We start from the raw sequence: 51,732 nt of genomic DNA on the forward strand, positions 1-51,732 counted from the left end.
GGCTCGCGGTCATCTGGCGCGTCTCCATCGGGTAAGGCCGCTGATATATGGGATTCGGCCGCGAAAATAAACATCCCGCAGGCGGGCGGGCCGCCCGCGGGGCGCGCCGGTCCCGGACGCTATCCCGCGCTCAGTTGCCGCCGCAGCGCTGCTCGGCCTCGTCCATCGCGGCGGTGAAGCCCATCAGCGAGAAGGTGTCCTTGGTCGTCGTCCCGCGTGACGAGACACCGGTCACGACCGCTTCGGCGCCGCGCTTCATCGCGGCGAGAAGCCGGGCGTCGTCTTCCTTGGAGGCCGGCCAGGCATAGCCCGTCATCTCGCCGCTCTCCTCGACGTTCTGCGTGAAGAGCTCGAACGCGCTGTCGCCGATCTCCACCTTCACGGTGGACCCGTCGGCGAAGGGATAGCCGCCCCGGAAGGACACTTCACCCGCGACACCCGATCCCGGGCGGAAGCTCACGAAAAGCAGGATCTCGCCGCGGCGAACCTCCACCACGCGGCCGTCGCGGCTGTTGACGGTTTCCTTGGGCGGCGACACGCCCCAGCATTCGGTCGGGTCGCTCTCGACGAAGACGTTCCAGTCGGTCTTGACCGCGACGTTGTTGGTCGATTCCTCCTGCGCCTGGGCCCCCCAGCCCGCAAGCGCCATCACCCCGCCCAGAAGGGCCGTTCGTATCGGGGATGTCATCGTGATACAGCCTCCAGCCGTGCTTGCCTCTGTGCCCGCCCGATCGGCCCTGGTCCGACGGTTTTTCGTGTGGCGGGGCGGTTTGCAACTCGATATGCCCAGCCTAGCCTAGGGTCGCGCGGAAGTGAAATCCCTCTTGGCACAAAATCGCGTGGGCTTGAAGGGGAGGTGTGCATGGCCGGTGCGGTCGAGATGGTGGAGGTCTGGCGCGGCGACATGGCCGAGTCGCGCCATCGCGGGCATGCGGTGGTCTGTGACACCGACGGCGAGATCGTCGCGGCCTGGGGCGACCCGCAGGCGGTGATCTACCCGCGTTCCTCGGTCAAGATGATCCAGGCCCTGCCGCTGATCGAGAGCGGCGCGGCCGATGCCGCCGGGCTGGACGACGGGGAACTCGCGCTGGCCTGCGCCTCGCACGAGGGCGCGCCGCTGCACGTGGGCCGCGTGGCGGCCTGGCTCGGCCGCCTGGGTTTTGCCGAGGCCGATCTGCGCTGCGGCGCGCAGCCCAGCCGCGACCGCGCCGAGCGCAAGCGCATGTTGATCGCCGGTGAGGCGCCCAGCCAGTTGCACAACAACTGTTCGGGCAAGCATGCGGGCTTTCTCACGCTCTCGCGGCATCTGGGCGGAGGGTCGGACTACAACGACCCCGACCACCCGGTGCAGCGCGCCGTTCGGGCGGCCTTCGAGGAGGTGACCGGTCTGGAGAGCCCGTGCCACGCCGTCGATGGCTGTTCCGCCCCGAATTATGCCACGACGATGCACGGGCTGGCCCGCGCGATGGGCTTTTTCGCCGGCGCGCGCGCCGACGCGGCCGACAGCCGCGCGCGGGCCGCCGGGCGGCTGGTCGATGCGATGCGGGCCCATCCCGACCTTGTCGCGGGCGAGGGCCGCGCCTGCACGGAGATGATGCGCGCCATGGCGGGTCGCGCCGCCGTCAAGACCGGGGCGGAGGGGGTTTTCGTGGCGATCCTGCCGGACCGGTGTCTGGGCGTGGCGCTCAAGATCGAAGATGGCGCGACGCGGGCCTCGGAGGCCGCCATTGCCGGGCTTCTGGCCCATCTCGGCGCGCTCGACCGCGATCATCCCGCGGTGCGCAAGCGGCTTGGCGCGCCTATCGTCAACTGGCGCGGGGTCGCGACGGGGGAGGTCCGGCTCGCGTTCGGCTTCGCCTGAGGTAGCGCTTGCCATCCGCCGTTGCGCGACGTCAGATTGGGGCGAAATCCGGGTGAGGACCACATGAGCGAAACCCTACTCGAACGCCGCGCCCGGCTGATGGGCCCGAACGTGCCGACCTTCTATGCCGAGCCGCTGCACCTGGTGCGCGGCGAGGGCGTGTGGCTCTGGGATGCGGACGGGCGCCGGTATCTGGATTGCTACAACAACGTGCCCCATGTCGGCCACTGCCACCCCAGGGTGGTCGAGGCGATCGCCCGGCAGGCGGCGACGCTGAACACGCACACCCGCTACCTGCACGAGGGCATCCTCGACTATATCGCGCGGCTGACGGCCACGATGGGCCAGGAGCTGACCCAGGCGATCATGGTCTGCACCGGGTCCGAGGCGAACGACGTGGCGATCCGCATGGCGCAGGCCGCGACCGGGGCCACGGGGCTGATCGCGACCGACAACACATATCATGGAAACACGGCTGCGGTGAGCCACCTGTCGACGCGCCGCCCGCCGATCGGCGGCTATCCCGCGCATGTCCGGCTGGTGCCCGCGCCCGAAAGCCTGGCGCCGCTGGGCGGAAGCCGGGAGGGTCAGGCGCGGGCCTTCGCCGAAAACGTCGCGCGGGCCATAGCGGACCTCGAGGAGGCCGGTCACGGCTTTGCCGGGTTCATGCTGTGCCCGTTCTTCGCCAACGAGGGCTTTCCGATGCTCGACAAGGGGTTCCTCGATCCCACCGTGGCGGTGATCCGGCGTGCCGGCGGGCTTGTGGTTGCCGACGAGGTGCAGCCCGGCTTCGGGCGGTTGGGCGATGCGTTCTGGGGGCACGCGGCGCTGGGCTTCGCGCCGGATGTGGTGACGCTGGGCAAGCCCATGGCGAATGGCCATCCCGTGGGCGCGGTCGTGACCCGGCCCGACATCATGGAGGCGTTCCGGAGCGCGTTCGGCTATTTCAATACCTTCGGCGGCAATCCTGTCTCGGCGGCGGCGGCGATGGCCACGCTCGAGGTGATCGAGCAAGAGAGGCTTATGGACAACGCGCGTGCCGTGGGGGACCACGCGCTGGAGCGTCTGCGCGACTTGCGCCACCCGATGCTGGCCGAGGTTCGGGGAAAGGGACTTTTCCTCGGGGCGGAGTTCGTCCACGAGGACGGAACCCCCGCCTCCGGTTTCGTCGAGTCGCTGGTCGAGCGGATGCGGGCGCGCGGCATCCTGCTGAACCGGATCGGGCGTGCGATGAACACGCTCAAGATCCGCCCGCCCCTGCCGTTCTCGCGCGAGAACGCAGACCTCATGGTCGACACGCTGGCCGAGGTGCTGGCCGAAACGGAGGTGCCCGCGTGACCGAAGAGGAAGCGTTGGAACTGGCCCAGGAGGCCGTCACGCATTGGGCGGGGTGCGAAGGCCCGCGCCTGATCTCCCACCGGGAGAACGCGGTCTTCGCGATGGTCCTTCCCCGGGCAGAGCGCGGCGTTCTGCGTCTTCACCGCCGGGGCTATCAGTCCGAAGAGGCGATCCGGTCCGAACTGTGGTGGATGGAGGCGCTGGCCGCGGCGGGCCTGTCCGTTCCGCGACCCCAGCGCACCGACGACGGGGCGTTGCTGGCCCAGCTTGCCGACGGGCGTATCTCGTCCGTCCTGGGCTGGGTGGCGGGCGATCCGCTGGGCGAGGGCGGCGAACCCCTGGCCGGCAGTCCCGACGACCAGATGCGCCGCTATGCCAGCGCCGGGCGTGCCATCGCCCAGCTGCATGTGGCGACCGACAGGCTGCACCTTCCCCCGAGCTTCACCCGCCCGCATTGGGATATCGAGGGTCTGCTCGGTCCCGCGCCCTTCTGGGGCCGGTTCTGGGACCATCCCTCTGCCAGCGAGCAAGAGGCGATCCTTTTGCAGGAGGCGCGCCGTTTCGCGCGGGAACGGCTGTCCGACTACGCCGCGCAGGGCGCGGACCAGGGGCTGATTCATGCCGACCTCTTGCGCGAGAACATCCTGTTCGACGGCCACCAGGCGCATCTGATCGATTTCGACGATTGCGGCTTCGGTTTCCGGCTCTACGATCTTGGCACCGCGCTGTCCCAGAACCTGGAGGAACCCGCGCTCGACCGGATCGCGACGGGGCTGGTCGAGGGTTATGGAACACTGCGCCCGCTCACCGACGATGATGTGGCCATGCTGCCGGTTTTCGTCATGCTTCGGACTCTGGCCTCGGTCGGATGGACGATGCCGCGGCTTGCGCCGGGCGACCCGCGCATCCGCGGCTATCTCAACCGCGCAGTCCGAACCGCCCACGCGGTTCTGGAGGGGCAGCGGCTGTTTCGGGTGCATTGACGTGCGAGGCGCCGCGCCGCTGGTCAATTCGCGGATTGGTAATAGTTTCGTCTCAGACTGTCGCGCCGAACCACCTGACGGAAACCGCAATGCCCAGAACGCTTTTCACTCTCAGCATTCCCGAGCGGCTCAACACGCTTCCGGTGTTCCTGGCTCTTCGCCTGTCCGACGACTGGACGGAGCCGCGCCCCTGGACCATCGGCAACCAGGCCATGCCCTATGTCGGGTGGCACGTCACGCGGCGCGAGAACGGCCGTCTTCTGACGGTGATGCTGGGTCCGCTTGCGGTTCTGGCGGCGGTGCCCCCGGCGCCGGAGCATACCAACGGCCCCGGCTCGGTCGACCGCACGGGGTGAGCCGGGACCGCGCGCGGCCTCAGACGACGACCTCCATCGCCTTCTGCGCGCCCACGTGGAAAACACGTTTGTAGCGTTCGATTTCGTCGGCGGGCCCCATCGCCTTGTTGGGGTTGTCTGACAGCTTGACCGTGGGTCGCCCATTGGCGCTCACGGCCTTGCAGACCAGCGAGAACGGCGCCAACCCGTCATCGGGCACGAGCCCGCGGAAATCGTTGGTCAGCAGCGTTCCCCAACCGAAACTGATCTTGGCCCTGCCGACGAAGCGTTCGTAGAGATCGATGATGACATCCGCATCCAGCCCGTCGGAGAATATGATGAGCTTTTGCGTCGGGTCCTCGCCGCGCGATTTCCACCAGGCAATGGCGGTCTCGGCGCCCTCGACCGGGTCGCCCGAATCGATTCGGATCCCGGTCCAGCCCGCCAGCCAGTCGGGCGCGTTTTCCAGAAACCCCTTTGTGCCGTAGGTGTCGGGCAGGATGACCCGCAGGTTGCCGTCGTGTTCCTCATGCCAGTCGGCGAGCACGCGATAGGGCGCTTGCCGCAACTCCTCGTCCGTCTCGGCCAGCGCGGCATAGACCATCGGCAGCTCGTGCGCGTTGGTCCCGATCGCCTCGATGTCGCGGCGCATCGCGATCAGGCAGTTCGAGGTGCCGACGAACTTGTCGCCCAACCCCTCCATCATCGCCTGCACGCACCAGTCCTGCCACAGGAAGGAATGCCGGCGCCGCGTGCCGAAATCGGCCACCTTCAGCTTCTCCAGCGGGCGCAGGCGCTGGATCTTCTCCCACAGCTTGGTCATGGCGCGGGCATAGAGCACCTGCAGCTCGAACTTGCCCATATGCGCCAGAACCGCGCGGCCGCGCAGCTCCATCAGCACGGCGAGCGCGGGGATTTCCCACATCATCACCTCGGGCCAGCGCCCCTCGAAGGTCAGCTCGTACTGGCCGTCGCGCTTTTCCAGGGTGTAGGGCGGCAGTTGCAGGTTCTCGTACCACTCCATGAAATCGGGGCGGAACATCTGCCGCTTGCCGTAGAAGGTGTTGCCCCGGAGCCATGTGCTTTCTCCGCGGGTCAGGCGCAGGGTGCGTATATGGTCGAGCTGTTCGCGAAGTTCGCCCTCGTCGATCAACTCGGCCAGCCGGATTTCGGTCGTGCGGTTGATCAGGGAAAAGCTGACATGCGTGTCGCGCCGGTTGCGGAACACCGACTGGCACATCAACAGCTTGTAGAAATCGGTATCGAGAAGGGATCGGACGATCGGGTCGATCTTCCACTTGTGGTTATAGACCCGGGTGGCGATATCCACGTTCGTCACGGTTCCAGCACCACGTTCGCGTCCAGCATGGATTGGCGGGCATCCTCCAGCGAGCCGTTGAGGTCGATGCCGCGCGTCGCGCCTTCCAGCACGGTGACCGCATAGCCCAGCCGGACCGCGTCGAGGGCCGAGTAGAGCACGCAGAAATCCGTCGCGAGCCCGACCAGCGTCAGGTGATCGACGCCCTTGTCGGACAGGTAGTCGTCGAGGCCGGTCGGGGTTTCGTGGTCGTTCTCGAAGAAGGCGGAATAGCTGTCGATTTCGGGGCGGAACCCCTTGCGCACGATGTGATCGGCCTTGGACACGTCGAGATCGGGGTGGAATTCGGCGCCCTCCGAGTCCTGTACGCAGTGTACGGGCCAGAGGATTTGCGAGCCATAGGGCATGTCGACCACGTCATAGGGCTTCTTGCCCGCGTGGTTCTCGGCGAACGAACTGTGGTCGGCGGGGTGCCAATCCTGGGTCAGCACGCGAGTCTGGAACTCGTCCATCAGGGCATTGACGCGCGGAACGATCTTCTCGCCGCCGGGCACTTCGAGGGCGCCGCCCGTGCAGAAATCGTTCTGCACGTCGATCACGATCAGGGCTTCGTTGGCGGGTCGCATGGGCCATCCTCCGGTCGCTACAGCCTTTGGGGTTAAGGGGGGGACCCCCTCAGGTCAATGCCCCGCTCTTGCCGCACCCGGGCCGCCTGGCGTATCCCTTTGCCCCATGTTTACCGTGGCCGCGCTCTATCGCTTCACCCGGTTCGAGAACCCCGAAATCTTGCGCGCCCCTTTGCTGGAGGCCTGCACGGCCGCCGGGGTATGCGGCACACTCCTGCTTGCCCGGGAAGGGATCAACGGCACGATAGCAGGCCCGCGTGCGGGCGTCGACGCGGTGCTTGGGCATATCCGGTGCCTGCCGGGCTGCGCCGATCTCCGCTGGACAGAGAGCGTTGCGCGGGAACGGCCCTTCGGCCGGATGAAGGTGCGCCTGAAGCGCGAGATCGTGACGATGGGGCAACCGCATGTCGGCCCGGGGGCGTCCGTTGGCCGCTATGTCGAACCGCGCGACTGGAATGCCCTGGTCCGGGCGCCCGACATCGCGCTGATCGATACGCGCAATGCCTACGAGGTCGCGATCGGCACGTTCGAGGGCGCCATCGACCCCGGCACGCAGAGCTTCCGGGATTTTCCGGCCTGGTGGGCGGCGAACCGCGAGCGCTTCCACAACCGGCGGATCGCGATGTTCTGCACCGGCGGCATACGCTGCGAGAAATCGACCAGCTTTCTGCGCGGGCAGGGCGTGGAAGAGGTCTTTCACCTCAAGGGCGGTATCCTCGGCTACCTCGACCAGGTGCCCGAGGCCGAGAGCCTGTGGCGCGGCGCCTGCTTCGTGTTCGACGGCCGGGTCTCTGTCGAACATGGGCTGCGCGAGGGGCCGCATGTCCTCTGCCATGCCTGCCGGCGTCCGCTGGCGCCTGGGGACCTGGCGCGGCCGGACTATGAGGAAGGCGTTCGGTGCCACAAATGCGCCGGGGAGTATTCGCCGCCCCGTCGCGCACGATTCCGCGAGCGGCACCGCCAGGTCCGCCTGGCCAAGGCGCGGGGCGCACGCCACCTCGGCCGGTCTGGACGGCCCGGGAAGACAGGCTAGAGTTACTCCACCTACAGGTTGCAGAGGCTCTGCCCATGCTCCACGTCGTGACACCGTCGACCGTGTCCAACCGGTCGGCCCTCAAGATCCGCAAGGTGCCGCGCAAGCTCAGCGCTTACGGCTTCGGGGTCCTGCCGCCGGGATCGTTCGGCAGCAGTATTTACTGGCGGATGGTGATGGAGGTGTCGTTCCTGCGCTACCTGCTTGCGTTGAGCCCCTTCCCGGTATTGATCCTGATGTTCCCCGATCTCGCGCTGCCGATCGGCCAGGCGCCGGCGCTGATGTTCCTCATGGTCTATCTGGTGGAGTCGCGGGTGCTGTCGGTGGACAACCCCGAGCGGCGGAGGCGGCTGATGCCCGAGGAAGAGGCCGAACAGGGCGCCGACATCGCCAAGGTGCGGGGGCGTGACATCCTCACGCGGATCGCTGCGAAGCGGGGGCTGAAGGCGGGCGAACTGCACATGGTTATCGAGCAGTCCGCGCTGGCGCGGATCGCGCCTCTGACCATCGTCTCGGTGCAGTCCGACATGCCGGAACCGCATGTCCTCGACCTCGACGCGGAAGAGCAGCAGCTGATCCGCGACACGCTCTTCGATGCGGAGTTCACCGAACAGCGGATGCATATTTCCAGCCTCGCTCTGGGCCGGTTCATGCACGACGTCACGTTGGAGGCCAGGAGCGTGTCGGCCCATGCCCGCCTGGAGGCGCTGGCCACGGCCTGAGCCCGCGGGGTGCAACGTGCCGCCCGGTGCCGGCGTTGACTCCCCGAGCCGGTGGCGGGCGTCCAGGCGTGCCCGCATGGCCCGAGACGGAAGGGAGCAGCCGCAGCGCATGGCCTATCGCATCAAGGACAGCGACGACAGCCTGCAGGACGCCGTGCGCAGGATCGCTGACGAACAGATCGCGCGGGCGCTGGGCGAGATCGACGACCCCGACCTGGCGTTCAATGCGCGGGTGCATCAGGTGCGCAAAAGGTGCAAGAAGCTGCGCGGGCTGGTGCGGCTGGTCCGCCCTGCCTTCGACGGTTACGCCGATGAGAACACCGCCTTCCGCGACGCGTCGCGGCGCATCTCGGCCGTCCGCGACGCGGATACCCTGATCGAGACCTATGACGCCGTGACCGCGCATTTCGAGGACCAGATCGATCGCCGGTCCTTCGCTTCGATCCGCGCCCGGCTGACCTGCGACGCGACCGCGCTGCGCGCGGATCCCGAAACCGCCCGGCGCCTCAAGACCGTGCGCGACGGGATGGAGGACGCGCGCGGGCGCGTCGCGGACTGGTCGCTCGACGCCGACGGATTCGACGCCATCGCGGGCGGCTTGGGCAAGACCTACAGGCAGGCCCGCAAGCGGATGGAAGAGGCGTGGCAGAGCCCGACCGGCGAGGCGCTGCACGAATGGCGCAAGCGGGTCAAATACCACTGGTACCACGCGCGGCTGCTGGGCGGGGTGGCGCCGCAGATGATGGCGCCGCACGCGGATGCGGCCGACGAGATGTCGGACCTTCTCGGCGACCACCACGACCTTGTGGTTCTGGACGCACCGCTTCGCGGCGCGCCGGGCGATTTCGGCGAAAAGACCGATCTCGACGCTTTCCGAGGCCTGATGACGCGCCGCCGCGAGGCGTTGGCGCGCAGGGCGTTCCACCTCGGCCGTCTCCTGCTGGCCGAGCGGCAAAAGGCGCTGGTCAAGCGCTGGGGCGGCTACTGGACGGCATGGTGCAACGACGAGATGGCGCCGGAGCGGCTTCGCGTGAAGGCATGAGCGCCGCGCCCGGTTGCGGCACCCGGGCGCGGCGTCACCGCTCTCAGTCCGTCGGCATGATGTGGATCTCGCGCAGTTCGGCGCGGTGGTTCTGGCTGAGCGCGTACACCACCGCGTCGGCCACGTCCTCTGGCTTGAGCTTGTCGGGTTTGGGTTCGTCGAAGAAGGGCGTGTCGACCATGCCGGGTGAAATCAGCGTGCAGCGCCCGCCCCATTCGCGCATCTCTTCCGACATGTTGCCGGCATAGCCGTGCACGAACCACTTGGTCGCGCCGTAGATCGAGCCCTTGATGTGCCGCCGCCCGGCGGCCGAGCCGGTCAGCACCAGGTGCCCGCGCGTCTTGCGCAGTTCCGGCAGCGCGGCCCGGGCGGTGTAAAGCACGCCCATGACGTTGAGGTCGACCAAGGCGCGCCATTCGTCGGGGTCGCCGGTCTCGGTGCCCGGCGTGTCGAGGCCGCGCCCGGCATTGGCGAAGGCGGCGTCCAGCGCCCCGAACCTGTCGACCGTGCGGGCCACCGCCGCTTCCTGGGCCGAAAGGTCGGTGGCATCGCCCTGGATCGTGAGCGCGGCGGCGCCCAGCTCCTTTTCCAGCGCTTCCAGCTTGTCGGCGGATCGTGCCATCAGCGCGACGTTCCAGCCGCTCGCGACCGCCGCGCGCGCCGTGGCCGCCCCGATGCCGCTGGATGCGCCCGTGATCAAAAGCGTTTTCGCCATTCCTGCCTCCTGTTGCTTCGTTCCGGTTATCTGCCTGTGTCTCCGAACGTTCGGGGCTCGGGTGCGTTGCGTCCCTGCCTACCTACCGCGCGAGGCTAAGCACCCGCCCGAAGGGCGCGCCATGGGCGGGCGGGTCGCCGGGCACGGCCCAGATCACGGGCAGGCCCGGCGGTGGCGGCGGGCCGAACGGGCCTTCGAGATCGGTCAGGAGCACGACCGCAGAGGGGTCGAGTGCCAGCGCCGCCCCCATCACCTCGATGAAGGAGGTGCCCCCCTCGCGGCTGAACAGGATGTCGCTGATTCGCTTCTCCCAGGACGCGCCGCCCATCACGGCATGACTGCGCACCGCCTGGTCGAAGACCAGCACATGGGTTTCGGCGCCGGTGCGCTTGGCAATGGCGGCCAGTTCGGCTGCGAACTTTGCCAGAAGCGGCCCGTCGACGGAGGCCGAGCTGTCAACGCACACCGCGATCCGGGGGATCTCGCGGTCGCGCAGCATGCCGGGCTCGAAGGCGGGGGCCGGCGCGTTGCGCTGGCGCGCATCGGCATCGCGGGCGAGCCAGCGCCGCGCGGGCCGCGTGCCCAGCGGCCGAGGGTCCAGCATCACCGCGCGGGTCACCAACCCGCGCAGCACCAGTTCCCAGGGCGTATGTACCTCCGGCAGGTCGGCCAGCCGGTGCCCGAGCGTCCCGATGCCGTAGCCCGCAAGCCGGCCGGCCTCCATCGCGCGGGCGACGCGCTGGCGCCACTCGGCATCCTCTTCGCGTCCGGCACCGTCGTCGGTCTCGTCGCGGCCGGTTTCCAGGTCGGGCGCGAAACCCTGCTGCTCGGCATAGGCGCGGGCGGCCTCGGCCAGCGCCCCGCCGGGCCGGGGCCTGTCGCCACCCTCGCTGCCCTTTCCCTCACCCTCGCCCTTGCCGCCGCCGCCGGCCGCCCCCTTGTCGCCGGGACGGCCCTTGCGCGGGGGGGCGTCCTGCAACAGCTGGATATAGAGCCGCTCGGCATCGTAGGTTGTTACCGCCTCTTCGCCGCCCATCTGCTCGCGCGTGGTCGCCTTGAGCAGGCCGGTCAGCCGCACCGCAGGCCGGGGCAGGATGAAGCCGGTGAGCATCAGCGTCTCGTTCACGATGGCGTCGGTGGCGAGGTTGAACAGATCCTCGTCGTAGCGGTCGCCGAAGCGGACATACATCGCGTGCGAGCGCGGCGCGTGGCGGAAGGCGATATGCAGGATATGATGCGCTGCCAGCCCGATCTGCTCGGGCAGGCTCAGCCCCTCGAAGCCGGGCCCGTAATAGATCGCCTGCCCGTCGGTCCAGGCGGCGTCGTCGCGCCGGTCGCTGTCGGCATGGCTGCACCACAGCGCCAGCGCGGCGAAGGCGGGGTCCTGTTCGGCCAGCTTTTGCAATGCCCGTGTCGCGCGGGCCGAATGGCGCTGCGGGATCACGCGAGCCCCGCTTCCTTCCGCTCTTCGCGATAGGCGCGGTAGGCGTCATGACCGAGGAAGCGTTCGCCGAGCCCGAGGTCCAGACCCTTCCGGATCAGCCCCTCGAACCCGTAGGTCGTGAGTTCGCCCAGCGGCATGCGCTTGAACTCGTCCTCCTCGCGCAGCCGCGCAAGCTGGCGGATATCGGCCATGGTGTCGATCACGGCGGTCACGTTGCGCGACTCCAGCACCCCGATGAGGCCGTAGATCAAGGCGTTCAACCCGTGCATCGAGGCGGGATAGAGAGCGATCCGCTGTTTCCGGTCGGCCTCCAGCATGTCCTGAACCTGCACCGTCGCGGCGATGTCGTCGGCGATCATCGCGAACTCGGCGGCGACCGCCTCGCCCACGGTGCCCGCGACCAGCACGTTGCGCGTGCGCCGCTCGGGCACGGCCTTAAGGATATCGCTGACGCGTTCCCAACTGCGCGGCGTGGTGGCGATCAACTGGCCCTCGGCCACGGTGCGTTCGGTCGTGTCGAGCAGGTCGGGGCGGGTCTTGATGAAGGCGACAACGGTAGCATGCAGCCCCTTCGGCACCGCGTAATTGTCCAGCCAGTCGGCGGCCGCGGCCTGCACGTGCAGGTGGATCAGCCGGTCGGACAGCGCGGTGTTCATCTGATAGGCGATGGCGCCGTCCTCCACCGTGTTGCCCGCGGCGATCACGAAGACATTGTCGGGCAGCCGGTGCCGGCCCACGCGGCGTTCCTGCAACAGGCCATAGACCGTGGGCTGCAGCATCGGCGAGGCGGCGGTCAGCTCGTCGAGGAACAGGATCGAAGGGTGGGCGGGGTCGTCCGGCAGGTCCTCGGGCCGGTACCACTTGGTCTTCTGGGTCTCGTGATCGTAGTAGGGCAGGCCGCGCAGGTCCTGCGGCTCGATCGTGGTCAGGCGAAGGTCGAACAGCCGCGCGCCGATCTCGTCGGCCAGTTGCTCGACCACCTGGGTCTTACCCACGCCCGGCCGCCCGTGCATCATGTAGGAGGCGAGCATGTGCCCGCCCCTCTGCGCCTCCCAGCCGGCGCGCAGCACGTCCAGCGCCTCGCCCGCCGACACGATCATCGCGTTCACGCTCATCCCGCCTCCATCGTTTCGCGACCTTTCCCCGCCACTTAGTGCGCGTTGCGGCCGGATCACATGGGCAATTCAAGGCATGGTCGTTGCGGCGACCGCTTCTGTGCCTATGTCACAGCGCAAGCCCGCTTGGCGCGCTAGGGTCGCGCCGAAGACTCCCCCGAAGGATATAAGATGCCCGAGCAGAAACCCGATTCCCGTGCCCTTGCCGTTCCCAGCGGCCGGTTCAGCCGCATGGCCCGCTTCGGCGCGCTGACCTCCAACATCGCGGGCAACATGGCGCTGCACGGCGCCCGACAGGTGGCGCAGGGCAAGCGGCCGCAGGCCCGCGACCTGCTGCTGACGCCCGCCAATGCGCGTAAGGTGGCCGATCAGCTTGCGCATATGCGCGGCGCGGCGATGAAGGTCGGCCAACTCGTCTCGATGGACGCGGGCGATATGCTGCCGCCGGAACTGGCCGATATCATGGCGCGGCTCCGGGCGGATGCGCATTACATGCCGGGCGGCCAGTTGAAACAGGTGCTGAATGCTAACTGGGGCGAGGGCTGGCAGAAGCGCTTCGCGCGGTTCATCGTCCGTCCCATCGCCGCCGCTTCGATCGGGCAGGTCCACCGCGCGCAGGCCAAGGACGGCCGCGACCTGGCGATCAAAGTGCAGTATCCCGGCGTGCGCCGTTCCATCGACAGCGACGTGGACAACGTGGCCTCGCTGATGCGCTTTTCCGGCTTGATGCCAAAGGAACTGGACATCGCGCCGATGCTCGACGAAGCCAAGCGCCAGCTTCACGAGGAGGCCGATTACGAGCGCGAAGGCCGATACATGCGTCGCTTCGCAGACCTGCTTGCGGAAGCGCCGGATTTCGTGGTGCCCGAGTTGCAGGTCGACCTGACCACGCGCGACGTTCTGGCCATGACCTATCTCGATGGCCAGCCCATCGAGAGCCTCGGGGATGCGCCGCAGGAAGAGCGCGACCGGGTGATGGAACTTCTGATCGGCCTGTTGTTCCGCGAGCTTTTCGAGTTCCGGCTGATGCAGACCGATCCGAACTTTGCCAACTACCGCTACCAGCCCGAGACCGGTCGCGTGATCCTGCTCGATTTTGGCGCCTCCCGCGAGTTCGATCCGGAGATGGCCGACCAGTTTCGTGCGCTGATGCGGGCCGGGCTGTCGGGCGACCGCGACGCGGTGCGCCGGGCGATTCTCGATATCGGCTTCTTCGCCGAGGACACGGCCGCGCATCATCAGCAGACGATGCTCGACATGTTCGAGATGTCGATGGAGCCGCTGCGTCGGCCGGGTGCCTTCGACTTCGCCGAGAACGACCTTGCGATTCGGATGCGCGATGCCGGCATGGAGCTCGGGGCCGACCGCGATTTCTGGCACATCCCGCCGATGGACACGCTGTTCATGCAGCGCAAGTTCGGCGGCGTTTACCTTCTGGCAAGCCGGCTCAAGGCACGGGTGGACCTGCGCGCGATCATCGAGCGCTACCTTTGAGGCCGGTCCGCCGGGGCATGCCGGATTGACCCTTGCCAAAGCGCGCCGCGCGGGGTAATCCGCGCGGCACGGTCGGAGTGTAGCTCAGCCTGGTAGAGCACTGTCTTCGGGAGGCAGGGGCCGGAGGTTCGAATCCTCTCACTCCGACCAATAGAATAAAGGCTTCCAACCTTCGTTCGCGGTTTTCGATGCCCTGCGTTTCTGGGGCAGTCCCCGGATATGACATTTACTCAATCGAAACTGGGACGATTGGTCGGTCCTTATGGGATGCGCAGAATCGGCGGCTAAGGATATCGAGTCGCCGCGCCCGTCGGGGCGACGTCTGCGGGCCGGGGCATTGCCCCCCATGTTCGCAGTTCCTGATCATCCCGCCATGCCCAGTCCCTCGAGCCGTCTGGCGGGATCGAGCACGCGCATCGGGGTGTCATCGGAATACCCCAGATCGTCCTGTGCGGAATGTCGGCATGTTTGTTCGCCCTGACGTAGGCGATGCATCGGTCCTCGAGCCAACCATTCATCTCGGCAAACGATTTGAGCTTCGGGCGGGGCACGAAGAACCGGCGCCGGAGAACCCCCACCTGGTTCTCGACCTGCCCCTTTTCCCAGCCCGACGCCGGTGTGCAGGCGACTGGTCCACCAGATAGTGCCCGCACATCTGTTCGAGCCGGCGATTGTAGGCGCGATCCTTGCCGACAAAGATCGTGTCCACCCGCAGGGGCGCACTCCAGAAGAGACTTAACTTCTGAACGAGGACAATCCGGGGAGCAGGCCAATCAGGGGAAGTGGGTCTGTGACGAGTTAAAGATAAGGAGGCGTGCAGGCGGAGACCACTATGGCAACTCGATCCGAAATATTGCGAAAGCGGTGCGGCTCGTGAGAATGAAACAAATAAGCATCCCCAGCCTTCAAGACCTTTGTGTGGTTCCCGACTGTTACCTCTAGTTCTCCAGACACAACGACACCGCCTTCGCTGGCCGGATGGGAAAGCATATCAGCGCCGGTATCCGCCCCCGGCTCGTAGGTCTCGTGCAATATCTGCAAACCAAAGTCCCTCGCATTGCCTACCTGTCTGAGAGTCAATCGTCCGATCGTGTCGACCCTGTCCGAGTAGATCCGTGACGTCAGGTCCTTAAGCTGGTCCGGCGTAAAGAACACATCGTCAGCCAGATTCGCCTCTGGCTCAAAAAACTCTGACATCCCGATGCCTAATCCGCCCAAGATTCTGCGCAGAGTGGCCACTGACGGGCTACTCTTATTCGTCTCGACCATCGATATCTGACCGTGAGGAACCCCGGCAGCCTCCGCAAGCTGTCTTTGGGATAATCCCTGTTTTGCTCGAAGTTCTCGCAGCCTTGCGCCCACGTCAAAATCGTTCATCGCTCTGCCTTCCACTACATCGGGCTATCGAATTTAGACCGAGCCGTCCTGGAAAAAAAGATTTGCGTAGCTCAAGATACAGAGCTAAAGTGCTTGAAATATTGCGCACCAGAGGACACCATGTCTCACACAGAGGAACTTAAGAACCGCCGCGACACTGCCGTCGCAAATGGGGTGTCCACGCGCGGCATCTATGCCGCCAAGGCAATGAACGCAGAGCTTTGGGATGTTGATGGCAAGCGGTTCATCGATTTCGCCGCCGGTATCGCCGTGAACAACACCGGCCACCGTCATCCTAAACTGATGGCCGCCGTGGCCGCCCAAGCCGAGCTTTTTGCCCACACGTGCTTTCACGTTGCGCCGTACGAGGGCTATGTGAAGCTGGCCGAGCGGTTGAACTCCTCGACGCCCGGCGCGTTCGAGAAGAAAACGATGCTGGTGACAACCGGGGCCGAAGCCGTAGAGAACGCGGCCAAGATGGCGCGTGCTTATACCGGCCGGTCCGGTGTCATCGCGTTTTCCGGCGCGTTTCATGGCCGAACGCTGATGGGCATGGCGCTTTGCGGCAAGGTTACGCCCTACAAAAAAGCCTTTGGTACCATGCCTTCGGAGGTCTACCACGCAGCCTTCCCGAATACTTATCACGGTGTCACATCCGATATAAGCCTTGCCTGCCTTGATGAGTTGTTCCGCTCAACAATCGACCCTCAGCGAGTGGCCGCGATTATCATCGAGCCGGTACAGGGCGAAGGCGGGTTCAATACCGCACCTGCAGAGTTTCTGCGCGGTCTGCGCGCGATCTGCGATACGTATGGCATCGTTCTGATCGCGGACGAGGTTCAGGCAGGTATGGCGCGTACCGGCAAGTTGTTTGCGATGGAGCACGCGGGCGTTGCCGCAGATTTGGTAACGATGGCCAAGGGTTTGGCCGGAGGCTTCCCCCTGTCCGCCGTGACAGGCCGGGCCGAGATCGTCGACGCCGCTCCGGCCGGTGGGATCGGGGGCACATATGCAGGCAACCCGCTGGCCGTTGCCGCCGCGAATGCCGTGCTAGATGTCATCGAGGAAGAGAAGCTGTGCGCCCGGGCCGAAGAGATCGGTGCCCGCATCTCCCAGCGCCTGAAAACCCTGTCAGAGCGGCAAGGCATGGAGTCCATCGGCGATGTCCGGGGCCTGGGGGCGATGATCGCGTTCGAGCTTGTAAGCGACCGCTCGTCGCGGACCCCGGACGCGACTCTGACGCAGGCGATCGTGACAGAAGCCGAAGGGCGCGGGCTTATCATCCTGCCATGCGGCACCTACGGCAACGTTGTGCGCCTGCTGCCCCCACTGACAACACCCATGGAACAGGTGGATGAGGCGCTCGACATTATCGAAGCGTCCATCGAGGCAGCCATCAACAAGATGGCTCAGGCCGCCTGAGGAAGAGGACAGGACATGCCCACACACCTCTCACCGCAAAGCCGGCCGGAACTCGGTCATTTCGCCTGGGATGATGCGTTCCGTCTGGACGAGCAATTGACCGCAGACGAACGCATGATCCGCGACGCAGCCCGTGCCTATGCGCAGGAAAAGCTTCAGTCGCGCGCGCTTGCGGCCTTTGAAGCGGAAGAGACCGATCCCGAGATTTTCCGCGAGATGGGCGAGATGGGGCTGATCGGCGTCACCACCCCGGAAAAGTATGGCGGCGTCGGTGCCGGTTATGTCAGCTACGGACTTGTCTCCCGCGAGATCGAGCGCGTCGACAGCGGGTACCGTTCGATGATGTCGGTGCAATCTTCCTTGGTGATGTACCCGATCTATGCTTACGGCTCTAACGCGCAACGTCAGAAGTACCTGCCGAAGCTGGCGAGTGGTCAATGGATAGGCTGCTTCGGATTGACCGAGCCGGATGCGGGCAGCGATCCGGGTGGGATGACGACCGTCGCGAAGAAAACCGCTGACGGATACGTCCTGTCCGGCACGAAAATGTGGATATCCAATGCGCCGATCGCCGACGTCTTCGTGGTTTGGGCCAAATCCGAGGCGCATGGGGGCAAGATTCGGGGGTTTGTCCTTGAAAAGGGCATGAAGGGTCTTTCGGCACCCAAGATCGGCGCCAAACTTTCGCTGCGCGCTTCGATCACTGGCGAGATTGTCATGGACCGCGTTGAAGTGGGCGAAGATGCGCTTTTGCCGAATGTCGAGGGGCTGAAAGGGCCATTCGGCTGCCTGAACCGCGCCCGCTACGGGATTTCCTGGGGCGCCCTCGGAGCGGCGGAATTCTGTTGGCACGCTGCGCGGCAATACGGGATGGACCGCAAACAGTTTGGTAAGCCGCTAGCGCAAACGCAATTGTTCCAGAAGAAACTCGCCGACATGCAGACCGAGATCGCTTTAGGCCTGCAAGGCGCATTGCGTGTTGGCCGGTTGATGGAGGAAGGCAACGCTGCCCCAGAGATGGTTTCCATCGTCAAGCGAAACAATTGTGGGAAGGCCTTGGATATCGCGCGCATGTCTCGCGACATGCATGGCGGTAACGGCATTTCCAGTGAATTTCATGTAATCCGGCATATGGTCAATCTTGAAACTGTGAACACCTATGAAGGCACGCACGATATTCATGCGCTGATCCTGGGCCGTGCCCAGACAGGTCTTCAAGCGTTCTTTTGACCATCGCGACCGAGGACGGTGAGTCGCGCGAAAATTCGGAGTGACTGTGATGAAAAAGAACCTCGTTGCCGGGGAATGGATCAGTGCGGCCGATTTCTCGGAAAATCTGAACCCGTCGGACATCTCGGATATCATCGGTCAGTACGCGCGCGGATCGGCAAACGACGTCGATACCGCGGCCCGCGCGGCCCGCGCGGCGCTACCGGCGTGGATCGCCAAAGGGCCACAAGCCCGGTCCGATCTGCTTGAGGCCGTTGCGAAGACGCTGATGGCCCGCGCGGACGAGATCGGCACATTGCTGGCGCGCGAAGAAGGGAAAACTCTGGCCGAAGCAAAAGGTGAGACGCTCCGCGCCGCACAGATCTTCCGGTTCTTCGCTGGAGAGGCTGTGCGAGTCGGCGGCGACGCGCTGCTTTCGGTCCGCCCGGGCGTGTCGGTTGAAGTCATCCGCGAACCGGTGGGCGTGGTCGGAATCATCACGCCCTGGAATTTTCCGATCGCAATCCCGGCGTGGAAAATTGCGCCGGCTCTGGCCTACGGCAACACGGTTGTCATGAAGCCGGCCGACCTCGTTCCAGGCTGCGCACATGTTTTGGCCGAAATCTTGCATGCTTCCGGGTTGCCGCCGGGTGTCTTCAACCTTGTGATGGGGCGCGGATCGGTGGTTGGCGACGCGATCGTCACGCATCCCGAGATTGACGCGATCAGTTTCACGGGCTCCGTCCCGGTCGGACGCGCGCTGGCCGTGTCTGCCGCGCAAGGCATGAAGAAAATCCAGCTGGAGATGGGCGGAAAGAACCCGATGGTGGTTCTGAACGATGCCGATCTGGGCTGTGCGGTTGATGCCTGCATCAACGGTGCGTTCTTCTCGACTGGCCAGCGCTGCACCGCGTCGTCCCGGCTGATCGTCGAGGATGGCATTCACGATGCTTTCGTGGAACAGCTGGTCGCCCGAATGCAGGCGCTGCGGGTCGGCAATCCGCTAGATGCCGCGACGCAAATCGGCCCGGTGGTTTCGGCCTCGCAGTTGCAGGGGAACTTGGCCTATACGAAACTGGCTCGCGATGAAGGCGCGGAAGTTGTCGGCGGCGAACGGCTGAATGGTGAAACCGAGGGGTATTTCCAGCGCCCGGCAGTCTTCTTGAATGCGACGAATGAAATGCGGTCCAGCCGGGAAGAGATTTTCGGGCCATGCGCAAGTGTCATTCGCGCCGCGGATTTCGACGAAGCCTTGGCCTTGGCCAATGATACGGAGTTCGGTCTGAGTGCCGGGATTTGCACCGCAAGCCTGAAGAGCGCGCGGGCCTTTCGCCGACATGCGGCTGCCGGAATGGTCATGGTCAACCTGCCCACCGCCGGAGTCGACTACCACGTGCCATTTGGTGGGCGCAAAGGCTCGTCCTATGGGTCTCGTGAACAGGGACGCTACGCCGCCGAGTTCTATACGACCGTCAAAACGGCCTACGAATTCGCGGGGTGACGAGATGACAGATGCCGCCATCTTGTCGATCAATCCCGGAACCACTACGACCCGCTGCGCTCTCTACGGGTGGTTGGGAACCGCGCTGAAGACCATCGCCGAAGAAGCGCTCGACCATGACGAAACGGTCATGGCGGGCTTTTCCACTATCGCCTCGCAGCTTGAGTTTCGGCGCCAGCACATCGAGACCTTTCTGAACGAGCAGCTTGGCAGACATCGCCTTGTCGCCTGCGCCGGGCGGGGTGGGATGCTGACACCTGTGCCGTCGGGTGTGATTTCCGTCGACGAGGCGCTTGTCGAGTTTGCGCTGCACACGCCCGTCTATCACCACGCGAGCAACTTGGGCGCGCCTCTGGCTCATGGGATTGCCGCCCGTTATGGCGTCGGGGCCTTTGTGGTCGATCCGGTCAGCGTCGATGAGCTTGCGCCGGTTGCCCGTGTTTCGGGCTTTGCCGATATTCCTCGGTTCTCTTTTGTGCACGCACTCAACATCCGGGCCTGCGGACGCCGTCTGGCCCGCGAGATGGACAAGCCCTTCGATCGGTTGCGCGCGGTCGTGGCGCATCTTGGGGCCGGTTTTTCGATTGCCGCCTTGGTCGATGGGCGGCTTGTGGACAGCTCGAACCGCATGGAGATGTCGCCGTTTACACCCGAACGCGCAGGCGGTCTGCCGCCCTTGCCATTGATCGAGTTGTGTTATTCGGGGACGTATACGCGTGAAGAGTTGCTGTCCAAGCTGTATGGCAAAGGCGGTGTGTTCGGCCTGTTGGGCACGAAGGACATTCGACGTGTCGAGGCAATGATAGAGGACGGCGATAGAAAAGCTGCGCTGGTGTATGAGGCGATGCTGTATCAGATCGCCAAAGCCATTGGTGCAATGGCTTCCGTTGCCGATTTTGACTTGGACGGGGTCATCCTGACGGGCGGTCTTTCCAACAGCGCTCGTGCCACCGCCTATCTGAGGCACAAACTATCCCGCCTAGCGCCGGTGCATGTCTATCCCGGAAGCGATGAATGCCGGGCACTGGCCGAGGGGGTTGCTCGCGTGCTGGCGGGCACAGAAGCACCTTTGTCCTGGCCAGTCTCCAGCTCGAGGCAGGTTGCGTGATGGGGGTCAGAAGCTTCGACGAACTGCGCGAACGGGCGCTGACCCGTGCACCACTTCGGCTTGTCGTGGCCGGTGGCGAGGGCCCCGAGATTGCCGCCGCAGTCATTGCCGCGCTTGAGAACGGGCTTGCCGATCGCGTTCTGGTGGCTGGCGATCCCTCAAAGATGACGCCATTGTATCCCGATCCATTGACATCCGCAGTTACCTTTCTGTCCGCGCTGGATGCCGCTGATTGCGCAAGCCATGCTATCGCTGCCATTCATGAGAATCTTGGCGACGTCCTGATGAAGGGTCATGTCGACAGCACGTCGTATCTTCGGGCGATCATGAACCGCGATCACGGGCTCAGAAGCGGCAGTACATTGTCCAATGTGACGGTTGCCGAAATGCCGTCGTTGAACCGGCTGATCGCGGCAACGGACAACGGTATCGTCCCGTCCCCGGACCTGGCGCAGAAACGCCGGATCATCCTCAACACCCTGCCGCTGTTTCGCGGTTTGGGCATTGCCCCGGTTCAGGTGGCCGCGGTCTGTGCGACCGAGAAGGTATCGGATGCGCTGCCTGCGACCCGGGACGCTGAAGCGCTGGCCCGCGAAAGCAACGATGGCGGCCTGCCCGGCTTCGAGGTCGGCGGCCCAATGGGCTATGACGTCGCCGTCAGCGCACAAGCCGCGCGGATCAAGGAGCTTGGCGGGGTTCCCGCTGCGGGGCGGGCCGACCTGCTTTTGTTTCCCACGATCGACGCCGCCAACAGCGTGGCAAAGGCATGGAAGTTCCAGGGACAGGCCCGGACAGGTTCGATTGTCCTAGGCGCGAAGGTTCCGGTTTTGCTGAACTCGCGGTCGGACTCGGTAGAGCGCCGCATCGACGCGCTTCTGCTTGCGGCGGCGGTGTTGGACGGAGGCCAAGCATGAACGTTCAAACAGTCGGCGTCGTCGGGGCTGGCCAGATGGGCAATGGCATCTCGCATGTCTTTGCCCCTTCGGGTTTCGATGTGATCCTGAGCGACATCTCCGAAGACGCCTTGGCCCGCGCGCGCAAAGATCGAGGCAAACACGGCGCGGCAGGTCGCAAAAGGGCAGATCACCGAGGACAACCGCGATGATGCCCTGAAACGGTTGGCGCGGTTCGCCGCTGGCATCGGCTCCGGCGAAGAGCCAGTTTTTCCGACCGATCACCACGGGCTTGACCTCGTGGCGCTGAGCGACCTGGGCGACCATCGCGCGGTCCACACCGACAGAGGCCACGATTGACAGCTTCTGATCATCACTCCAGCGCCGACGCCGGTCGACGCCAAGGATCTCGCCTCTCATGCAGCATCCGCTAAGACACGTCGCTAGAGCGCGTCGCATTTAATCGGCCTCATAGCCGGCCGCCTTGAAGTAGTTGTAGCATTCTTGGTCTGAGACGAGGTCGCAGACATGGCCGACGGCCGCCCAAAGTTGATCGTAGGTTCGCGCGGCTGCCTTCCTTATGAGCGACTTCAGCTTTGAGAACGCCATTTCGATGGGGTTCAGGTCCGGGCTGTAAGGCGGCAAGAACAGGAACCAGGTGCCAATCGCACGCAGGGACGCCGCTGCGGCCGGGGCCTTATGGCTCGACAGGTTGTCGAGAATGACAACGTCGCCTTTGCGCAGCGTCGGCCCCAGCTGGGTTTCGATGTAGAGGGCGAACATCTCGGCGTTCATCGCCCCGTCGATGATCCATGGTGCGTCGAGCCGGTCGTGGCGCAGGGCCGCGACGAAGGTCTGGGTGCGCCAATGTCCGAACGGCGCGTGATCGACGAGGCGCTGCCCGAACGGGGCCCAGCCGGTCGTCTTGGCCATGTTGGTTTTGACCGAGGTCTCGTCCACAAAGGCCAGCCGGTCCAGATGGTTGGCCATGAAGGGCTGGCGTTTCGCGATCCAGATGCGCCGCAGATCGGCGACATCCTTGCGCTTCTGCTCAAGCGCCTGCAGGTCTTTTTTCGTGCGTCAGACCAAGCCCGCGCAGCACCCGCCAGATCGTGCCGCGATGGACCTCGATGCCATGGGTTTCGGCCAGCTCAACGGCCAATTCATCGAGCGTGATCTCGCCCTTGGCGGCGACGCGGGCTTCGATCCAGCCGGTCACGCCCGCAAGCTTGCCGTGCCCGAGGAGATCGTTCTCGACAACGGGCCCGAAGGCGCCAAGCAAGGCGCTGTTGGACTGCTGCAACCATACCGGCTCTCGGGCACCGGCGTAAGCCGGGTCGTGCGCCAACGCCGTTTCTTCTTTGTGCGACCACATGCCTGGGCTAAGCTGATGCGATATTGGTAGGCGTATTGAGTTTCGCATTTTTCCAAGCTTTGTCGCTGTCTGGATTTGGCGTTCTCCGTGCCCCAAGCGTTCTCCGAAGGATTGATAACAGGGACGGGTGTCCGTCGTGACTGGGTCGACCTGCGGGACCAGCGCTATCTTCCCAATTTGTCCGTGCTCCGCCACAGGGTTTGGCTCGATCCGCGGCTTGTGAGCGTCGATGCCGGGACGGGGCTGGAGATACCGGTATTCGGCGTGCGGAACCAGGGAGAGAGCGGGCGTTGCGTGGGGTTTGCGCTCGCCAACCTGATCGACATCCAGCGCCATCTGCAACGCTTCCGGCGGCCCGATGCACCGGCCGGCGGGCAGGGCGGCGAGGCCGCGCCCGACCGGGACGTCGTGAGCGCCGACATGCTTTACCGGATGGCGTATTTTCACGATCGATACCCGGACGCCGAGGAGCAGCTTGCCCCGAGCGGGGAAGGCGTGCGAACCCTGCGCTCGGCCATCAAGGGCTTCTACCATCACGGCGCCTGCCTCGACTGGCCCGATCCGTCCCCGCGGGGGGAACCGGCACGCTGGCAAAGCACATGTTTCAGTGCCGACAGCCCGGACCGGGACCGGCTTTTCCCGTCGGTCGAACAGGCGAAGAAGGCGCGCGAGATCGTGCTCGGGGCGTATTTCCGGCTGGCGTCCATTCTGAACCACTTTCATGCCGCGCTGAACGAAGCCGAAGCGATCCTCGTGACCGCGAACATCCACGACGGATGGCTCGGCGCCACGCCGGCGACCGGCGGACGGATCGCCTGGCCGCCGCGCCTCGGGAAGACGGGGACCCATGCGTTCGTGCTGGCGGGCTATGACGAACACGGGTTTCACGTTCTCAACTCCTGGGGGCCTGAATGGGGCGGCTATCAAGGCCGGGCCGGTCTGGCATTGTGGAGCTACGACGACTGGGCCCGCAACGTGATCGACGGCTGGGTCCTCCGGCTGGGTGTGCGGGCGCCGGCGGCCTTCGGGGCCACGATCGGCGAAAAGGGCACCAAGGGTCTGGTGGGCGCGATCCAGACGGGGTCGACGCCGTGTCTGGACCTGGTCGGCCATTACATGCACCTCGACGACGGGTTCCATATGGCAACCGGGTCGTACCCGTCCTTCCCCGAAAGCTGGGATCGCACGCGCGGCTATCTTGCCGACAAGTTGGATCCGAAAGCCGACCCCACCGAGGCCGAGCAGAACACGTACCGCGGCCTGCTGCTTTGGATTCCGGGCAGTCTGGAGGGGATCGAGCCGGCCTTCCGGGCCGCGGTGCAGCGCAAGGCGCCGATCAAGGCGCTGGGCCTCTATCCCTATTCGATCTTCTGGTGCAACAACTTCGTCGAGAAGTCTCTCGAGGTGCTGGAGATCATCTTTGAAAGCTGCAAGGCCCAGGTCGGGGAAAACGCCGCGCATCTGGACAGCCTGATCGAACAGCGCGTGCAGGGGGTCGGCCGCGCCTTCTGGCGCGACATCGAGATGAGCGCGCGGCGGGCGGTCAGGGGCACCGGCGAACTGCCTTACGAACCCGACGAGACCGATGCGCCCCGGCGACTCGAGCGCGGCTACCTGGCCGACCTTCTGGCCGACATGATGAAACTCAAGGCCGAGACCGGCTGTGAACTGCACCTTGTGGCCGAGGGTGCGGGCGCGCTCGTCTTGCACGAGATGCTGTCGGTCATCGACGAAGACGCCGGGCTGACGCCCAAGAGCCGCCGGTCTTTCTGCGGCCACGACACACGGGAATTGTTCGACTCGCTTCACCTCGTGCATCCCGCCATCGGGATGCCCCGCGCGCAGAAGCTGCTGGTACCGTTGATCGCGGACATGAACGGAAAGATCGCGGGCAAGCGCAGGCGGGCGAGCAGGGCGCGGAGCCCGAACGTCCAGCCGCTTCTCAAGACGAAGATGCGACCGCCGGCCCGGGTCTACATGCCCACGCCGGATCTCGAGGAAGCGGTTCACTTCGGCATTTACGGCAAGTCGATTCTGCACCTGGTGGCGCGGTCATTCGAGGATCGCTACCCGGTCCCGGGCGCCGCCGAGAACGCCGACCCGGTCCATCTCCGTGCGCCGCGGCCGTTTCTCGGCATGGCCGAGATCGCCGAGGACGAAGAGTTCCAGGCGCCCGGCGCGATCTACCGGCTAAACCGCGTCGTGACCCAGACGCATGCGAACGATCGCGTCTCGCAGACCGAGCTTAACCGGGACGCGACGATCACGAACAGCATATTCGAGTCGATCAAGGCGATGCGCCGCACGGACTGATTGCAGAGGGGAGGACTACAACCATGGCGAAGATCACGGTCGAACAGCTGATGTCGAAGATGGCCAATCTCGGCATCGATGAGGCCGAACTGGCCGAGTATTTCATCGTCGACGAAGGCGAGTCGGGCGCGTTCGCCCCGCGGCTCAAACTCAACCCGTCGACGGTGCAGATCCCGCGGGGCGCGGAGGCCGAACAACGGACGGCCGCGCTCATGAACTCGGCCAACTGGTTCGCCCGGATGCATCGCAAGGGACGGTTCCGTGACATTCTTGCGAGAGGATATGATGGCCCCATCATCGTGTCCGAGGGCGACAGCTGGTTCCAGTATCCGATCCTCCTGAAGGATACGATCGATCACCTGATGGACAGCTATGCCGTCTACTCCCTGGGCGCGGCGGGCGATCTGCTCAAGCGCATGGCAGACAAGAAGGAGTACCTGCCCGCGCTGCAGGAAACCGGCGCCGAAATCCTCCTGATGTCGGGCGGCGGCAACGACCTGGTGGCCGGCGGCGCGCTGGCCTCGCATCTGGAGGAGTTCGACCCCGACCTGATGCCCGAGGACTACCTGCTGCCGTCGTTCCAGGCGCTTCTGGACGAGGCGCTTACGCATTACGGGCGGATGTTCCGGCAGGTGCATCAGGCGCTGCCGCATGTCAGCATCCTCTGTCACGGCTACGACTATCCGGTTCCGAACAAGGATCGGTGGCTGGGCAAGCCCATGGAATCCCGCGGGATTCGCGACAAGGAGCTGCAGAAGGCGATCGCGGCCGCAATGATGGATCAGTTCAACCGGCGCCTTCGGCGGCTCGCCCGGTCGATGCCCCATGTCACGTATATCGACTGCCGCGGCACGGTGGGTGACGACCGCTGGTATGACGGCCTGCATCCGACCAGTGCCGGCTATGGCGACGTCGCGCGGAAATTCGTGCGCGAAATCCAGCGCATCGCCAACGCGCGCAGCGGTCCGCCCATGGTGATCGGGGGGCCGTTCGGCAGCGCAGCGCGGCTCTCGCGCGCATTGCACGCCCCGGCCGTCAGCGCTGGCGGGCGTCCCAAGGGCCTGTCGCTCCATGTCGGGCTCAATACCGTCGATCCGGGCCACTATGACGGTTGGGACGGGCAGCTTACCGCGTGCGAGGCGGATGCGCACGCGATGCAGGGCCTCGCGGTCTCTGAAGGGTTCGAGCCGACCGTCCTGCTGACCCGTGACGCCACCCGCGCCAATGTCGTCGCCGAGATCGAGCGGGCGGCCGCCACGCTGGAGGGCGGCGACATGTTTCTCTTCACAGTATCGGCGCATGGCGGGCGCATCCCCGACTTCAACCGGGACGAAGACCACGACGACGACGCCAACCGGATGGACGAGACGCTGTGCCTGTTCGACTTCCAGCTGGCCGACGACGAACTTTACATGCTCTGGACGAAATTCCGGGCTGGCGTGCGGGTGCTGATGGTGCCCGACACCTGCCATTCGGGCTCCATGGTTAGGTTCGGCCCGACCGCGCCCGCCGAACTCTTCGGTCGCTCCCTCGAAACCGGACCGAAGGCCCGCTTCATGCCGGATTACGTCGCGGATCGGGTCTGGCGCGCGCACGAGGCGGCCTACCGGGACGCGTCGAAGTCCTACGGCGCCTTGAAGGAAAGCGTCATGACCAGTCCGCTTTCCTCGCCGATCCGGGCGTCGGTCCTGAACCTGGGCGCCTGCCGGGACGACCAGTTCGCCATGGATGGCGCGCAGAACGGGGCCTTTACCGGCGCACTTCTGGGCGTCTGGAACGATGGCCGCTTTTCCGGCGACTATCGTGCCTTTCGTGCCGCCATCGACACGCGGATCGGCAGTCCGAGCCAGACGCCCCAGCTTTTCGAGGCGCTGCTGCGTGATCCCAAGTTCGTCAGCGACCGGCCGTTCACACTGCAGCCGGAGAGCCGTCCGTCCACCGCGCCGGTTTCCGTGCCGGGCCCCGCTTACGGGGCAGGCGGAGCGGCCTTGAAGGCCGAGGAGGAAGGCGAAGGCGAGGAGCGCGACCAATTGCCCGACGCGGCGGTGGATGCCATCTTCCAGACGAAGGCGCGCGGCGCGGGATATCGGAACGCCGAGATCGCGCTGGCCTGTCCCGACTACGCGGAGTTCGACGGCTTCATCAAGAGCTTGGGCCTCAGCCACTTCACCACGGACGAGTTCCTGGTCCTTGGTGGCTCGCACAACACCCCCGGCGGGCCGTGCGAGGGCAAGAATACCTATCCGCCACGGCACCTGTGGACGCGCATCGCCAAGACCGCGCAGGTCCTCGACCATCTCCGCGACCGGTTGGGCAAGCCCATCGCGATCACGAACGCCTATCGCGCGCCAGCTTACAACAGCTGCATCGGCGGGGCCTCGGCCAGCCAGCACATGGAGTTCACGGCGTTGGATTTCAAAGTCCTGGGCATGGCCGCGCCCGAGGTCGCAACGGCGCTGCGGTGGTTGCGCGACAGGGAGGGCTTCTTCCGGGGCGGGATCGGGCGTTACAACAGTTTCACCCATGTCGACACGCGGGGGCACAACGCGACGTGGCCCGCCGCCTTCCGCGACGCCGCGCTTCCGGCCAACTCGCCGTTGCTCGAGCGCGCACCGCGAGACCTGACGGAGCGGATCGCCGCGCTGCATGCCGTTGAACTGGCCGCGCCACGCAGCCGCCGCGCCGCGAAGACGGTCGTGTCGGCCTATTCCCAGCCTGTCAGCCGATCCGGCGAGGCGTTCGACCCGTCCGCCGGGATTGCGGCGCATCAACAGTCGCTCAAGGCCACGGTCAGCGCGTCGAGCGTCATTTCCTTCGTCGACAATCTGACCCCCGCCCAGAAGGAGGATGTGCTGCTCTCGACGCTCTTCGCGCAGCGGGCCGCGGATGCGAAGGCGGACGCCGTAAAGGAGAGGGCGGCCTGGTACGACGTGTACATGAGGATGCTGAGCCTGATGGGATGGGTCCGCGAGGCCGCGCCGTTCGAGGCAAGCCGGAAGATGAAAGGCAACGGCAGCTTCGATCAGGTGATCCTCGCGACGCTGGCCCAGGTCGCCACCGGGAACCAGTTCAAGATCGTCGAGAGCGCGATCGGGGCGCTCAAGGGGCTTGCCGACGACGACGGCAAGATCGAGCTTTTCGACTTCGAGACGTCGAGCACCACCGGCGGCAATTTCCAGATCGGCAGCGCCGAGAACTCCGGCGAGGTGGTGAGCATGGCGCTGGGCGCGTTCAATTTCACCTACAAGGACCGCAAGCAGAACATCCTCTTCGTGTCCTGGGGCAAGAACGAACTGGACTACTGGCTGTCTGCGCAGAAGCTGTCCCTCAGCCCGACGATCTACGACGCGGTGCGCGACATCGTGGCGTCGAAGCTGGAGCACACGCGAAAGACGCTCATCGCGGATATCGACATCGTCTGAACATCGTCGGGCCGCAACGCGCGGGGCGCGGGCTCAGGGCTGGTCCACCACCTGCAGGTGCCGGGCCGGCCGGTCCACCTTGTCCAGGCGAAGGGTGCCGCGCACGAGACTGCGCACCTTTCCTCCACGCTCACGGGCATGCCGTCCTCGGCCAGGTTTCGCGCGCCGTATGGGGGCAGCTCCACCCCCTGCTTCGTTCGGCCGTCGGTCAAAGCGCAAGGCGTGCCAAGGCGCCTCGCCGGGGCTGCCGCGCCGCACGCTGTCGCACGCCGCGCAATTTTCTAACCTTTTGCTTGACCGTCCACGGGCCATGCGCAAATGTTGCCCTCGCACCGGCCCCGATGCGACCTTGGAGGAGGTCCACACTTGGGGCGACGGGAGGAGGAGAGGGCCTGCAACGGCCCGAAATCGGCCGGCCTGTCCGGCCCGCCATGGTACCGCGAAACCCCCGGAAAACATGGGGAAGAGGCGGCCTGCGGCGTATGGGAGGAGACATTCTTGGCACCTGACGGCACGTCCACGGACGAGCTTTGTTCCATTCCGGCCTATCTCGCGCGGAACGTGCGCCTCTACGGCGACAAACCCGCTCATCGCGAGAAGGAATTCGGTATTTGGCAATGCTGGACCTGGAGCCAGGCCAATGACGAAATCCGGGCGCTGGCGATGGGGCTGCTGGCCCTCGGGCTCGAGCGTGGCGAGTATGTGGCGATCATCGGGCGCAACCGGCCGGCGCATTACTGGGCGATGGTGGCCGCGCAGATGTGCGGGGCGATCCCGGTGCCGCTCTACCAGGACGCGGTGGCCGAGGAGATGGCCTATGTGCTGGACCATTGCGGCGCGCGCTTCGTGGTCTGCGGCGACCAGGAGCAGGTCGACAAGGTCATCGACGTCCAGGACCGCGTCCACCACATCGAGCATGTCCTCTACAACGACAAGCGAGGCATGCGGAAATACGACCACACGCATCTGAACTGGCTTAAGGATATTGAGGACGAGGGCCGCGCAGGCCATTTGCGTCTAGAGCCCGAGCTGGAGCGGCGCATCGCCGAGCTGGGCTACGATTCGACCTGTGTGATGCTCTACACGTCGGGCACGACCGGCAAGCCCAAGGGCGTGGTGCTGTCGAACCGCAACATCATCGAGACCGCGAAGGCCTCGGTCGCGTTCGACAATCTTGGCCAGGACGAAGAGGTTCTGGCCTATCTGCCGATGGCCTGGGTGGGCGATTTCATCTTTTCCATCGGGCAGGCGATGGTAGCGGGGTTCTGCGTGAACTGCCCCGAGAGCCCCGACACGATGATGACCGATCTGCGCGAGATCGGGCCGACCTATTTCTTCGCGCCGCCCCGCATGTTCGAGACGATGCTGACCAACGTGATGATCCGGATGGAGGATGCGGGCGATCTGAAGCACGCGCTCTTTCACCATTTCATGGAGTTCGCCAAGGGCGCCGGCGAGGAATACGGCATGCCCCGCTACCGTAAGCAGCAGTCGAAGCCGACGCTGCGCCGCCGGGTGCGCTGGATCTATCGCTATGCGATGGGGGTCGGCTTTGCGGTCGAGACCATCGTCGAGAACGCGGTGCGCGGGTTCTTCGTGCGGCTGCGCCATCCGCTGGAGGCGCGCAAGTATTTCAAGGCGCGGGGGCCTTTGCTGAACCTCTATCCGCAGCCCCTGCGCGACTATTTCGAGTATCGCACGGGCGAGGTGCTGATCTACGGGCCGCTCAAGAACACCCTTGGCCTCAGCCGCATCCGGGTGGCCTATACCGCGGGCGAGGCGATCGGTCCCGAGATCTTCGAATTCTACCGCTCGCTGGGGATCAACCTCAAACAGCTCTACGGCCAGACCGAGGCCAGCGTCTTCATCACCCAGCAGCCCGACGGGCAGGTGCGGTCCGACACGGTGGGCGTGCCGTCCCCGGGCGTCGAGGTGAAGATCGCCGAGAACGGCGAGGTGTTCTACCGCTCGCCCGGCACCTTCGTCGAATACTACAAGAACCCCGACTCCACCGCCTCGACCAAGGACCCGGAGGGCTGGGTCGCCACCGGCGATGCCGGCTTCTTCGAGGAAGGAACCGGGCACCTGCGGATCATCGATCGCGCCAAGGACGTGGGCAAGATGGCCGATGGCAGCCTGTTCGCGCCCAAATATGTCGAGAACAAGCTAAAGTTCTACCCGGATATCCTGGAGGCGGTGGTGTTCGGCGCCGGCAAGGATCGCTGCTGCGCCTTCATCAATATCGACCTGACGGCGGTCGGCAACTGGGCGGAGCGCAACAACATCGCCTATGCGTCCTACCAGGAACTCGCCGGCCACCCGCGCGTGCTGGAGACGATCCAGGCCCATGTCGAGGAGGTGAACGCCTCGGTGGCCGAGGACCCGATGCTCTCGGGCTGCCAGATCCACCGCTTCCTGGTGTTGCACAAGGAACTCGATGCGGATGACGGCGAACTGACCCGCACCCGCAAGGTCCGCCGCAACATCATCGCCGAGAAATTCGCCGACCTCGTGACCGCGCTCTACGACGGGTCCGGCAGCATCTATACCGAGACCGAAGTCACCTATGAGGACGGCCGCAAGGGCAAGATCCGGGCGACCCTGGAAATCCGGGATGCCGAGGTGGTGACGCCGAAGCCCGAAGGCCAGGTGGCGGCATGACGAGCAGAGAAAAGCTCTTCACCGGGTACGGTATTCTTGTGGTTGTAGCCTTCTGGATGGCTGGATTTGTCAATCCATCCCAGCACTGGGTTTTTGTGGCAGCAATTTTCTTCGCGCCAATGTGGGCATTATTGATGGCGGATTCACAGGAGCATGATGGAAGCTCGTCATCGACTTTTGCAGTTCTTCTTTTGACCCCCCTATTCTCACTTTTCTCTTCAGTTGTAGGGCTGTCGGCTCTTTCTTGGTTATTAGGATTCTTCGGTTTGGGGGGTGCCAAGTTTGCTCCATAGAGAAGAAGACAAATACGTGACCGAGGACGGCCGCACCATCGGCGGTGTGCTGATGGAGTTGAAGCACATTACGCTGAAATTCGGGGGCGTGGTGGCGATCAAGGATATCAGCTTCGACATCCGCGAGGGCGAGATCCGCGCGATCATCGGGCCGAACGGGGCGGGCAAGTCCTCGATGCTGAACGTCATCTCCGGCTTCTACACGCCGACCGAGGGCGAGGTCTGGTTCGAGGGCAAGCGGCGCCCGCAGATGCGCCCCTACAAGGTCGCCCAGCAGGGCATCGCGCGGACCTTCCAGAACATCGCGCTGTTCAAGGGCATGTCGACGCTCGACAACATCATGACCGGGCGGATCACCCGGATGAAGGCGGGGCTTCTGAGCCAGGCGCTATGGAGGGGCAAGGCCGAGGCCGAGGAGACCGAGAACCGCGCCGCCGTCGAGAAGATCATCGACTTCCTGGAAATCCAGCACATCCGCAAGACGCCGGTGGGCCGCTTGCCCTATGGCCTTCAGAAGCGGGTGGAACTGGGCCGGGCGCTCGCCGCCGAGCCGCGGCTTCTGCTGCTGGACGAGCCGATGGCGGGTATGAATGTCGAGGAGAAGGAGGACATGTCCCGCTTCATCCTCGACGTGAACGACGAGTTCGGCACCACCATCGTGCTGATCGAGCACGACATGGGCGTGGTGATGGACCTGTCCGACCGCGTCGTCGTGATGGATTACGGCAAGAAGATCGGCGACGGCACGCCCGATGAGGTTCGCAACAACAAGGAAGTGATCGACGCCTATCTGGGGGTGACCCATGAGTGAGCGCCCGACCTGCACCCGCCACCGGAAGGAGGCCTGCTGATGCCCGACCAGTTCCTGTATGCCATCGAGGTCATGATCAACGGGCTCATGGCCGGCGTGCTCTACGCGCTGGTCGCGCTGGGCTTCGTCCTGATCTTCAAGGCGTCGGGCATCTTCAACTACGCGCAAGGCGTGCTGGCGCTATTCGCCGCGCTCACGCTGGTCGGGCTGCAGGAGGGGCAGGTGCCCTTCGCGCATCTCATCAACGCGACCTTCGGCACGGAGGTGCACCATTTCGGCTGGGAACTGCCCGCCATCGTCGCGATCGTCCTGACCGTGGGCGTGATGATCCTGCTCGCCATCGCGATCGAGAAGTTCATCCTGAAACACTTGGTCAACCAGGAACCGATCATCCTATTCATGGCCACCATCGGGCTTGCCTATTTCCTGGAAGGCTTCGGCGATATCATGTGGGGGTCGGACATCAAGACGCTGGATGTCGGACTACCGCAGGGAGGCAGTTTCTGGATCGAGGAGAAAACCGCGGCGCTGGGCGGCGAGGGCTTCTACGGCTTCTTCATCGACAAGCTCGATATCGTGGCGGCGCTGGTCGCCGCGATCCTCGTGATCTCGCTGACGCTGTTCTCGCAGTACTCCAAGCAGGGTCGTGCGCTGAGGGCGGTGGCGGACGACCACCAGGCCGCGCTCAGCGTGGGGATCAGCCTTCGCTTCATCTGGGTGCTGGTCTGGTCCATCGCGGGGTTCGTCGCGTTGGTCGCGGGGATCATGTGGGGCGCGAAATCGGGGGTGCAGTTCTCGCTGTCGCTGATCGCGCTCAAGGCGCTGCCGGTTCTGATGCTCGGGGGGTTCACCTCGATCCCGGGCGCCATCGTCGGGGGGCTGATCATCGGGGTGGGCGAAAAGCTCTTCGAATTCACCATCGGGCCGATGATCGGCGGCGCCACCGAGAACTGGTTCGCCTATGTGCTCGCCCTAGTGTTCCTCGTGTTCAGGCCGCAGGGCCTGTTCGGGGAGAAGATCATCGAAAGGGTGTGAAAGATGCAAAAGCTCTACGCCATCTCCTGCGTCACCGGTTGGGGGTTCTTCTACGCCTTCACCTTCCTGGCCCTGACGTCGCTGGACGGCGCGGCCTGGATGCCGGCCACCTATGCCGTCCTCGCCTTCGGCGGGTTCCTCACGGGCATGCTCTGCTGGGTGCGGATTGTCGGCGGAAAGCGCCGGCAACTGAAACCCGCGCCCGTGCGCGCCCGACGCAGACCCGAGTTCACGAGGGAGATCGCCTGACATGTTCTATCGCGAAGCCGGCGACTTCAAGACGTCCTACGTGGACGACAACCAGACGTTCCCGATCGGGTTCGACCGCTTCCGGTATTACGCGGTCCTCGTCGTCGCCTTCGCGGTCATCCCCTTCATCATCGACGATTACTGGGCCAACGCGATCTTCGTGCCTTTCCTGATCTACGCCATCGCGACGATCGGGTTGAACATTCTGACGGGGTATTGCGGGCAGGTGAGCCTGGGCACTGGCGGGTTCATGGCTGTGGGGGCCTATGCCTGCTACAAGCTGATGACGGCTTTTCCCGACGTGAGCATCGTGATCCACGTGATCCTGGCGGGGGTCATCACCGCGGGCGTCGGCGTGATCTTCGGGCTGCCCTCGCTCAGAATCAAGGGCTTCTACCTGGCGGTCGCGACGCTGGCCGCGCAATTCTTCCTGGTCTGGCTCTTCAACAAGGTGCCTTGGTTCTACAACTACTCGGCCTCGGGCCAGATCTCGGCGCCCGAGCGCACGGTTTTGGGCATCGCGGTCACCGGACCCGAGACGACGGCCTGGGCAAAATATCTCATCTGTCTCGTCTTCGTGGTGGTACTGGCCTGGGCCGCGCGGAACATGACGCGCGGTACGCTGGGCCGGTCCTGGATGGCGATCCGCGACATGGACATCGCCGCCGAGATCATCGGGGTGAACCCGCTGAAGGCCAAGCTGACCGCCTTCGCCGTATCGTCCTTCTATATCGGGATTGCCGGGGCGCTGTTCTTTGCCGTCTACCTGGGCGCGGTCGAGGTGGGCGAGGCATTTGGCATCCAGAAATCGTTCCTGATCCTTTTCATGGTGATCATCGGCGGGCTCGGCTCGATCTTCGGCAGTTTTGCCGGCGCGGCTTTCCTCGTGTTGCTGCCGGTCCTGCTGAAGAACGCGCTGGTGGGGGGGCTGGGCTGGCCCACGGACCTGACGGCGCATCTGCAGCTGATGATCGTGGGGGCGCTCATCATCGTCTTCCTGATTGCCGAGCCGCACGGGTTGGCCCAACTCTGGCGGATCGCCAAGGAGAAGCTCAGGCTTTGGCCGTTTCCGCACTAGGGAACGGAGAGACGCGCGAAAAGCCGGGTCAACCCGGCACGGTTCAAATTTGGGAGGAGACCACATGAACCTGAAACTGGCATCCGCGGCCCTCGGCGCGGTTTTGGCCGCAAGCCCGGCGCTGGCCGATCTCGTCTTTCCCGACCTCAGCTATCGCACCGGCCCTTACGCCGCGGGCGGCGTTCCGTTCTCGGACGGCTACCAGGATTACTTCACGCTGGTGAACGAGCGCGACGGCGGCATCGGCGGCGTGACGGCGCGCGTGATCGAGTGCGAAACCGCCTACAACACCGAGAAGGGCGTGGAGTGCTATGAGGCGACCAAGGGCGAGGGCGCGCTGATCTACCAGCCGCTGTCGACCGGCATCACCTACCAGCTGATCCCCAAGGTCTCGGCCGACGGCATTCCGCTCCACACCATGGGGTATGGCCGCACCTCGGCGGCGAACGGCAAGGTGTTCGAGTGGGTGTTCAACTACCCGGCCAACTACTGGGACGCGGCCTCGGTGGCGATCAAGTACCTGCTGGACGAGAACGGCGGCGATCTGGGCGACAAGAAGATCACGCTACTCTATCACAACTCCGCCTATGGCAAGGAGCCGATCCGGACGCTGGAGCAGCTTTCCGAAAAGCACGGCTACGAGTTCAACGCGATCCCGGTCGATCATCCCGGCCAGGAGCAGAAGTCCCAGTGGCTGCAGATCCGGCGTGAACGGCCGGACTACGTGATCATGTGGGGCTGGGGCGTGATGAACCAGGTCGCCGTGCAGGAGGCCGCCAACATCCGTTTCCCGATGGAGAACTTCATCGGCAACTGGTGGGCAGGGGCCGAGCATGACGTGACGCCCGCCGGGGACGCCGCCGATGGCTACAAGGCGCTGAACATGAACCGCATCTCCGATTACCCGGTCTTTGACGACATCCAGGAATACGTGATCGACGCGGGGCTTGCCGCCGGTGACGGCTCGAACGTGGGCAAGGTGCTCTATACCCGCGGGATGTATGCCGCGATGCTTGCTGTCGAGGCCGCCAAGACCGCGCAGGAAATCCACGGGACGCCCGATATCACCGCGGCGATGATGCGCGACGGGATGGAGGCGCTGGAGATGACCGAAGCGAAAATGGAGGCGCTGGGCGCTCCTGGTATCGGCCCGGAATTCACTGTCAGCTGTTCCGACCATGGCGGCTCGGGCATGGGCATTGTCCAGCAGTGGAACGCCTCCGACGGGGAATGGGGCGCACTGACCGACTATATCGCCCCCGACGACGAGATCATCCAGCCGCTCGTAGAGGAGGACTCGATGGCCTTCGCAGACGAGAACGACATCGAACTTCGCTGCGACTGACCTGAACCTGTCCCGGCGCGGGCAATCGGGCCTGCGCCGGGTTCATCCGGAATTCGAAGGGACCCACCGGGAATGCTCGACGCTGGCCATACCCAAGAGACGCTTCTTGAGGTCAACAACATCGAAGTGATCTACAACCACGTGATCCTGGTGCTGAAGGGCGTGTCGCTTTCGGTGCCCAAGGGCGGCATCACCGCGCTTCTGGGGGGGAACGGCGCGGGCAAGACCACCACGCTCAAGGCGATCTCCAACCTTCTGTATTCCGAGCGCGGCGAGGTCACCAAGGGCTCCATCGTCTATCGTGGTCAGAGGGTGCAGGACCTCGGCCCGTCTGATCTGGTCAAGATGGGTGTGATCCAGGTGATGGAGGGACGCCACTGCTTCGAACACCTCACGGTGGAGGAGAACCTTCTGACCGGCGCCTATACCCGCAGCGACAAGGCCGCGATCCAGACCGATCTCGAGATGGTCTATTCCTATTTCCCCAGGCTCAAGGAACGCCGGAAATCCCAGGCGGGCTACGCCTCGGGCGGCGAGCAGCAGATGACGGCGATCGGGCGGGCGCTGATGTCCCGCCCAGAGACGATCCTGCTGGACGAGCCCTCGATGGGCCTCGCGCCGCAGCTCGTCGAGCAGATTTTCGAGATCGTCAAATCGGTGAACGAGAACGAGGGCGTTACATTCCTGCTGGCCGAGCAGAACACCAACGTCGCCCTGCGTTACGCCCATTGCGGCTACATTCTGGAATCGGGCCGCATCGTGATGGACGGCCCCGCGGCCGACCTGCGCGAGAACCCCGACGTCAAGGAGTTCTACCTCGGAATGGCCGAAGAGGGCCGCAAGAGCTTCCGTGACGTGCGCAGCTACCGCCGCCGCAAGCGGTGGCTGAGTTGACCTGCGCCGCGGCCGGGCGCAGGCTGCCGGCCACCCGCCGCTCCAGTGACTGGAAGGATGAGCCATGAGCGCCCATTTCGACAGCCTCGAAACCCGTTCGCCCGACGAGCGTTCCGCCTCCATCGCCCAGTGCCTGCCCGCGCAGATCGCCACGGCGAAAGGTCTGCCGGGCTATGGCGCGGCCCTGGCCGAGGTGGACCCGGAAGAGATCACCGGGCCCGAGGCGTTGACCGCGCTGCCGGTCCTGCGCAAATCGACGCTGGCCGGCGCGCAGGGCGACCGGCCGCCTTTCGGCGGTTTCACGGCCTGGCCGGCTTCTCGATTCGACCACGTCTTCCAGTCCCCCGGACCGATCTATGAGCCAGGCTGCGTGTCCACCAATTGGTGGCGTCTGGGCCGGTTCCTGTCCGCCTGCGGGGTCGGCCACGGCGACATCGTGCAGAACTGCTTCGGCTATCACCTCACGCCTGCAGGGATGATCTTCGAGAACGGCGCGCGTGCGGTCGGCGCGGTGGTGCTGCCCGCCGGCACCGGCCAGACCGAGTTGCAGGCGCGCGCCGCCCATGACATCGGCGTCACAGTCTATGCCGGTACTCCCGATTATCTAAAGGTCATTCTCGACAAGGCTGACGAGATGGGGCTGGATCTGTCGCGCATCACGCGGGCTGCCGTCTCCGGGGGGGCGCTCTTCCCCTCGCTGCGCCAGGAATACGCGGACCGCGGGATTGCCTGCCTGCAGTGCTACGCCACGGCCGATCTGGGCAATATCGCCTATGAAAGCCCGCCGCCCGATTTCCCGGCCAATCTGCCCTCGGGCATGATCGTCGACGAGGGGGTGATAGTCGAGATCGTGCGCCCCGGCACGGGCGACCCCTTGCCGGACGGCGAGGTGGGCGAGGTCGTCGTGACCACGCTCAACCCCGATTACCCGCTGGTCCGGTTCGCCACAGGAGACCTCTCGGCGGTTCTGCCGGGCCGCTCGCCCTGCGGTCGGACGAACATGCGGATCAAGGGCTGGATGGGCCGCGCCGATCAGACAACCAAGATCAAGGGCATGTTCGTGCGTCCCGAACAGGTGGCCGATCTCGTCGCGCGTCACCCCGAGGTGGCGCGGGCGCGGGTGATCGCGGGGCGCGACGGCGAGATGGACACGATGACCGTTCAGTTCGAAACCGCGGCGACGGACGCCGCCGCATTCGAGGCGAGCGTTGTGGAGGTGCTGAAACTCAAGGGCAAGGTGGAACTCGTGGCGCCGGGCACCCTGCCCAATGACGGCAAGGTCATCGACGACCGGCGCAGCTACGGCTAGCGCGCCGCGCCTGCTCCGCGCCATGCTGTCCTATGGCCGTCGGCCCCCGCTCAGGCGCTTCTTCTTGGTTCAAATACTCCGGGGGTCCGGGGGCAGCGCCCCCGGCGGGTCGCCTTGCCGCAGACCGAGGCGAAACCGGCATCGCATCGCCGTGCCGCGGCCCTGCCGTGCGGAAGCCTTGCCGAGCCTTACTTCTGGAACACGTAGGTACCGGGCGCCGGCCCCAGGGGCGGCAACTCGGTCTCGGGCGCACCAAGACTTGGCGGTGGCCCCTTCTCCTTACCGCTCTTCTCGGCCAGCCAGGCGCTCCATTCGGGCCACCATGAGCCTTCCTTGGCGGGATGCCGCTCGAACCAGGTGTCAGGGTCCATGTAGGTCGATTCCGCCGTGCGATGCCCGATCCGGTAGTGCCGGCCCCGGTGGCCCGGTTCGGAAAGGATGCCCCCGTTATGTCCGCCCCTGGTCAGCACGAAGGTCAGTTCGGACTCGGTAAAGAGCGTCACCTTGTAGACCGAGTGCCAGGGGGCGATGTGGTCCTTCTCGGTGCCGATCACGAAGAGCGGCGCGTCGATGTCCTTCAGCGCGATCACCCGTCCGTCGACGGCGAAACGCCCCGATGTCAGCCGGTTCTCCATGAACAGGCCGCGCAGGTATTCGGAGTGCATGCGTGCCGGCATGCGCGTCGCATCCGCGTTCCAGACGGCGATATCGAAATCGGGCTCGTCCTCGCCCAGGAAATAGCGTCGGACATAGCGTGACCAGATCAGTTCCTCGGCCCGCAGCGCCCGGAACGCGCCGGCCATCTGCTTCTGGTCGAGATAGCCCTGGTCCCACATCATGTCCTCGAGGAAGGCGACCTGGCTTTCGTCGAGAAACAGCATCAACTCGCCGGCCTCCGTGAAATCGGTCTGCGCGGCCAGCAGCGTGATCGAGGCCAGCCGGTCGTCGCCGTCGCGTGCCATGGTTGCCGCCGCGATCGCGAGGATCGTGCCGCCCAGGCAATAGCCGCAGGAATGAACGCGGCGGCCGGGCACGATCCGGGTTACGGCGTCCAGCGCGGCCATGACCCCCTGTCGCCGATAATCATCGAGCGAGACGTTGCGATTCGCTTCGGTCGGGTTGACCCAGGAGATCGCGAACACCGTGAAGCCTTGCCCGACGAGGTAGCGGATCAGCGAGTTCTCGGGGCTCAGGTCGAGGATGTAGTATTTCATGATCCAGGCCGGCACGATCAGGATCGGCTCGGGGTGAACGGTCTCGGTTTGCGGCGTGTACTGGATCAGTTCGAAGAGTTCGTTGCGGTAGACCACGTCGCCCGGCGTGCAGGCCAGGTTGCGGCCCACCTCGTAGGCGCCGTTGGGCGGGCGCGGTCCCTCGCCGGCCAGACGTGCCGTGATGTCGCGTCCAAGGAAGCTTGCGCCGCGGGCGAGGTTGACGCCGCCGCTTTCCAGGGTCTTCTGCAGGATCTCGGGATTGGTCAGCGGCGCGTTCGAGGGCGAAACGACGTCGAGTGCCTGGCGCGCCATGAAGGCCACGCGCTCGGCGTCGTGCGGGTCGGTTCCGCGCGCCGGTTCGGTCGCGTGCTCCCACCAGTCCTGACAGGCAAGAAAGCCCTGTTTCCAGAGGCTGAAGGGCGGCGTTTCCCAGCCCGGATGGTCGAAACGGCGGTCGCCGCGGCGCGGCGCGAAGGGCGGGTCGGTCCGCCCGCCCGCCGCGGCGTGGGTCGCCAGCTTGACAGCCGATCGCATGGCGTGCTCGGCCAGTTCCAGCTGGCGGCCCGGGGCGCGGGCAAGGTGGCTGGCCCAGTCCGCCCACGCTGCGAAGGCCGCGTTGGGAGAAGACCCGCCGATGGCCCGCGCCAGAAGCGCCCGGCTGGCGCGGTCGAAGGTTTCGTAGGGATGCGCGGACTTGTGCTGCCCGTTGGGTGACGTCATGCCAGCTCGTGCCCCGATTTGATTGCGCTTGTATCGCAATGCTCTGTTGCAGTTTTGCGATGCTCCTGACCTTGACCTATCGCAAGCCCTGCGGAGCAAAGGAAAAGGCCCCGGCGATCGCGCCGGGGCCTGTCATGCTCGTTTCCGTGGCGGTGTCCGCTCAGCCCTGACGGGCCTTGAAGCGGCGCTGGGTCTTGTTGATGACGTAGACCCGGCCCTTGCGGCGCACAACGCGGCAGTCGCGGTGACGCTGCTTGAGCGAGCGGAGCGAGTTGCGGACCTTCATCGGTCGTCTCCTCATGTCGCGGCGCGTCGGTGCGCCTTTGGGTTGCGGCCACGGCCCCGCGGGGCCGAATTCGATGGTGGGCGGTACTGGGATCGAACCAGTGGCCCCTACGATGTCAACGTAGTGCTCTACCGCTGAGCTAACCGCCCGCACCAACCGATCCCGCCGTCCGAAAGAAAACGGACGCGGGCAGGACCGCGTCGGTTCGCAGGTCTATAAAAGGAGTCGCGAGATCGTTCAAGGGCTTTTGGCCGGCGCCGTCTTGCCGCTATAAACAGACGAAAGGAGGGCCGACCGCGGTGAGTGCCTACAGGTTGTTCCGGCCCGAGTGGCCGTCGACGAGCGTGGTGTTTTCCTCGCCCCACAGTGGGCGCGAATACCCGTGGTCGTTCCTCCGTCAGACGAGTCTGGACGAGCGTGCGATCCGGTCGTCGGAGGACGCCTTCGTCGATTTGCTGTTCGCCGATGCGCCGACCCATGGCGCACCGCTGATCGCGGCCAATGCGCCACGCGCCTTCGTCGATCTGAACCGGTCGGCCGAGGAACTGGACCCTGCGGTGGTCGAGGGGGCGCGGCTTGCGGGCCACAACCCGCGAATCAGTTCCGGCCTGGGGGTGATCCCGCGGGTCGTGGCGAATGGGCGGGCGATCTATCGCGGCAAGATCGGGCTGCGCGAGGCCGAAGCGCGGATCGCGACCTACTGGCGCCCCTATCACGCGGAATTGCAGGGGCTGCTGGGTCGGGCGCAGGCCCATTTCGGAGAAGCGATCCTGATCGACTGCCATTCGATGCCGCGCGAGGCGATCGAGAGCATCGCCGCGGGGGCGCGGCAGCGCCCCGATGTCGTGCTCGGCGATCGCTTCGGAGCCTCTGCAGAGGCCGAACTGGTCGACCGCGTCGAGGCGGCGTTCAGCGCAGCCGGTCTGCGCGTCGGCCGCAACGCGCCCTTCGCCGGCGCCTATATCACCCAGCGCTACGGGCGGCCCACCCGGCGCCAGCACGCCATTCAGGTCGAAATCGACCGCTCGCTCTACATGGACGAGGCGGAGGTGCGGCCGAACCGCGGATTCGACGATTTCCGGCGGCTTATGGGATCCGTGGTCGCCGACCTGGCCGAGATCGGGCGGGCAAAAGAGGTGCCGCTGGCCGCCGAGTGAGGGCGCTCTTTGCGGCCGTGGCCTCCGTCGACTTCCGTTGCCACGGGTCTCGGCCGCGCTGCGGCTAACGCAGCGCGCGGCCCTTGAGGATCGCCTGTGCGCCGAACCGGGCGCGTATCGCGTCGCTGGCCCGTTCGGCCCGGGCGCGCGCTGCCGCCTGCGGATCGAGCAGATCGCCCGAGAGATCGGCCCCCGCGGCGGGCACGATGTCCGACAGTCCCACGCCCACCAACCGGACCGGACCGGTTTCGCCGGACCTGTCGAACAGCGCGCGCGCCTCGCGGTAGATGCGGTCCGCGATCTGGGTGGCGTCGGCCAGCGCGTGGCGCCGGGTCACGAGGCGGTGGTCGGCGCGCTTGAGCTTGAGCGTCACAACCCGGCCGGCCCGCCCCTTGGCCTTGGCGCGATCCGCGACCTTTTCGGCCATGCGCCAGATATGGCCGTCGAGCAGGTCCGGGTCGGCGATATCCTCCGAAAACGTCGTCTCGTTCGAGATGCTCTTGACCGGCGCGTTCGGCGACACGCGGCGCGCATCCTCGCCGCGGGCGAGGCGGAACAGGCGGTCGCCCATGGATCCGAAGCGCGCGTGCAGGTCTTGCCGATCCCAGCGCCGCAGATCGGCGAAGGTACGAATGCCCGCCTTTTCCAGCGCCGCCTGACCGCTTGCCCCGACCCCCCAGATCATTCGCACCGGCTTGTCGGCGAGAAACCTTTCGGTCTCGGCGCGTCCGATCACGGCAAAGCCGCGCGGCTTGTCGAGATCGGAGGCGATCTTGGCAAGGAACTTGTTGTGGGACAGGCCGACCGACCCGGTCAGACCAAGCTCGTCCTCCATGCGCTTGACGAGCCGCGCGAGCAAGAGCGCGGGGGGCGCGCCGTGCAGCCTGGACGTGCCCGAGAGATCGAGGAACGCCTCGTCGAGGGCAAGCGGTTCCACCGCCGGCGTCAACTCCTCCATCATCGCGCGGATCGCCCGCGAGGCTTCGGCATAGGCCGCCCCGCGGGGCTTCACGACGACCGCGTCGGGGCAGAGGGCGAGCGCCTTGAACATCGGCATCGCCGAGTGCACGCCGCGGATGCGGGCGATGTAGCAGGCGGTCGACACGACACCGCGCCGGCCGCCGCCCACGATCACCGGCTTGTCGCGCAACTCGGGATTGTCGCGTTTTTCCACCGCCGCGTAGAAGGCGTCGCAGTCGATATGCGCGATCGCGAGGTCGAACAGCTCGGGGTGAGCGATCACGCGCAGCCGCCCGCAGGCGGGGCAGCGGTGGCCCGCGTCGAACGCGGTCAGGCAGTCGCGGCACAGGGCGGGCATGGCGGGAATCCGGTACGTGACACGGATGCTGCATATTTTCGGCTAGCTTCGCGCCCATGATGCGCGCGGGCGCGTGCCCGGCGCAAGTCTTCCTTGCCGGGCGCGAGCGTTCCATAATCGAAACCAGAGACTCGAACGAGGACGGGCAGATGAACTTGGAAGATTTTCTCGCCGCACTTTTCGGCGGCAACCTCGTGGTGCTGCTGCTCGCGGCCTTCGTCATCCTCTGCGTGGTGCTGGGGGTGCGGATCGTGCCGCAGTCGGAAAAGCACGTGGTCGAACGGTTCGGCAGGCTGCGCTCGGTGCTGGGGCCGGGGATCAACTTCATCGTGCCATTCCTGGACCGGGTGGCGCACAAAATCTCGATCCTGGAACGCCAGCTGCCTAATGCCAGCCAGGATGCGATCACCGCCGACAACGTGCTGGTGCAGGTCGAAACCAGCGTGTTTTATCGCATCCTCGAGCCGGAAAAGACGGTCTACCGGATCCGCGACATCGACGGGGCGATCTCGACCACGGTGGCGGGCATCGTGCGGGCCGAGATCGGCAAGATGGAGCTCGACCAGGTGCAGTCGAACCGGTCCGAGCTGATCCAGACGATCAAGGAGAGCGTGGAGGACGCGGTCGAGAACTGGGGGATCGAGGTGACCCGGGCCGAGATCCTGGACGTGAACCTCGATGCCGCGACGCGCGAGGCGATGCTGCAGCAGCTCAATGCCGAACGGGCGCGGCGCGCCCATGTGACCGAGGCCGAGGGCAAGAAGCGCGCGGTCGAGCTGCAGGCCGATGCCGAGCTCTACGCCGCCGAGCAGGAGGCCAAGGCCCGCCGCATCTCGGCCGAGGCCGAGGCCTATGCGACGCAGGTCGTGGCACAGGCGATCGCCGATAACGGGCTGGAGGCCGCGCAATACCAGGTTGCGCTGAAACAGGTCGAGGCGCTGACCAAGGTGGGCGAGGGACAGGGCAAGCAGACGATTATCGTGCCGGCGCACGCGATGGATGCTTTCGCCGACGCGTTCCGGATGCTGAAGGGGCGAGGGGGGTGATGTCGTTTCTCGAAATGTGGTGGGTCTGGCTGGCCGCGGCGGTCGCCTTGGCGATCCTCGAACTGATCGTGCCGGCTTACGTGTTCTCGGGGTTCGCCATCGGCGTGGGCGCGGTCGGGCTCGCGATGTGGGCGGGGCTCGATCTCGGCTGGCCGTGGCTGGTGCTGATCGCCGCGCTGATCTCTCTTGCCGCCTGGCTCGCGCTGCGTGCCGCGCTGGGCGTGCGCAAGGGGCAGGTCAAGATCTGGGACCGCGACATCAACGACGACTGATGCCGCTCATGGCAGCTCCGCCCGCACCGCCAGGGCCGCGGTGCGCGGGTCGGGCGCCTGCCAGATCGGGCGCCCGACCACGATGTGGTCGGCCCCGTCGGCGATGGCTCGTGCCGGCGCCGCCACGCGTTTCTGGTCGCCCAGCGCCGAGCCTGCGGGCCGCACCCCCGGCGTGACGATCAGCTTGCTCGCCGCCTCTGGAAGGGCGCGGATCATCGCCGCCTCCTGCGGGCTGGCGATCACCCCGTCGGCCCCGGCGGCGAAGGCCCGCTGCGCGCGTTCCAACACGATTTCGGACAGATGGCCCGGCCGGATCAGCCCGGCGTCGAGATCGAGCCGGTCGAGCGAGGTCAGGATCGTGACGGCGAGGATTTGCATACCCGACGCGCCGGTGCCTTCGCGTGCCGCCCGCACCACGTGCGGGTCGCCGTGGACCGTCAGAAAATCAAGCTCGAAGCGGGCAAGGCCGCGCACCGCCGCCTCGACCGTCGCGCCTATGTCGAAGAGCTTCATGTCGAGAAAGATGCGCTTGCCGTGCTGGTCCTTGAGCTCCTGCGCCAGCGCAAGGCCGCCGCCGGTCAGCATCCCGAGGCCGATCTTGTAGAATGACACGGCGTCGCCGATGCGGTTGGCGAGCATGTGCCCGGCATGGGCGTCGGGCACATCGAGGGCCACGATCAGGCGGTCATCGGTGGGGGTAGTTTCGGTCATCGTCTGGCTCCGTTCCGCGCGCCGGGTCTGCGCGCGCACGGGGCAGGTGTCAAGCGGGCCGGACCAAGGCACCGCCGCCTTCGTTGTCTTCATCGTGCTTCCTGTCGCCCTTGCCCGACGCGTATAGTCGATGTTGCCGATTTGCAACTCTTTCGCCGGCCGTCATCTTGTCAGCCGGGTGGCCGGCACCCATTTTCTTTTCCGAAGACCCGGAGCAAGGCGTGCCGCAGGACGGGCGCCGCGCGAACAGGGGGCTTGTAAAAAGGAGAACAGCCGATGAACCTGGAAAAGTTCACGGAGCGGTCGCGGGGATTCCTGCAAGCGGCCCAGACCATCGCGATGCGCGAAAGCCACCAGCGGCTCGCGCCCGAACATCTGCTCAAGGCACTGATGGACGACGAGGAGGGGATGGCCTCCAACCTCATCCGCCGCGCGGGCGGCGCGCCCGAGCGTGTGGCCGAGGCCGTCGATACGGCACTGACCAAGATGGCCAAGGTGTCGGGCGATGCGGGCCAGACCTTCCTGGACCAGTCCACCGGCCGCGTGCTGGACGAGGCCGAGAAGCTTGCCAAGAAGGCGGGCGACAGCTTCGTGCCGGTCGAGCGCGTGCTGATGGCGCTGGCGATGGTGCCGTCCAAGGCGAAGGACGCGCTGGATGCGGGCGCGGTGAGCGCGCAGGCCCTCAACGCCGCGATCAACGACATCCGCAAGGGCCGCACTGCCGACACGGCGTCGGCCGAGGAGGGCTATGAGGCGCTGAAGAAATACGCGCGCGACCTGACCGAGGCGGCCGAGGAAGGCAAGATCGACCCGATCATCGGTCGCGACGAGGAAATCCGCCGCGCGATGCAGGTGCTGAGCCGCCGGACCAAAAACAACCCCGTCCTGATTGGTGAGCCCGGCGTCGGCAAGACCGCCATCGCCGAGGGGCTGGCGCTGAGGATCGTCAATGGCGACGTGCCCGAAAGCCTGAAGGACAAGCGTCTGTTGTCGCTGGATATGGGTGCGCTGATCGCAGGCGCGAAATATCGCGGCGAGTTCGAGGAACGGCTGAAGTCGGTACTGAGCGAGATCACTGCCGCGGCGGGTGAGATCATCCTATTCATCGACGAGATGCACACGCTGGTCGGCGCCGGCAAGTCCGAGGGCGCGATGGACGCAGCCAACCTGATCAAGCCGGCACTGGCCCGTGGCGAGTTGCACTGTATCGGGGCGACCACGCTCGACGAGTACCGCAAGCATGTGGAGAAGGACGCGGCGCTGGCGCGGCGGTTTCAGCCGCTTTTCGTCGAGGAGCCGACGGTGGAGGACACCGTGTCGATCCTGCGCGGCATCAAGGAGAAATACGAGTTGCACCACGGGGTGCGAATCTCCGACGCCGCGCTGGTGGCTGCCGCTACGCTGAGCCATCGCTACATCACCGACCGGTTCCTGCCGGACAAGGCGATCGACCTGGTGGACGAAGCCGCCAGCCGGCTGCGGATGGAGGTGGATTCCAAGCCCGAGGAACTGGACGCGCTGGACCGCGACATCCTCCAGAAACAGATCGAGGCCGAGGCGCTGCGGAAAGAGGACGACGCGGCCTCCAAGGATCGGCTCGCCAAGCTGGAGCAGGAACTGGCCGACATGCAGCAGGAGTCGGCCACGCTGACGGCGCAATGGCAGGCCGAGCGGGATCGCCTCGACAGTGCGCGCGAGTTGAAGGAACAGCTCGACCGGGCGCGGGCGGAACTCGACCACGCCAAGCGCGAGGGCAACCTGGCCCGCGCCGGGGAACTCTCCTACGGGGTAATCCCGCAGCTTGAAAAGCAGCTCGCCGAGGCCGAGGCGCAGGAGGACGACGTGCTGGTCGAAGAGGCGGTGCGGCCCGAGCAGATTGCCCAGGTGGTCGAACGCTGGACCGGCATTCCGACCTCCAAGATGCTGGAGGGCGAGCGCGAAAAGCTGCTGCGCATGGAAGAGGAACTGGGCAAGCGGGTGATCGGCCAGAAGGCCGCCGTGCAGGCGGTGGCCAATGCCGTGCGCCGGGCGCGTGCGGGGCTCAACGACGAGAACCGGCCGCTGGGTTCGTTCCTGTTCCTCGGCCCCACCGGCGTCGGCAAGACCGAGTTGACCAAGGCCGTGGCCGAGTACTTGTTCGACGACGACCAGGCGATGGTGCGCATCGACATGTCCGAGTTCATGGAGAAGCATTCCGTCGCCCGCCTGATCGGCGCGCCTCCGGGTTATGTCGGGTACGACGAGGGCGGCGTGCTGACCGAGGCCGTGCGCCGGCGCCCCTACCAGGTGGTGCTGTTCGACGAGGTCGAGAAGGCGCACCCGGAGGTCTTCAACGTGCTGTTGCAGGTGCTGGACGATGGCGTCCTGACCGACGGGCAGGGCCGCAAGGTCGACTTCAAGCAGACGCTGATCGTGCTGACCTCGAACCTGGGAAGCCAGGCGCTGAGCCAGTTGCCCGAGAACGCGGATGCGAGCCAGGCCAAGCGGGACGTGATGGATGCGGTGCGCGCGCATTTCCGGCCGGAGTTCCTGAACCGGCTGGACGAGATGGTGGTGTTCGACAGGCTGACCCGGGACGACATGACCGGGATCGTCGAGATCCAGTTGCGCCGGCTGCAGAAGCGACTGGCGGCGCGCAAGATCGGGCTGGATCTGGACGCCGATGCCGAGAAGTGGCTGGCGGACGCGGGCTACGACCCGGTCTACGGCGCGCGGCCGCTGAAACGGGTGATCCAGAAGGCCCTTCAGGACCGGCTGGCCGAGATGATCCTGGCCGGCGAGGTGCGCGACGGCGATACCCTCAGCGTGACCGCTGGGGCCGATGGGCTGATCATCGGCGACCGGGTGGTCGGCTCGAACCGACCGAAGCCCGAGGACGCAGTCGTTCACTAGGCGCTTGAACTGCCGAACCAAGACGCCCGCCCCAATCGCCAACGGGGCGGGCGTTTCTTTTGCGCATGCCGAGGATTCAGTGCTTCGGCGGCAGCAGAACGCGGTCGACGACGTGGATGACCCCGTTCGAGGCCATGATGTCGGCGGTGGTGACGCGTGACTTGTTCACACGGACGCCACGCGTGCCGTCGACATGAACCGTGTCGCCTTGCACCGTCGCGACGCGCAGCCTCTGGCCGGCCAGTTGATCCGACGTCACGGCGCCGGGCACGACATGGTAGGTTAGCACCGACACCAGCCGTTCTCGGTTCTCGGGCCGCAAGAGCGTCTCGACCGTGTTCGCCGGCAGGGCGTCGAAGGCGGCGTTTGTTGGAGCGAAGACGGTGAACGGGCCGTCGCCCTTCAGCGTATCGACGAGGCCGGCGGCCTGTACGGCCGTGACCAGGGTCGAGAATTCTTCGTTGGACGCCGCGATGTCTACGATGTCGGGTTCGGATTGCATCGGCGCGCAGGCGGCGAGCGTTGCCGCGAGGCCGGTCGCGGCCAGCATGCGGATGGCGGCTCTTCGCTTCATGGATGACTCCCCCGTTCTATCGGGTACACAAAGGCAGGGACGGGCCGGAGCCCGCCCCCGGTTACTGTCTGTTCCTGCGCCCTTACATATCGGCGCCGGGCAGGATCACCTGGTCGATCACATGGATCACGCCATTCGACGCCTCGATATCCGCGGAAACGACGCTCGCACCGTCCACGGTCACGCCGCCCTCGGTGCCAATGGTCACTTCCGAACCCTCGACCGTCGCGGCCGTCATACCGTCGGACAGGTCGCCGGACATCACCTTTCCAGGGACGACGTGATAGGTGAGGATGGCGGTCAGCTGGTCCTTGTTCTCGGGCTTCAGCAGTTCGTCAAGCGTGCCCTCGGGCAGCGCGGCGAAGGCGTCGTCGGTCGGAGCGAAGACGGTGAACGGGCCTTCTCCTTTCAGGGTATCGACGAGGCCTGCGGCCGACACGGCCGCGACGAGCGTGGTGAATTGATCCGACTCAGAGGCGATGGTCACAATGTCCTTGGACATGGTGTCGCCGGCGAAGGCGGGGGCGGCGATGAAAGAGGCGGCGGTTACCGACAGAAATGTTCTGCGAAGCATGAGTGTCTCCCTTGATGTGTGGCCTATCCAATCGCTGGATTTTGGCAACTACGCCGGGACGTAGGGCGCAGATGAGCGGGGTTTTCCGCCGATCCGCTCTGAGGATGGTTTGACGATATCGCGCGCCGCGCTAAGCCCGGCTGGCGCACGAAGTCATGTAAAAATACGTTGACCTGCGTTGAACGCCCGTGAGCGGAACGCAGGATTCAGTCCATCCCCACGGCCTCGCGCGCGATGGTGTCCAGCAGCGCCTCGACCTCTTTCATCGGGCCTTCCGGGAGCTGCCGGTAGCCGATCGTGGTCTGGTCGGGGGTTTCGGGATACTGCAGAACGAAGATGTCGTAGGGGCAGAACTGCACGTTCATCGGGTCGGCTTCCATCACCTTGCGCGACAGCGCCGCCGAGCAGAAACTGAAGATGTCGGCCTTGATAAAGATCGTGACGTCCGAGCCCACATCGGCCTTGGTGCGTTCCAGCATGTCGCCGGTGTGGCTGACACTGTCGATCACCAGGCCCTGGCCCAGCACCGCGTTTTCCAGCCCGAATGCCACGTCGTCGAAGCTCTGGTCCACGGTATAGGTGACGACGCCCTCGGCCTGGGCCGAGAAGGCGCCGATCGCCATCACGATGGCGGCGGCAAATCCCTTCATGTCTTCCTCCCCTGCGGCCCGGCGCGCGGGCTTGTGTCGTGTCGCCTGTGCGGCCACTGTATCGCCGGGGCGGGGCTGCTCCTTGATCGAGGTCAACCGTCCGCGGGCGGGGTTGGAGGGATGATGGGCTGGGCCTATTACGCGCTGCAGATCATGGCGGGCGCCTTCGCGCTGGTCCTCGGCATCATGGTCCTGGTTGTGCTGCTGGTCTTCCTGGTCGACCGCACCCAGACGGGTGACGCGATCCGGCGCAACTACCCGGTGATCGGCCGGTTCCGGCATCTTTTCACCGCGCTGGGCGAGTTCTTCCGGCAGTATTTCTTTGCGATGGACCGTGAAGAGATGCCCTTCAACCGCGCCCAGCGGGACTGGGTGACCCGCGCGGGCGAGGGGCAGGGCAACACCGTGGCGTTCGGGTCGTCCCGCAATCTCGGCATCCCCGGCACGCCGATCTTCGTGAATGCGGCCTTCCCGCCGCTCGAAAACCAATTCGCCGCAACCGAGCCGATGGAGATCGGCCCCTATGCGCGGCATCCTTTCGTCGCGCCGTCGATTTTCAACATCTCGGGCATGAGCTACGGGGCGATATCGAAGCCGGCGGTCGAGGCGCTGGCGCGTGGCGCGGCCCAGGCAGGGATTTGGCTGAATACCGGCGAGGGGGGCGTGTCGCCCTATCACCTGGCTGCCGGCTGCGATCTCGTCTACCAGATCGGCACCGCCAAATACGGCGTGCGCGACGCCGCGGGCCGGATGTCCGACGAACGGCTGCGCGAGGTGGCGGCGCAGCCGCAGATCCGGATGTTCGAGATCAAGCTCAGCCAGGGGGCCAAGCCCGGCAAGGGCGGTATCCTGCCCGCCGCCAAGATCAATGCCGAGATCGCCGCGATCCGCGGCATACCCCTGGGCCACGATAGCTATTCGCCGAACCGCCATGCCGAGGTAGACGACTGGGGGGATATGCTCGACATGATCCACCACATCCGCAAGGTCACCGGCAAGCCCGTGGGTTTCAAGACGGTGGTCGGCGGGCCCGAACCCTTCGAGGACTTGTTCCGGCTGATCCGCGAGCGCGGCGCAACGGCGGCGCCCGACTTCATCACCATCGATGGCGGTGAGGGCGGGACCGGCGCCGCGCCAATGCCGCTGATCGACCTCGTGGGCCTGCCGATCCGCGAGGCGCTCTTGATGGTGTCGGACCTGCGCGACATCAACGGCCTGCATGACCGGATCCGCCTTGTGGCCAGTGGCAAGCTGGTCAATCCCGGCGACGTGGCCTGGGCGATCGCGGCGGGGGCCGATTTCGTTGTCTCGGCGCGCGGCTTCATGTTTGCGCTTGGATGCATCCAGGCGCTCAAGTGCAATCGCAACACCTGCCCCACCGGCATCACCACCCATGACCCGCGCCTGCAGAAGGGGCTCGTAGCCGAGCGGAAATACACCCGCGTGGCTCGCTATGCGCGTGCGGTGATCGACGAGGTCGAGACGATCGCCCATTCGGTGGGAGTCAGCGAGCCGCGCAAGATGCGCCGCCGCCATGTGCGCCTCGTTCTGCCCGACGGCACCACGCGACCGATGAACGAGGTCTATCCGCGCAGCGACGAGGCGAACAGCCACGTCCGATGAACTCTCAGGCACGCCTCCCGGCGGTGGGCTCCATGGAAGCGGCGACCGTAACCCGCCCCTGGCGGCAAGAGGCGACGCGCTCGCGCAGCCTGCAGAACGCGGTTCCCCAACCGGGCTGGCGGCGACAGCGGCGGAGCCTTCTATCCGTGCTCCGCCTTTGCAAACGACCTCGCGTGCCTGCCGCCGAGCGCTGATTCCGGGTCTGCCGCCCTCGGACTCGGCTCGCCTGCCCGCAAGTCCCGGCCTGACTCAGGCGTCCACCCCGAAGTCGGAGGAGCGAGTCTGTGGAGAACCCGCCTGCGACGCCTTTTCGAGCGTGCAAAGCGCGGGCGCTTGGCGCCAAGGTCCCGGCGTCCTGCCGGCGGCATCGATCT

The 51,732-nt window shown here is 65.7% G+C and carries 47 protein-coding genes, 2 tRNA genes and 2 pseudogenes (1 of these 51 running past the window's edge); 31 read left to right on the plus strand and 20 right to left on the minus strand.

The annotated features are described in order from the left end of the window. Positions 1-13 carry the beginning of a dual-specificity RNA methyltransferase RlmN gene (gene rlmN, locus BUR28_RS13955; protein WP_074221665.1) on the minus strand. It extends 1,214 nt beyond the left edge of the window, so only the first 13 of its 1,227 coding nucleotides appear in the window; the start codon lies at positions 11-13; the stop codon falls past the left edge of the window. 117 nt (positions 14-130) lie between these two features. Continuing rightward, entirely contained in the window at positions 131-688 is a 558-nt protein-coding gene (locus tag BUR28_RS13960; protein ID WP_074220686.1) for an invasion associated locus B family protein, read from the minus strand. Positions 689-862: 174 nt separating this feature from the next. Here BUR28_RS13960 and BUR28_RS13965 point away from each other — a divergent pair, with 174 nt between their 5' ends. From BUR28_RS13965 to BUR28_RS13980, 4 genes are all read left to right on the plus strand, one after another. Next, positions 863-1,861, plus strand: a complete 999-nt coding sequence (locus tag BUR28_RS13965) for an asparaginase (RefSeq protein WP_074220687.1) — start codon at positions 863-865, stop codon at positions 1,859-1,861. 63 nt (positions 1,862-1,924) lie between these two features. Further along, positions 1,925-3,199: an aspartate aminotransferase family protein gene (locus BUR28_RS13970; RefSeq protein WP_074220688.1), complete on the plus strand. Its 1,275-nt coding sequence runs from the start codon at positions 1,925-1,927 to the stop codon at positions 3,197-3,199. Continuing rightward, the gene (locus tag BUR28_RS13975) at positions 3,196-4,182 is read left to right on the plus strand and encodes a phosphotransferase enzyme family protein (RefSeq protein ID WP_074220689.1); all 987 of its coding nucleotides are present in this window, start codon (positions 3,196-3,198) and stop codon (positions 4,180-4,182) included. Before BUR28_RS13970 ends, BUR28_RS13975 begins: the two co-directional genes overlap by 4 nt. Positions 4,183-4,271: 89 nt before the next feature. Then, positions 4,272-4,538: a hypothetical protein gene (locus BUR28_RS13980; protein WP_074220690.1), complete on the plus strand. Its 267-nt coding sequence runs from the start codon at positions 4,272-4,274 to the stop codon at positions 4,536-4,538. Positions 4,539-4,557: 19 nt separating this feature from the next. Here BUR28_RS13980 and pncB read toward each other — a convergent pair whose 3' ends face one another. Beyond that, the gene (gene pncB / locus BUR28_RS13985; RefSeq protein WP_175566952.1) at positions 4,558-5,856 is read right to left on the minus strand and encodes a nicotinate phosphoribosyltransferase; all 1,299 of its coding nucleotides are present in this window, start codon (positions 5,854-5,856) and stop codon (positions 4,558-4,560) included. After that, the gene (gene pncA, locus BUR28_RS13990; RefSeq protein WP_074220691.1) at positions 5,853-6,461 is read right to left on the minus strand and encodes a bifunctional nicotinamidase/pyrazinamidase; all 609 of its coding nucleotides are present in this window, start codon (positions 6,459-6,461) and stop codon (positions 5,853-5,855) included. Before pncA ends, pncB begins: the two co-directional genes overlap by 4 nt. Positions 6,462-6,567: 106 nt before the next feature. Here pncA and BUR28_RS13995 point away from each other — a divergent pair, with 106 nt between their 5' ends. From BUR28_RS13995 to BUR28_RS14005, 3 genes are all read left to right on the plus strand, one after another. Continuing rightward, a complete protein-coding gene (locus tag BUR28_RS13995) occupies positions 6,568-7,494 on the plus strand; it encodes an oxygen-dependent tRNA uridine(34) hydroxylase TrhO (protein ID WP_074220692.1) in 927 nt (308 codons plus the stop codon). Between the two features lie 35 nt (positions 7,495-7,529). After that, positions 7,530-8,216, plus strand: coding sequence for a hypothetical protein (locus tag BUR28_RS20150; RefSeq protein WP_074220693.1), 687 nt, complete (start codon positions 7,530-7,532; stop codon positions 8,214-8,216). Between the two features lie 109 nt (positions 8,217-8,325). Beyond that, positions 8,326-9,258: a CHAD domain-containing protein gene (locus tag BUR28_RS14005; protein WP_074220694.1), complete on the plus strand. Its 933-nt coding sequence runs from the start codon at positions 8,326-8,328 to the stop codon at positions 9,256-9,258. 43 nt (positions 9,259-9,301) lie between these two features. On the opposite strand, the gene BUR28_RS14010 is transcribed toward BUR28_RS14005, so the two are convergent. The 3 genes from BUR28_RS14010 to BUR28_RS14020 form a co-directional block, all read right to left on the minus strand. Continuing rightward, on the minus strand, positions 9,302-9,973 hold the full coding sequence (locus tag BUR28_RS14010) for an SDR family oxidoreductase (protein ID WP_074220695.1): 672 nt from the start codon (positions 9,971-9,973) through the stop codon (positions 9,302-9,304). An 82-nt stretch (positions 9,974-10,055) separates the two neighbouring features. Next, positions 10,056-11,417, minus strand: a complete 1,362-nt coding sequence (locus tag BUR28_RS14015; protein WP_254813753.1) for a vWA domain-containing protein — start codon at positions 11,415-11,417, stop codon at positions 10,056-10,058. After that, positions 11,414-12,532 (minus strand): AAA family ATPase, encoded by a 1,119-nt coding sequence (locus BUR28_RS14020; RefSeq protein ID WP_074220696.1) that lies wholly within the window; start codon positions 12,530-12,532, stop codon positions 11,414-11,416. The genes BUR28_RS14015 and BUR28_RS14020 overlap by 4 nt, the downstream gene beginning before the upstream one ends. 171 nt (positions 12,533-12,703) lie before the next feature. On the opposite strand from BUR28_RS14020, the gene BUR28_RS14025 reads away from it, so the two are divergent. Together BUR28_RS14025 and BUR28_RS14030 are read left to right on the plus strand one after the other, a co-directional pair. Continuing rightward, positions 12,704-14,026, plus strand: a complete 1,323-nt coding sequence (locus tag BUR28_RS14025) for an ABC1 kinase family protein (protein WP_074220697.1) — start codon at positions 12,704-12,706, stop codon at positions 14,024-14,026. A gap of 73 nt (positions 14,027-14,099) precedes the next feature. Continuing rightward, positions 14,100-14,176 (plus strand) — tRNA-Pro (locus tag BUR28_RS14030). A gap of 281 nt (positions 14,177-14,457) precedes the next feature. Here the strand turns inward: BUR28_RS14030 and BUR28_RS14035 are convergent. Beyond that, positions 14,458-14,735, minus strand: a pseudogene (locus tag BUR28_RS14035) (IS21 family transposase); the annotation flags it as partial. Between the two features lie 89 nt (positions 14,736-14,824). Then, positions 14,825-15,403, minus strand: a complete 579-nt coding sequence (locus BUR28_RS14040; RefSeq protein ID WP_074220698.1) for a cupin domain-containing protein — start codon at positions 15,401-15,403, stop codon at positions 14,825-14,827. Positions 15,404-15,523: 120 nt separating this feature from the next. Here BUR28_RS14040 and gabT point away from each other — a divergent pair, with 120 nt between their 5' ends. Genes gabT through BUR28_RS20155 form a run of 6 tightly spaced genes read left to right on the plus strand, consistent with a single transcriptional unit; the run spans position 15,524 to position 21,748 of the window. Beyond that, positions 15,524-16,825: a 4-aminobutyrate--2-oxoglutarate transaminase gene (gabT, locus tag BUR28_RS14045; protein WP_074220699.1), complete on the plus strand. Its 1,302-nt coding sequence runs from the start codon at positions 15,524-15,526 to the stop codon at positions 16,823-16,825. Between the two features lie 15 nt (positions 16,826-16,840). After that, positions 16,841-18,055 carry an acyl-CoA dehydrogenase gene (locus BUR28_RS14050; RefSeq protein WP_074220700.1) on the plus strand — a complete coding sequence of 405 codons (1,215 nt, stop codon included), beginning with the start codon at positions 16,841-16,843 and terminating at the stop codon, positions 18,053-18,055. A gap of 49 nt (positions 18,056-18,104) precedes the next feature. Further along, entirely contained in the window at positions 18,105-19,535 is a 1,431-nt protein-coding gene (locus tag BUR28_RS14055) for an aldehyde dehydrogenase family protein (RefSeq protein WP_074220701.1), read from the plus strand. A gap of 4 nt (positions 19,536-19,539) precedes the next feature. Beyond that, positions 19,540-20,643: a butyrate kinase gene (gene buk, locus BUR28_RS14060; RefSeq protein ID WP_074220702.1), complete on the plus strand. Its 1,104-nt coding sequence runs from the start codon at positions 19,540-19,542 to the stop codon at positions 20,641-20,643. Next, entirely contained in the window at positions 20,643-21,557 is a 915-nt protein-coding gene (locus tag BUR28_RS14065) for a phosphate acyltransferase (RefSeq protein ID WP_074220703.1), read from the plus strand. The genes buk and BUR28_RS14065 overlap by 1 nt, the downstream gene beginning before the upstream one ends. After that, on the plus strand, positions 21,554-21,748 hold the full coding sequence (locus BUR28_RS20155; RefSeq protein ID WP_074220704.1) for a 3-hydroxyacyl-CoA dehydrogenase NAD-binding domain-containing protein: 195 nt from the start codon (positions 21,554-21,556) through the stop codon (positions 21,746-21,748). The genes BUR28_RS14065 and BUR28_RS20155 overlap by 4 nt, the downstream gene beginning before the upstream one ends. A gap of 85 nt (positions 21,749-21,833) precedes the next feature. On the opposite strand, the pseudogene BUR28_RS20820 reads toward BUR28_RS20155, so the two are convergent. From BUR28_RS20820 to BUR28_RS14085, 3 genes and pseudogenes are all read right to left on the minus strand, one after another. Further along, positions 21,834-21,995 (minus strand): annotated as a pseudogene (locus BUR28_RS20820) (hypothetical protein); the annotation flags it as partial. Continuing rightward, on the minus strand, positions 21,996-22,601 hold the full coding sequence (locus tag BUR28_RS14080; protein WP_139307493.1) for an IS630 family transposase: 606 nt from the start codon (positions 22,599-22,601) through the stop codon (positions 21,996-21,998). Next, positions 22,588-22,884: a hypothetical protein gene (locus BUR28_RS14085; RefSeq protein ID WP_074220705.1), complete on the minus strand. Its 297-nt coding sequence runs from the start codon at positions 22,882-22,884 to the stop codon at positions 22,588-22,590. The genes BUR28_RS14080 and BUR28_RS14085 overlap by 14 nt, the downstream gene beginning before the upstream one ends. A 321-nt stretch (positions 22,885-23,205) precedes the next feature. Between BUR28_RS14085 and BUR28_RS14090 the strand changes: the two genes are divergently transcribed. From BUR28_RS14090 to BUR28_RS14135, 11 genes are all read left to right on the plus strand, one after another. After that, positions 23,206-25,224, plus strand: coding sequence for a hypothetical protein (locus BUR28_RS14090; protein ID WP_074220706.1), 2,019 nt, complete (start codon positions 23,206-23,208; stop codon positions 25,222-25,224). Between the two features lie 23 nt (positions 25,225-25,247). Continuing rightward, on the plus strand, positions 25,248-28,646 hold the full coding sequence (locus tag BUR28_RS14095) for a D-Ala-D-Ala carboxypeptidase family metallohydrolase (RefSeq protein ID WP_074220707.1): 3,399 nt from the start codon (positions 25,248-25,250) through the stop codon (positions 28,644-28,646). Positions 28,647-29,144: 498 nt separating this feature from the next. Then, complete coding sequence (locus tag BUR28_RS14100) at positions 29,145-31,307, plus strand: AMP-binding protein (protein ID WP_074220708.1); 2,163 nt, start codon at positions 29,145-29,147, stop codon at positions 31,305-31,307. Then, positions 31,304-31,600: a hypothetical protein gene (locus tag BUR28_RS19545; RefSeq protein WP_139307578.1), complete on the plus strand. Its 297-nt coding sequence runs from the start codon at positions 31,304-31,306 to the stop codon at positions 31,598-31,600. The genes BUR28_RS14100 and BUR28_RS19545 overlap by 4 nt, the downstream gene beginning before the upstream one ends. 52 nt (positions 31,601-31,652) lie before the next feature. Next, positions 31,653-32,411, plus strand: a complete 759-nt coding sequence (locus BUR28_RS14105) for an ABC transporter ATP-binding protein (RefSeq protein ID WP_074221668.1) — start codon at positions 31,653-31,655, stop codon at positions 32,409-32,411. 39 nt (positions 32,412-32,450) lie between these two features. Continuing rightward, complete coding sequence (locus BUR28_RS14110) at positions 32,451-33,446, plus strand: branched-chain amino acid ABC transporter permease (protein WP_074220709.1); 996 nt, start codon at positions 32,451-32,453, stop codon at positions 33,444-33,446. A 3-nt stretch (positions 33,447-33,449) separates the two neighbouring features. After that, positions 33,450-33,695 carry a hypothetical protein gene (locus tag BUR28_RS14115; protein ID WP_074220710.1) on the plus strand — a complete coding sequence of 82 codons (246 nt, stop codon included), beginning with the start codon at positions 33,450-33,452 and terminating at the stop codon, positions 33,693-33,695. A gap of 1 nt (position 33,696) precedes the next feature. Next, entirely contained in the window at positions 33,697-34,773 is a 1,077-nt protein-coding gene (locus BUR28_RS14120; RefSeq protein ID WP_074220711.1) for a branched-chain amino acid ABC transporter permease, read from the plus strand. A 64-nt stretch (positions 34,774-34,837) separates the two neighbouring features. Continuing rightward, positions 34,838-36,118, plus strand: a complete 1,281-nt coding sequence (locus BUR28_RS14125; protein WP_074220712.1) for an ABC transporter substrate-binding protein — start codon at positions 34,838-34,840, stop codon at positions 36,116-36,118. A 72-nt stretch (positions 36,119-36,190) separates the two neighbouring features. Then, positions 36,191-37,012, plus strand: a complete 822-nt coding sequence (locus BUR28_RS14130) for an ABC transporter ATP-binding protein (protein WP_074220713.1) — start codon at positions 36,191-36,193, stop codon at positions 37,010-37,012. A gap of 64 nt (positions 37,013-37,076) precedes the next feature. Next, on the plus strand, positions 37,077-38,321 hold the full coding sequence (locus tag BUR28_RS14135; RefSeq protein ID WP_074220714.1) for a phenylacetate--CoA ligase family protein: 1,245 nt from the start codon (positions 37,077-37,079) through the stop codon (positions 38,319-38,321). Between the two features lie 188 nt (positions 38,322-38,509). Here BUR28_RS14135 and BUR28_RS14140 read toward each other — a convergent pair whose 3' ends face one another. The 3 genes from BUR28_RS14140 to BUR28_RS14150 form a co-directional block, all read right to left on the minus strand. After that, on the minus strand, positions 38,510-40,255 hold the full coding sequence (locus BUR28_RS14140; protein ID WP_083626657.1) for a PHA/PHB synthase family protein: 1,746 nt from the start codon (positions 40,253-40,255) through the stop codon (positions 38,510-38,512). A 160-nt stretch (positions 40,256-40,415) separates the two neighbouring features. Then, positions 40,416-40,541, minus strand: coding sequence for a type B 50S ribosomal protein L36 (ykgO, locus tag BUR28_RS14145; RefSeq protein WP_010141322.1), 126 nt, complete (start codon positions 40,539-40,541; stop codon positions 40,416-40,418). A 74-nt stretch (positions 40,542-40,615) separates the two neighbouring features. Next, positions 40,616-40,690: transfer RNA gene (locus BUR28_RS14150), tRNA-Val, on the minus strand. Between the two features lie 150 nt (positions 40,691-40,840). On the opposite strand from BUR28_RS14150, the gene BUR28_RS14155 reads away from it, so the two are divergent. Continuing rightward, the gene (locus BUR28_RS14155; protein WP_074220716.1) at positions 40,841-41,698 is read left to right on the plus strand and encodes an N-formylglutamate amidohydrolase; all 858 of its coding nucleotides are present in this window, start codon (positions 40,841-40,843) and stop codon (positions 41,696-41,698) included. 64 nt (positions 41,699-41,762) lie between these two features. On the opposite strand, the gene BUR28_RS14160 is transcribed toward BUR28_RS14155, so the two are convergent. Further along, positions 41,763-43,016: a DNA polymerase IV gene (locus BUR28_RS14160; protein ID WP_074220717.1), complete on the minus strand. Its 1,254-nt coding sequence runs from the start codon at positions 43,014-43,016 to the stop codon at positions 41,763-41,765. Positions 43,017-43,165: 149 nt separating this feature from the next. Between BUR28_RS14160 and BUR28_RS14165 the strand changes: the two genes are divergently transcribed. Then, entirely contained in the window at positions 43,166-44,062 is an 897-nt protein-coding gene (locus BUR28_RS14165; RefSeq protein WP_074221669.1) for an SPFH domain-containing protein, read from the plus strand. Then, the gene (locus tag BUR28_RS14170) at positions 44,062-44,334 is read left to right on the plus strand and encodes a hypothetical protein (protein ID WP_074220718.1); all 273 of its coding nucleotides are present in this window, start codon (positions 44,062-44,064) and stop codon (positions 44,332-44,334) included. Before BUR28_RS14165 ends, BUR28_RS14170 begins: the two co-directional genes overlap by 1 nt. Before the next feature lie 6 nt (positions 44,335-44,340). On the opposite strand, the gene pyrF is transcribed toward BUR28_RS14170, so the two are convergent. Continuing rightward, the gene (gene pyrF / locus BUR28_RS14175) at positions 44,341-45,045 is read right to left on the minus strand and encodes an orotidine-5'-phosphate decarboxylase (RefSeq protein WP_074221670.1); all 705 of its coding nucleotides are present in this window, start codon (positions 45,043-45,045) and stop codon (positions 44,341-44,343) included. Between the two features lie 276 nt (positions 45,046-45,321). Between pyrF and clpB the strand changes: the two genes are divergently transcribed. Next, positions 45,322-47,937: an ATP-dependent chaperone ClpB gene (clpB, locus tag BUR28_RS14180; protein ID WP_074220719.1), complete on the plus strand. Its 2,616-nt coding sequence runs from the start codon at positions 45,322-45,324 to the stop codon at positions 47,935-47,937. A 76-nt stretch (positions 47,938-48,013) separates the two neighbouring features. Here clpB and BUR28_RS14185 read toward each other — a convergent pair whose 3' ends face one another. The 3 genes from BUR28_RS14185 to BUR28_RS14195 form a co-directional block, all read right to left on the minus strand. Beyond that, the gene (locus BUR28_RS14185) at positions 48,014-48,511 is read right to left on the minus strand and encodes a fasciclin domain-containing protein (RefSeq protein ID WP_074220720.1); all 498 of its coding nucleotides are present in this window, start codon (positions 48,509-48,511) and stop codon (positions 48,014-48,016) included. 82 nt (positions 48,512-48,593) lie between these two features. Next, on the minus strand, positions 48,594-49,085 hold the full coding sequence (locus BUR28_RS14190; RefSeq protein WP_074220721.1) for a fasciclin domain-containing protein: 492 nt from the start codon (positions 49,083-49,085) through the stop codon (positions 48,594-48,596). 206 nt (positions 49,086-49,291) lie between these two features. After that, positions 49,292-49,735 carry a DUF302 domain-containing protein gene (locus BUR28_RS14195; RefSeq protein WP_074220722.1) on the minus strand — a complete coding sequence of 148 codons (444 nt, stop codon included), beginning with the start codon at positions 49,733-49,735 and terminating at the stop codon, positions 49,292-49,294. 123 nt (positions 49,736-49,858) lie between these two features. Here BUR28_RS14195 and BUR28_RS14200 point away from each other — a divergent pair, with 123 nt between their 5' ends. Further along, positions 49,859-51,358: an FMN-binding glutamate synthase family protein gene (locus tag BUR28_RS14200; protein WP_074220723.1), complete on the plus strand. Its 1,500-nt coding sequence runs from the start codon at positions 49,859-49,861 to the stop codon at positions 51,356-51,358. Positions 51,359-51,732 lie beyond the last annotated feature (374 nt).

Origin of the sequence: Rhodovulum sp. ES.010 (assembly GCF_900142935.1) — a bacterium.
Lineage (GTDB): Bacteria > Pseudomonadota > Alphaproteobacteria > Rhodobacterales > Rhodobacteraceae > Rhodovulum.

Excerpts from the sequence above, each read along its gene's own strand:
- BUR28_RS13960 (WP_074220686.1), bottom strand. The coding sequence starts at position 688 with ATGACATCCCCGATACGAACGGCCCTTCTGGGCGGGGTGATGGCGCTT.
- BUR28_RS13965 (WP_074220687.1), top strand. The coding sequence starts at position 863 with ATGGCCGGTGCGGTCGAGATGGTGGAGGTCTGGCGCGGCGACATGGCC.
- BUR28_RS13970 (WP_074220688.1), top strand. The coding sequence starts at position 1,925 with ATGAGCGAAACCCTACTCGAACGCCGCGCCCGGCTGATGGGCCCGAAC.
- BUR28_RS13980 (WP_074220690.1), top strand. The coding sequence starts at position 4,272 with ATGCCCAGAACGCTTTTCACTCTCAGCATTCCCGAGCGGCTCAACACG.
- pncA (WP_074220691.1), bottom strand. The coding sequence starts at position 6,461 with ATGCGACCCGCCAACGAAGCCCTGATCGTGATCGACGTGCAGAACGAT.
- BUR28_RS13995 (WP_074220692.1), top strand. The coding sequence starts at position 6,568 with ATGTTTACCGTGGCCGCGCTCTATCGCTTCACCCGGTTCGAGAACCCC.
- BUR28_RS20150 (WP_074220693.1), top strand. The coding sequence starts at position 7,530 with ATGCTCCACGTCGTGACACCGTCGACCGTGTCCAACCGGTCGGCCCTC.
- BUR28_RS14005 (WP_074220694.1), top strand. The coding sequence starts at position 8,326 with ATGGCCTATCGCATCAAGGACAGCGACGACAGCCTGCAGGACGCCGTG.
- BUR28_RS14010 (WP_074220695.1), bottom strand. The coding sequence starts at position 9,973 with ATGGCGAAAACGCTTTTGATCACGGGCGCATCCAGCGGCATCGGGGCG.
- BUR28_RS14020 (WP_074220696.1), bottom strand. The coding sequence starts at position 12,532 with ATGAGCGTGAACGCGATGATCGTGTCGGCGGGCGAGGCGCTGGACGTG.
- BUR28_RS14025 (WP_074220697.1), top strand. The coding sequence starts at position 12,704 with ATGCCCGAGCAGAAACCCGATTCCCGTGCCCTTGCCGTTCCCAGCGGC.
- BUR28_RS14040 (WP_074220698.1), bottom strand. The coding sequence starts at position 15,403 with ATGAACGATTTTGACGTGGGCGCAAGGCTGCGAGAACTTCGAGCAAAA.
- gabT (WP_074220699.1), top strand. The coding sequence starts at position 15,524 with ATGTCTCACACAGAGGAACTTAAGAACCGCCGCGACACTGCCGTCGCA.
- BUR28_RS14050 (WP_074220700.1), top strand. The coding sequence starts at position 16,841 with ATGCCCACACACCTCTCACCGCAAAGCCGGCCGGAACTCGGTCATTTC.
- BUR28_RS14055 (WP_074220701.1), top strand. The coding sequence starts at position 18,105 with ATGAAAAAGAACCTCGTTGCCGGGGAATGGATCAGTGCGGCCGATTTC.
- buk (WP_074220702.1), top strand. The coding sequence starts at position 19,540 with ATGACAGATGCCGCCATCTTGTCGATCAATCCCGGAACCACTACGACC.
- BUR28_RS14065 (WP_074220703.1), top strand. The coding sequence starts at position 20,643 with ATGGGGGTCAGAAGCTTCGACGAACTGCGCGAACGGGCGCTGACCCGT.
- BUR28_RS20155 (WP_074220704.1), top strand. The coding sequence starts at position 21,554 with ATGAACGTTCAAACAGTCGGCGTCGTCGGGGCTGGCCAGATGGGCAAT.
- BUR28_RS14095 (WP_074220707.1), top strand. The coding sequence starts at position 25,248 with ATGGCGAAGATCACGGTCGAACAGCTGATGTCGAAGATGGCCAATCTC.
- BUR28_RS19545 (WP_139307578.1), top strand. The coding sequence starts at position 31,304 with ATGACGAGCAGAGAAAAGCTCTTCACCGGGTACGGTATTCTTGTGGTT.
- BUR28_RS14105 (WP_074221668.1), top strand. The coding sequence starts at position 31,653 with ATGGAGTTGAAGCACATTACGCTGAAATTCGGGGGCGTGGTGGCGATC.
- BUR28_RS14110 (WP_074220709.1), top strand. The coding sequence starts at position 32,451 with ATGCCCGACCAGTTCCTGTATGCCATCGAGGTCATGATCAACGGGCTC.
- BUR28_RS14115 (WP_074220710.1), top strand. The coding sequence starts at position 33,450 with ATGCAAAAGCTCTACGCCATCTCCTGCGTCACCGGTTGGGGGTTCTTC.
- BUR28_RS14120 (WP_074220711.1), top strand. The coding sequence starts at position 33,697 with ATGTTCTATCGCGAAGCCGGCGACTTCAAGACGTCCTACGTGGACGAC.
- BUR28_RS14125 (WP_074220712.1), top strand. The coding sequence starts at position 34,838 with ATGAACCTGAAACTGGCATCCGCGGCCCTCGGCGCGGTTTTGGCCGCA.
- BUR28_RS14130 (WP_074220713.1), top strand. The coding sequence starts at position 36,191 with ATGCTCGACGCTGGCCATACCCAAGAGACGCTTCTTGAGGTCAACAAC.
- BUR28_RS14135 (WP_074220714.1), top strand. The coding sequence starts at position 37,077 with ATGAGCGCCCATTTCGACAGCCTCGAAACCCGTTCGCCCGACGAGCGT.
- BUR28_RS14140 (WP_083626657.1), bottom strand. The coding sequence starts at position 40,255 with ATGACGTCACCCAACGGGCAGCACAAGTCCGCGCATCCCTACGAAACC.
- ykgO (WP_010141322.1), bottom strand. The coding sequence starts at position 40,541 with ATGAAGGTCCGCAACTCGCTCCGCTCGCTCAAGCAGCGTCACCGCGAC.
- BUR28_RS14160 (WP_074220717.1), bottom strand. The coding sequence starts at position 43,016 with ATGCCCGCCCTGTGCCGCGACTGCCTGACCGCGTTCGACGCGGGCCAC.
- BUR28_RS14165 (WP_074221669.1), top strand. The coding sequence starts at position 43,166 with ATGAACTTGGAAGATTTTCTCGCCGCACTTTTCGGCGGCAACCTCGTG.
- BUR28_RS14170 (WP_074220718.1), top strand. The coding sequence starts at position 44,062 with ATGTCGTTTCTCGAAATGTGGTGGGTCTGGCTGGCCGCGGCGGTCGCC.
- pyrF (WP_074221670.1), bottom strand. The coding sequence starts at position 45,045 with ATGACCGAAACTACCCCCACCGATGACCGCCTGATCGTGGCCCTCGAT.
- clpB (WP_074220719.1), top strand. The coding sequence starts at position 45,322 with ATGAACCTGGAAAAGTTCACGGAGCGGTCGCGGGGATTCCTGCAAGCG.
- BUR28_RS14185 (WP_074220720.1), bottom strand. The coding sequence starts at position 48,511 with ATGAAGCGAAGAGCCGCCATCCGCATGCTGGCCGCGACCGGCCTCGCG.
- BUR28_RS14190 (WP_074220721.1), bottom strand. The coding sequence starts at position 49,085 with ATGCTTCGCAGAACATTTCTGTCGGTAACCGCCGCCTCTTTCATCGCC.
- BUR28_RS14195 (WP_074220722.1), bottom strand. The coding sequence starts at position 49,735 with ATGAAGGGATTTGCCGCCGCCATCGTGATGGCGATCGGCGCCTTCTCG.
- BUR28_RS14200 (WP_074220723.1), top strand. The coding sequence starts at position 49,859 with ATGGGCTGGGCCTATTACGCGCTGCAGATCATGGCGGGCGCCTTCGCG.